Genomic DNA, 56,902 nt, shown 5'->3' on the forward strand with positions numbered 1-56,902 from the left:
ACGCTGTTGAGTTCTCAAGAAACGGACACCCACCGCGCTGGATCCGCTTTCGCGTTTCCCGCTCCGGGGCGACTCGACTTACTTTATCAGGTCCGCCCGGACTGTCAATTCCGAGCTTTTCCGATACGCCATTCCGGTTCCGCTTGCGCGGTCCCTTTCCGGCGGTGGAGCTATTTCATCAGATCCGGCCCGATTGTCAAAATCGAGCCTTTCCGACCCACCACGGCACGGCAGGCACGGCGAGACCGTGTCGGCTGGTACGCAGGTGGTTTCCCCATGCTTCGGCCGGCCGCCATGCGGGCGTCCTGCATCCGTGAGGGGACGAGGGGTTAACTTACGCGGCCTGAGCCCCCTCGTCAAATCAGCGCCCCGGCAGGACGGTCCCCTGCCAGGTTGCGGCGTATTGGGGGAACCCGGCGTGCCCTGTCACCATCTACGTAAGTAGATCACCCAGCCCAAGCAGGAGAGGTACCGACATGGCCTACCCACCCGCACCCCCGCCGCCCCCCACCTCCGGAGCCGGCTCCCCGCCCCCGAACCACCTCCCGTGGGCGATCGCGACCACGATCCTCTGCTGCCTGCCCGCGGGCGTCGTGTCCATCGTCTACGCCGCCCAGGTCAACTCCAAGTGGCAGGCCGGCGACCAGGCCGGTGCGCTGAAGTCGTCCAACAACGCCAAGACCTGGGCGATCGTGTCCGCGGTCCTCGGCGTGGTCGTCGGCGCCATCTACTTCGTCATCGCCCTGCTGGGGAACAGCAGCTGACGATGACGAACGAGTCCCGGCCCGCCCCGCTCTCGCGGGGCGGGCCGGTCCCCGAAGTACCGGACGGTGCCGGACAGCCGCTCGCCGTCCGGTTGCTGCGGCCGGGCGGGGTGCTGATCCTCAGCGTCACGGCCGTCCTGTACGTCGCAGCGGTCGATCCCAATGAGGCGGGGCACTACCCGACCTGCCCGTTCCTCGCGCTCACCGGGTTCCAGTGCCCGGGCTGCGGATCGATGCGCACCGTCCACGCGCTCGCCCACGGTCATCTCCACGAGGCTTTCAGCCTGAACGTGCTGACCGTCGCGATGCTCCCCGTCCTGGCGTTCTTCTGGCTCCGCTGGGCCAGAGCCCGCGCCCTGGACCGTCCGGTGAGGACGAAGGTGGCGCACCCCGCGCTGATCTGGGTGCTGTTCGGCGCCATCCTTCTCTTCTGGCTGATCAGGAACCTGCCGGTCGGATCGGCTCTGGCCGCCTGACCACGAGCGGCCAACGGCCCGGCGATCCGCGACCGGGACCGCCCCGCACGACCTGAGTCGCCTCCTCGCCCGTGCCGGGCCGCGGACGAGCTCGGCGAAATTCGTTCGCGCAGGTCCACTCCCTACCACCAGACTCCGTAGGTGAGCGAAGTAGCCTTGACCCCTTTGGACGAGCCCGCACTGGCGCGGCTGCTCGATGCGGCCGTGGCCGGCGCGGACCCTCTGGAAGTGATGCCGCCGGTCGGCGGCCCGCCCGGCTGGACCCCTGAGCGCCGAGCGGCGTTCCTGGAGTTCCACCGCGCGAGGTGCCTGAATTCGGCGACGGCGGTGGAGCGTACGTGGGTGGTCGACGTCGACGGCGAAGCGGTCGGGGCGGCACGCTTGCAGCCTGATGGGGACGCGGTGGAGGCGGGGATCTGGTTGAGCCGCTCTTCCCGGGGCCGCGGGATCGGCGCGAGGGTGACGGCTCTGCTGCTGGCCGAGGCCCGGTCGAGCGGAGCGGCGAGGCTCCTCGCCTCGACGACGGCGGGCAACCGAGGCGCCCGCGCGTTGCTGGAGGGCGCGGGCGCCACGCTCATCGTCGAGGGGGACGAGGTGGCCGTGGAGCTTCCGCTGAGCTGAGGTCCAGAACCGTCACGGAGCGTCGCTGCTTGTGGGCGGTGTCCGGTGCTGCACGAAGTCCTCTCTGGGCGGGCACACCAACCTGGCGTGCCCGCCGCACTGCTCTCCCGGATCGCCGCCGTCGCGGCGGCGACGCCCACGTGGGCGCATTGATCGCCGAACGCTCCCGGTGGCGTTCGCGGTGCGGGAGATGGCCCCTCCCCCTGGCAGGACCACCGTCCTAGGGGCCAGCGGGCCGGTGGCGTGCGTCAGGCCGGGTCGGTGAAGGCGGGCGGGCGCTTGTCGAAGTAGGCGCGGACGGCCTCGACCTGGTTCGGGCTTCCGCGCAGGGCATCGAGCGTCCGGGACTCCTCCAGGAACTGGCCGGCCAGGTCGGTGTCGGCGGCGCGGTTGAGGAGGCGCTTGGCTCCGCGGACCGCGTCGGGGCTGTTGCCGGCGATCTCGCGGGCGAGTTCCGTCGCGGCGGCGTGCGGGTCGTCGGCGGTGCGGGTGGCCAGGCCGATGCGGACGGCGTCCGCGCCGGAGAGCGTGCGGCCCGTGAAGGTGAGCTCCTTCGCGACGTCCTCGCCGACGAGGCGGATCAGCGCGGCGGTGCCGGTCATGTCGGGCACCAGGCCCCAGCGGATCTCCAGGACCGAGAGGCGGGCGTCCGGGGCGACGATCCGGATGTCGGCGCCGAGCGCGATCTGCAGGCCGCCGCCGAGGGCGTGGCCGTGGACGGCGGCGACGACGGGCTGCGGCAGCTCCCGCCACACGTGCACGGCCTGCTGCCCGAGGTTGGTGATGCGGCCCGGCTCGCGCGCGGTGATGTCGCCCGCGCGCCGCCCGGCGCCGTCGCCGGGAATGGCGGCGAAGCTAGCGAAGTCCAGGCCGGCGCAGAACGCGCGGCCCTCCCCCGACAGGACCACGGCCCGCACGGACGCGTCCGCGGCGAGGGCGTCGCCGGTCCGGGCGAGCGCCTCGAACATGGACGGGTCGAGGGCGTTCAGCTTGTCGGGACGGTTGAGCCGCACGTCGGCGACTCCCTCGTGGACGTGCACGGTGACGCGGTCGGTCATGGCGGGGTCCCTCTCGTCCTCGCGGTCGTCTCCCGGGGGACGATTCCATGCGGCGTCGCGCCGGTCGAGGGCGAGGGTCAGGTCACGGGGACGATCCGCGCCCCGGTGAGCCGGCCGTCGTGGATGTCCAGGAGGCCGAGGGTGCCGTGGGGCTGGCGGCGCCGGTCGGTCGGCGACCCCGGGTTGAAGATGCGGACGCCGTCGCCCGTCTCGTCGAGCGGGATGTGCGAGTGGCCGAACACGACGAGGTCGGCGCCGGGGAACCAGCGCCGCATCCGGGCGGTGCGGCCCTTGGACTGGCCACTGTCGTGGACCATCGCGACGGCGAGGCCGTCCAGGTCGAGTTCGAGGCGTTCGGGCGCGCCCCACTCGGCGACGTCCGGCCCGTCGTTGTTGCCGAGGACCGCGTGGACGGGCGCGTACCCGGCCAGCTCGTCCAGGACGGACGCGACGCACACGTCGCCGGCATGCAGGATCACGTCGGCGCCCCGCAGGTGCTCGGCCACCCGCGGCGGGCACGACTTCCAGCGCCGGGGCGCGTGGGTGTCGGAGATGGCCACCGCTCTCATGCCTCCCATCCTCCCCCAGGGAGCAGAATGGATCGGGTGCGGATCGACATCGGCGGTGTGCGCCTCTACTTCGACGTCGAGGGCGCCGGCCTGGTGCCGGACGGCACGGCGATGGCCGAGCGGCCCGTGATCGTGGCGCTGCACGGCGGGCCGGGCGCCGACCACTCCATGTTCAAGCCGGTGCTGGGGCGCGCCACCGAGTTCGCGCAGGTCGTCTACCTGGACCAGCGCGGCAGTGGCCGGTCGGATGTGAGCGGTCCCGCGCTGTGGACGTGGGAACGCTGGGCCGACGACGTGGTCGACTTCTGCGACGCGCTGGAGATCGACTCCCCGGTCGTCCTCGGGACGTCGAGCGGCGGTTGGGTCGCGCTGACGATCGCCCATCGCCACCCGGAGCGCGTCGCCGCGGTCGTGCTCGACAGCGTGATGCCGGGTCCCGCCGGGGAGCGGCTGGAGGTCTTCGAGCGGCTCGGCGGCGCGGAGGCCCGCGACATCGCGCGCCGCTACTGGGACGGCGAGGACGTCCAGGACGAGTGGGAGCGCGTCTGCCTGCCCCTGTACTCGCGGCGCCCGGGCGGCGCCCCGGAGGCGAGGGACAGGCTCGCGCGCATCCGCTGGAACCGCGACGTCATCGAGCATTTCCGGCGTTCGCTCGCCGCCGCGTTCGACCCGTGGCCGCATCTGGATCGGGTCGTCCGGCCCGTTCTGGTCCTCAACGGCGAGGACGACCCCGTCGCGACGGTCTCGGCCGCGCGGGGCCTCGTCGAGGCACTGCCGGAGGGCGCGTCCGAGTTGCACGTGCTCCCCGGTGCGGGCCACGGCGTGTTCAGGGAGGATCCCGAACGCGCGGTCGCCCTGCTCCGCGAGTTCGTCGCGCGGACGGCCGCGGGGAAAGGTGAGTGATTTTGCCACGGCGGGTTCCGGACACGCGTGGGAAACAACTGTAAACACGCAGTCATTACCCAGGGCTGAACTGCGGAGTTACGCTCGAATTCCTCGCGATCGTCCAGAAGGATTCGGCCGTACGCCCCCGGTCGTTCTTCCCGACACGGCGACCCAGCACCGCGAGGGCACAGTGAGGGCGGCCGGGCCCGAGGAGGATGACACTCCCTTGCACCGGCCCCGGGCCCGGCCGCCTCTCCGCACGCCGCGCGGGGGCTACGAGGTCAGGTAGAGCTTGCGGTCGAAGACCCCGGAACCCGGCGTGCTCTCACCGCGGGCGGTGGCGGAGCCGCTGCCGGTGCCGTTGGATGGGCACAGGCCGCTGCTTCCCGACTGCCGGACCAGCGTGATGTCGTCGGACCTGCCCTGCGCGTCGTCCTGCCCCGGCAGCGGGCGGTTCGGGTTGTCGCGGTTGTAGACGTCGAAGCGCAGGCCGTCGGTGCCTCCCGTCCGGAAGCCGTAGTAGCAGGTGACGGTGAAGCCGAGGATCTTGCCCTCCATCTTGAAGCGCAGGCCGCCGCTGATGGACAGGACGCCGTCCCGGCCGCCGGGGACCGGGTCGTAGGCGACGCTCCCGCTCCGGTCGGGCATCTGGCCGAGGTCGAGGTCGGTGGGCGGGGAGCTGAGGCCGTTGGAGGTCCGGCACGCGCCGATCGACGCGGCGGTCAGCTCGCCCGGGCCGGTGGACTGCACGGTGCCCTGGAGTTCTGCGCCGTCGCAGGAGCCGGTCACCTTCGCGCCCAGGTAGTCGACGGAGAACGTGAGCGCCCCGACGGTGGCGACCTGCCAGTTGCCGGAGTAGGGCGCTCCGGTGGCGGTCTCCTGGCGGATCGTGGTGGTGGCGGCGGACGCGGCGGGCGCCGTCAGGGCCAGCGCGGCGGTTGCGGCCGCCAGGGGCGCGGCCAGTCTGATGGGAGCCTTCACGGGGTTTCCTCCTCGGGGAGAGGGATTTGATTTTTTCTACCCGAGTGGCCGTGGAAAGCAAGACCCTTTCAAACGCTTATTCATAGTCTAGAGAATTTTGCTAAAGCAGAGCGGCCGAACACTAAGCTGACCGTGAAATAGACGGCGGAGTCAATCACTTTGTGCGCGGAAACAGGGGATGGCGCGCGGCCGGGACGGGAGGTTCGGACGGACCCCGGCCGCGCGCCTGGCCTGTCAGTGGAACACGGGCTTCATCGCGTACACGCGGTTCGGCTTGTTGTAGCCGAAGAAGACGCGGGTGCCGCGGCCGGCGGGCGCGACCGCCAGCCCCTCGCTCTCCCCGGTCAGCGGGATGTCGATCGCTTCGAGGATCGTCCCGGCCCGGTCCAGCACGGTGATGGTGTCGTTGGTGTAGTAGAGGACCTTGTCACCGGCCATCTCCAGGCCCTGCGGGACGCCCTGGTAGCCGAGGTCGAAGGTCGAGCGGACGGTGCCGTCGAGGTCGGTGAACGCGAACACGAAGGGCCCCTGGTCGCCCGGCCCCGCGTGCACGAGCAGCCCGTCGCGCCGGTTGTCGACCGCGACGAGGCCGGAGTTGCCGAGGGAGCCGAAGTCGATGGTGCGCACGACCTCCGGCTCACCGCTCCAGTCCACGACGTTGACCTTGGTCGGGTTGGTGCCGCCGCCGGTGGCGACGTAGAGGAGCCCGTCGCGGTCGCGGACGCTGATCTCGGCGGCGTGCCCCACGGCGAGCGGCGCGCTCTCCTTGAGGGTGGTGCCCTCGCGGTCGTACTCGCGGATGACGCCGTGGCCGCCGCCCACGTCGAAGCCGACGTAGAAGCTGCCGCGGCGGTAGGCGAGGCCCTGCATGTTGTCGGTGTGGGGGACGTCGAACAGCAGGTCGAAGGTGTAGGAGCGTTCGGTGGCCGCGGCGGGGCGGGCTCCGGCGAGGGCTGCGGCTCCGGCGAGCGTGGCGGCGCCCGCGAAGCCGAGGACTCTGCGGCGGGTGAGAGCGACCTCGCCGGGTCCGGGTCCGTGCATCGTGCCTCCTTGTGACGGGGGTGACGGGGAGGAAGGTCAGGGGCGGGCCGGGCGGCGGGCCTCCAGCACCTCGGGGTTGGCGCAGTGCAGGAGGGGCTCGCCGCGCAGGTGGCGGCCGACGTCGGCGGCGAGGATGCGGGCCGCTTTGGCGGCGGTCTGCTTGCTGGCGCCGGCCAGGTGGGGCGTGACGATGATGTTCGGGGTGGTCAGCAGCCGCGACCCGGCCGGGATCGGCTCCTCGGGGAACACGTCGAACGCGGCGGCGAACAGGTGGCCGGACTCGGCGGCGTCGCAGACGGCCTCGTAGTCCAGCAGCGACCCGCGCGCGCAGTTGACGATGATGGAGCCGGGCGGCATCGCGGCGATCCGCCCGGCGTCGATCATCCCGGTGGTCTGCGGCGTCGCGCGGGCGTGCAGGGAGACGATCTGCGCCTGCGCCAGCAGTTCGTCGAGCGGGACGAGTTCGGCGATGCCGGCCAGGTCGCCGAGGTCGTCCAGGTACGGGTCGTGGACGAGCACGCGGGCGCCGAGCGCGGCGAGCATCTTGGCGACGCGGCGGCCGACGGCGCCGCAGCCGACCAGCCCGGCGGTGCTGCCGTTGATCTCGATGCCGACGTCGTCGTAGCGGTAGTAGTCGCCGCGCCACTGCCCCGCCATCAGGTCGACGTGCGTCTGCGGGATGCGCCGCACCGCCGCCAGGATCAGCCCGAGGGTGTGCTCGGCGGTGGCGCCGGCGTTGCGTCCGGGCGCGAAGCAGACGGCCACGCCGTGCTCGGTCGCCGCCTCCAGGTTGGCGTTGACGGGCCCGCCGCGGCTGATCCCGAACAGCCGCAGGTCCGGCGAGGCCTCCAGGATCCGCCGGGTCAGCGGGGCCATCTGGGTGACGCAGACCTCGGCGCCGCGCAGCGCCTCGATGAGCTGCTCCTCGGTCCCGGACGCCTCGTCCACCTCGGCGACGCGCCCGAACGGCTCCACCGGCCACGGCAGGGTGACCTCCGAGAACGCCAGGTCGCCGGGCGCCTCGGCACGCAGGGCGCCGATGAGCAGCTCGTTGCGGACGAATAGGTCACCGGCCGCGAGCACGCGGGTAGTCATTCATCGCTCCAGTGGGGTGTTGAACTCCAGGAGGGCGGCCTCGCCGTCCCGGAGCCGGATCTCGGTCAGTGCGCAGTTGCCCAGCGACGGGAACCGCCGCCGGTAGTCCTTGAGGGGAATCCCCAGCAGCCGGCACAGCGCGAGCCGGATCGCCGTGGAGTGCGCGACGACCAGGACGCGGCCGCCCTCGTGCAGGCGGGCGATGTCGTCCAGGCACGCGGTGAAGCGCCGGGCGGCGGCGGCCGGGTCCTCGCCGCCGGGCAGGTGGGAGGCGGCGGGGTCGGCCAGGAAGGCGCGCAGCTCCGCGGGGAACTTGCGTTCCATCTCCGCGCGGGTGAGGCCCTCACCGTGCCCGAAGTCCAGTTCCCGGAGCCGCTCGTCGACGTGCAGCCGCGCGCCGATCGCCGCGGCGGACGGCGCCGCGGTCAGCCGGGACCGCGACAGGTCCGAGCACCACACCGCGTCGGGCCGGGCCGTGCCCGCCCACGCGGCCAGCGTGCGGGCCTGGTCCAGGCCGCGCGGGGTGAGCGCGACGTCGCTGATCCCCGCGTAGCGGTTCTCGGCGTGCCATTCGGTCTCCCCGTGGCGGACGAGGATGAGGCGCGTCATCGGGATGTCCTCTCGCGTGCGTGCGCGGCGGTCTCGGCGGGCAGCCACCCGCGCCGTTCCAGCTCGCCGACGAGGCGCAGGTAGGGCGCGTCGAACACGGCGGTCCTCTCCGGCCGCGGGTCGATCACCGCCTTGACGGCGACCATCCGCCCGGCGGTCTCGGCGACGTCGCGGCCCGGCGCGGCGGCGAGGACGGCGGCGCCGAGCGCGGGCTCGGCCTGGCGGGGCAGCACGACGGGGCGGCCGAGGATGTCGGCGCGCAGCTGGCACCAGTACCGGCTGCGCGCGGCCCCGCCGGTCAGCGTGAGGTCGCCGCCGGTGGGCGCGCCGAGCAGGTCGAGGTGGTCGAAGCAGAGCCGCTCCAGGTAGCCGACGCCCTGCAGGACGGCGGCGAAGTCGTCGGCCTCGTCGCCCGTCCCGTCCAGCCGGAACCCGCGGGCGTCGGGCGCGAGGAACGGGAACCGCTCCCCCGCCGGGACGAGCGGGTAGGCCAGCGCCGCCGCCGGTTCGTGCCGGGCGGCGCGGCGGTCCAGGTCGGCGAGGTCGCGGCCGGGGAAGTCGCGGGAGATCGCGCCGGCGCCGGTGCTGGACGCGCCGCCGGGCAGCCACCGCCCGTCCGGGGCCTTGTGGGAGTAGACGACGCCGAACGGGTCCTGGACGAGGTCGTCGCTGACGCCCTTGAGGACGAGGGTCGTCCCGAGGACGGAGTTCCACGACCCGACGGTGAGGCGTCCCGTCCCGAGCTGGGCGGCGCAGCCGTCGGTGGCGCCCGCGACGACCGGGGTCCCCTCGGGGAGGCCGGTCGCTTCGGCGGCCGCCGCGCAGACCGTGCCGAGCGGGGTGCCGGACCGTTCCAGGGGCGGGAGAAGATCGGCGGGGACGTCCAGCGCGTCGAGGACGTCCGCGGGCCAGGCCTCGGCGATGAGGTCCGCCCCGGTCTTGAGCGCGTTGCTGAGGTCCGCGGCCACCGGGTGGCCGGTCAGCCGCCGGTTGACGAAGTCGGCCTGGTGGGCGAGGCGGGCGCCCCCGTGCGGGTGGTGCTCCAGGAGCCACAGCAGTTTCGGCAGGGCCCAGGCGGGCTGCATGCGCTGGTAGCCGAGGGTGCGCCACACCTCGCCGCCGGCCTCGTTGACCCGCTGGACGTGGCCGGCCGCGCGGGTGTCGTCGTACATGAGCGCCGGGGTCAGCGGCCGCCCGCCGTCGTCGGTGAGCAGGATCGTCCCGGACGTGGCGTCGACGGCGACGGCCCGCACGGCCTGCGCCGGGACGTCGCGCAGCGCCTCCCGGCAGGCGGCCCCCACCGCCGTCCACCAGTCCTCGGGGTCCTGCTCGTGGCGGGGGCCGTCCCGCCGGCCGGTCAGCGCCCGGCTGCCGGCCCCGGCGACGTCCCCCGACGCGGTGACGGCGAGCGCGCGCACGCTCTGCGTCCCGAGGTCGATCCCGACCCACACCGCCTCGTGCCGCCCGGTCACGGGGCGCCGCCGTCCAGGGCGGTGCGGGCGCGGGCCGCGGCGAGGGTCGGCCAGGCGGGCGCCGTGGCGGAGCGGATCGTCAAGAAGTCCTCATAGGTCTCGGAGTAGCGGGCGGCCCGGTCCGGGTCGGGCGCGTAGGTGTCGCCGGGACGGACATGGGCGTCGGCGGCCGCGCGGGCGTCGGCGGCCCGCCCGGTGGCCAGGAGGCCGACGAGGAACGCGCCGCGCGCCCCGGCCTCGCTGTCGGCCGACCGGACGACCGGGACGCCCGTGACGTCGGCCAGCATGCCCAGCCAGACGGGGCTGGCCGAGCCGCCGCCGCTGACGCGCAGTTCGGTCGGACGGGTCTCGGCCGCCGCCAGGCAGTCGCGGACGACCAGGCTGAGCCCTTCCAGGACGGCGCGGGCGAGGTGCTCGCGCTCGTGGTGGACGGTGAGGCCGTGGAACGCGCCGCGCGCCTGCGGGTCCAGGAACGGCGCGCGTTCCCCGGCGGGAGACAGGTACGGCAGGAACACCAGACCGTCGGCGCCCGGCGCCGCCCGCGCCGCCAGTTCGGCGAGCGCCGCGGGCGCGGCGAGGCCGAGGACGCGGCATGCCCAGTCGACGACCTGGCCGCCCGCGAGCGTCGGGAAGGCCCTCAGGTAGCGGCCCGGCAGGCCCATCGCGACCGTGAGGCCGGACGGGTCGCCGCCCAGGCGGGGGCCGTCCACGACCGTCTCCGTGCACAGCGTCGTGCCGAGGATCGTGCAGGCCTGGCCGGTGTCGACCGCGCCGACGCCGATCGCGGTGGACGCGATGTCGTAGGGGGCGAGGACGACGGGCAGGCCCTCCGGCAGCCCCAGCTCGGCCGCCGCGTCCCGGGTCAGGGGGGCGGCGCGCCGGTCGTCGCCGCGCAGGTCGGGCAGGAGCCGCCGCGCCCACTCCATGTCGTAGGCGCGGAGCAGGTCGTCGGAGAAGCGGAGCGCGGCGATGTCCAGGAACGGCACGGACGCGTCCGAGCCGTCCACCGCGATCTGCCCGGTGAGGCGGGAGAAGATCCAGCCGCCGCAGGTGAGGGACGCCGCCGACCGGGCGAGCCGGTCGGGGTCGTGCTCGCGCAGCCAGGTGAGGATCGCGTTCGGCAGGCCCGCGAAGTGCAGCGACCCGTTGACGCGGAACGCCCGCTCCAGCACGCCGGAGGCCGCCCAGCGCTCGACGGCCGGGGCGGCGCGGCCGTCGTTCCACAGGATCGCCGGGCCGGTGGGGGCGCCGTCGCCGTCCACCAGCCAGCAGCCGTCGCCCTGCGCGGTGAGCGCGAGGAAGTCGACGTCGCCGCCGACCTGGGCGAGCACCTCCCGGACGGCGTCGGCGACGGCCCGCCACACCGCGCCCATGTCCTGCTCGGCGTGCCCCGGCGCGGGCCGGGTGACCTCGGTGGGCCGCCGGGCGACGGCCAGTTCGGCGCCGTCCCCGGCGTAGCCCACCGCTTTGATCATCGTGGTGCCCGCGTCGACGCAGACGACCGTCATCGGCTCCCCCGTCCGTTGCGTAGTGGTCCCATCCAACCCGCGCCGGTCAGGCGCGGCCGTGCGAGGCGCGCGAGCGGCGGGCGACCGAGTCCAGCGCCACGGCGAGCAGCAGCACGGCGCCGGTGACCATGAAGCGGTAGGACGAGTCGAGGTTCAGCAGCGTCAGCCCGCTGGAGATCGACTGGATGACCAGGATGCCGAGCAGCGCCGCGAACGCGTTGCCGCGCCCGCCGAACAGGCTCGTCCCGCCGATGACGGCGGCCGCGATCGCGTTCAGGTTGACGTCGCCGCCGCCGCTGCTCTGGTTGGCCGCCGCGAGGCGCGCCGCGGCGAGGATGCCGCCGATCGCGGCGAGCGTGGTGCACATGACGAACGCGGAGGCGTAGACCGTCCTGACGTTGATGCCGGCGCGCCGGGCCGCCTCGACGTTGCCGCCGACCGCGTACACGGACTTGCCGTACTTCGTCCGGGACAGGACGTAGTGCGTCATCAGCACGAGCGCCAGGAACAGGACGAACATCCAGCCGACGCCGCGGTCCCGGTTCAGGTACCAGACCGCCACGACGAGGCCGGCCAGCAGGGCGGCGCTGCGCAGGACGAGCGTGCGCTCCGTCGTCGCGGGCAGGCCCGCCCTGCGGCGCTGGACCGCCCGGTTGTGGCCGGTCAGGTACAGCCCGGCGGCGCCCGCGACGGCCAGCGCGTACGCCAGCCAGGGCGGGAGGAAGTCGAGCTGGGCGAACGTCACCAGCCGCGAGTCGAACGGCAGGTTGATCGAGCCCTTGGGCCCGAGGACCCACAGCTGCACGCCGAGCCAGCCGAGCAGCCCGGCCAGGGTGATCACGAAGCTGGGCACGCCGAGCCGGTTGAACACCTTGGAGTAGAACCAGCCGAGCGCGACGGCCAGCGCCACCGCCACGACGATGGCCAGCCAGGACGGCCAGCCCTGGTCGACGAACAGCACCGCGACCACGGCGGCGCTGAGCCCGCTGACCGATCCCACCGACAGGTCGATCTGCCCGACCAGCAGCATGAACACCACGCCGAGCGCGATCACGCCGACCGGCACGCACTCCAGGGCCAGGTTGACCAGGTTCGCGCTGGACAGGAAGACCGGGTTGAGGATCTGCATCACGGTCCAGATCACGATCAGCCCGCCGACCACCGGCGCGACGCCGAGGTCGCCGCCGCGGACCCGGTCGGCGGCCGCCGCCAGCGCGGCGCGCACGCCCCGGTCCCCGGGCTCGCCCGGCAGACCGGCCGTGGTCTCCGGGGGCGCCATGAGGTCACTCATCGCCCGCTCCCTTCCTCATCCCGCCCGGTGCGACCCGCTCGGGCCGGTCGCCGTCCGGCTCGTCCGCGTCGCCGGGTGCGTCCTCCGCCTGCGCGGTCCCGCTCGTCTCGTCCCCCTCCACGGGGGCGTCCTCCGCTTCGGGACGGAGCTTGCCGGCGCGGCGGCTCACCACGTTGTCGGTCGCGCCGGTGATGGCGGCGACCAGTTCCTCGGCGGAGGTCGTCCGCGCGTCGAACACGCCGTTGTTGCGGCCGAGGCGCAGCACCGCGACGGTGTCGGCGACGGCCTGCACGTCGGCCATGTTGTGGCTGATCATCAGGACGCCGTGGCCGCGCTCGCGGAGCCGCTCGATCAGGTTGAGCACCTCGGCGGTCTGCGCCACGCCGAGCGCGGCGGTCGGCTCGTCCAGGATGATGACCTTCGGGTCGCCGAGCAGCGACCGGGCGATCGCCACGGTCTGCCGCTGGCCGCCCGACAGCGCCGCGACCGGGACCCCCACCGAGGGGATCTTCGCCGAGAGCTGGGTGAGCAGCTCGCGGGAGCGGACCTCCATCGCGACGTCGTCCAGGCGCAGCGCCCGCATCTCGCGGCCGAGGAACAGGTTCTCGATCACGTTGAGGTTCTCGCAGAGGGCGAGGTCCTGGAAGACGGTCGCGATGCCGAGCTGCTGCGCCGCGGCCGGGGTGGGGATGCTCACCTCCCGCGACTCGAAGGTGATGGTCCCCGCGTCCGGGGCGTGCACGCCGGACAGGACCTTCACCAGGGTGGACTTGCCGGCGCCGTTGTCGCCGACGAGGGCGACGACCTCGCCGGCGGCGACGTCCAGGTCGACGCCGGTGAGCGCGGCGACCGCGCCGAAGGACTTGCTGACGCCGCGCAGCGACAGCAGCGAGCCCGCCGCTCCGGCGGCCGGGGTGGGCGTTGGTGACATGACGAACCTCGGGAGATCGCTACTTGAGGCCGAGCTTGGCGCAGGCGGCGGCGTACTCGGCGGTGCAGACCTTGTCGGCCTTGAGGGCGCCGTCCGGGCCGAGCAGGACCTTGCCGATGTTGTCCTGGGTGACGACGGTCGGGGTGAACAGCTCCGACGGCGTGTTGAACAGCGTCGTGTTGCCCTTCGGGGTCTCGCCCTGGACGAACTTGTGGGCCGCGGTGGCGGCGGCCTCCGCGACGATCTTGATCGGCTTGGAGATCGTGTTGTACTGGTCGCCGGCGATGATCCGCTGCGCGGCGGCGAGCTCGGCGTCGTTGCCGGTCACCGGCGGGACGTCGGTGCCGGCGGCCTTGAAGGCGGCGACGGCGGCGCCGCCGGTGCCGTCGTTCGCGGCGACGACGCCCGCGATCTGGCCGCGGTACTTGCTGATCTGGCCGCTGACCCACTGCTGGGCCTTCGCGGGCTCCCAGCCGGGCGTGTCGTACTCGGCGAGCAGCTTGAAGCCGCTCGGGTCGACGGAGCTGTGGATGCCCTTCTTGATCAGGTTCGCGGCGGCGTCGGTCGGCGAGCCGTTGACCTCCAGGATGCCGCCCTCGGCCTTCTCCTGCTTGAGGTGGTCGACCAGCGACTGGCCGATCATCGCGCCGATCTTCTCGTTGTCGAAGGAGACGTAGTAGTCGGCCTTGGCCGCCGGGATGGGGCGGTCGTAGGCGATGACCTTCACCTGCCGGGACTGCGCCATCCGGACGATCGAGGCCGCGGCGGCCGAGTCGACCGGGTCGATCACGATGGCCTTGACGCCCTGGGCGAGCACCGAGCTGGCCTGCTGCTGCTGCTTGGAGGCGTCGGCGCCGGCGTTCTGGTAGAGCACCGTGCAGCCGCCGCACAGCTGCTTCATCTTGGCCTTGAACAGCGGGGCGTCGTACAGCTCGTAGCGGGTCGAGGCGATGTCGGGCATGAGGAACGCGATCTTGGCGTTCTTCGCGTCGCCGCCGCCGGACCCCGCGCTCTTGGAGGAGCACGCCGCGACGGGGGCGAGCGCGGCGAGGGCCGCGGCGGCCGCTGCGACCGTCCTGAGAGAGGGCTTCTTCACAGAGTTCTCCTCGGGGTACGCCCGTGAAGGGGGCGATGGAGCCGGTGCGGCGTCCGCGCGACCGGGGGGTCGGCGGCCACCGCGGGGAGAACGTAACATCAAGAACGTTAGAAGTGTCAATACATCGGCGTTAACTAACACCCACGATCGTGACGATGATCGTTCGGAAGAGCCGGAAAGGCCTGGTCACAGCTCAGCATCGATCCCGTGAGCACTCTAGGCGCGCACGGGTCAGGCGATGTTAGTTATAACGTCCGCTCTCACAGAGGTCAGCGGCGCCGGCACACGGCGACGTCGTACTCGACCTTGTGCTTCGCCAGCTCGGCGAGCGCCTCCGGCGCCGCCCCGTCGTCCACGACGACGCGCTCGAAGTCGCTGAGCGGCGCGACCCGGTGCAGCGCGGTGCGGCCCAGCTTCGTGTGGTCCACCAGCAGGACGTTGCGGACGGCGCTGCGCAGCATGGCCCGCTTGACGACCACGACCCGCTGCTCCTGGTGGCCGGCGTTGCCCGCCGACACCGCCGAGGTCGACACGAAGCACAGGTCGACCTGCAGGGACTCGATCATCTCGACGCACGAGACGCCCATGAACGAGTTGTGCAGCGGATCGTAGTCGCCGCCGAGGGCGATGAGCCGGATGCCCTGGACCGGGGCCAGCAGGTTCAGGCCGTCCAGGAAGTTGGTGACGATCGTCAGCGGGCCGAGGCCCGGGAGCCGCCGGGCGAGGGCGAGGGCCGTGGTCGAGTCGTCGAGCATGATCGCCATGCCGGGCTCGACCAGCTCCACCGCCCGGGCGGCGACCGCCTCCTTCTCCTCGCGCATCGTCTTGGCGCGATAGGCGACGCTGCTCTCGAAGACCCCGGACCGCTGCGCGGTGACCCCGCCGCGGTACTTGCGGACGATCCCCTGGCGCTCCAGCTCGTCCAGGTCGCGGTGGATCGTCATGAGGCTGACCCCGAACCGCTCGGCGAGCTCGGCGGCCGTCCCCGATCCCGCGGCGAGCACCGCCTCGGCGATCGCGTCCTGCCGCTGCGCGGGCCCCCGCCGCTGCCGGTCGCTCATGCCCCGCTCCTCCGTCCGGACGCCAGGCCAGAAGTTAACACCAGGAATGTTAAGAGCTCAACTCACCGGGTCACCGGGCGCCGCCCCCGGTCGTCGGCAGGCCCGCCGCGCGCCACGCCTTGAAGCCGCCCACGACGTCGGTCGCGCGGGTCAGGCCGAGGTCGTGCAGGGACGCGGCGGCGAGGCTGGAGGTGTAGCCCTCCGAGCAGAACACGATCACGCGGAGGTCGTGCCCGGTGGCCTGGGGCAGCCGGGCGCCCGAGGACGGATCGAAGCGCCACTCCAGGACGTTGCGCTCCACGATCAGCGCCTCCGGGATCTCGCCCTCCTCCGCGCGCTGGGCGGCGGGGCGGATGTCGACCAGCACCGCCCCGTCGCTCAGCTCGGCGTGGGCCTGGTCGGGGTGGACGCGCGCGAGCCGGTCGCGCGCGGCGGCGAGGATCTCATCGATGGTGCGTGCCATGGACCAAGCATGGCAGGCGGTTCAGGCCAGCTGCGCCTCGGCCGAGGCCAGCACCTCCTGGATCCGCAGGCCGTGGGCGGCGTCCAGAGCGGGGCTCGTCCCGCTCCGGACGGCGACGGCGAACTCGGCCACCATCGTGGCGAACGCGTCGTCGCCGAGCTGCGACCAGTCGAGCCGCGCGTGGCCGCCCCGCCCGTACACCTCGACGTGGGCGGGCGGGAGCTCCCCCATGCCCGCCATCGACACCGACGCCTGGCTGATCGCGCCGCCCTCGTGCTCCAGCGTCAGCCCCAGCCAGCCGAGGGGGTCGCCGTGCGCGCGCACGGCGGCGACCCGGCCGAGCGCGGCGTCCAGCAGGTCGACGATGTGGGGGCCGAGGTCGAGCAGCGCCCCCTTCTCCAGCCGCCACGGGGTGGCGAAGGGGCCCCCGCTCAGCACGGACGAGACGAACGAGCCGTAGCCGCCGAACGGCTCCAGCCCCCGCGTCCGGTCGAGGAAGTCGCGGGCGGCGCGCGAGTAGCGCAGCGTGAGGACCATCTGCGAGACGACGCCCGCCTCGGCGACGGCGCCCGCGAGGCGGCGGGCCCCGTCCAGGTCCATGGCGAGGGGCTTCTCCAGCAGGACGGCCTTGCCCGCGCGGGCGGCCCGGGCGGCGAGGTCGGCCTGCACGTCCGGCGGGACGGAGAACGCCACGGCCTCGCAGGCGTCGAACAGCTCCTCGATCCGCTCGAACGAGGGCGCGCCGTGCTCGCCGGCCAGCGCGGCGGACGCCTCGGGGCGCCGCGCCCACACTCCCGCGAGCCGGGTGGACGGGCCCGCCGCCAGCGCCGGCGCGTGCACCATTCCCGCCCAGGGACCCGCCCCGACCAGCCCCACCGCCACGGAATCACTCATGGGACAAACCTAGACGATCTACCAGCTTCCCGGCGCAGGGTGCGGGCGGCGGCGGGCGTCAGCCGAGCTGGACGCCGAAGAACAGCGCGAGGAGCGCGCCCAGGGCCCCGAGCGCGCCCCAGACGGCGAGCCCGGCCTTGGACGTGGCGCGGGTGTGCAGGAACGCCGCCGCCCCGGACAGCAGGACGAACACCAGCTTCACCTCCAGGGTGCGCTGGGCTGCGCCTTCCAGGTCGCCCGCGACGATGTTCCAGACGCCGGTGAGGACGAGGACGGCGAACGCGGGCCAGGCGATCGTGTTGAACCGGCGGGCGGCGGCCTTGGTGACGCCCTCGTGGCCGCGCAGGGCGGGCACGAGCGCGCCGAGGGTGATCTGCCCGCCGACCCAGATCGTCGCGGCGAGCACGTGCAGGAAGATCCGCACGTCGGCGGTGGTGACGGCGAGCACGAGGGGCCTCCGAGAGCGTACCGGGCGGGTGGTGGGACGGTGGCGGAAGGGATCGCCTCCGGACGTTACCGCCCGTACGGGCGGTGCCCGGCACCGGGCCGGGACCTCAGGTGGGACGCTCCCAGCCCCGCCGCGGCGGGTGCGTGCCCAGCCGCTCGTCGCGACTGCGGTAGACGATGTAGGGGCGGGTCAGGTATCCGATCGGCGCGGTGAGCATGTGCACCAGCCGCGTGAACGGCCAGATGCCGAACAGGACGAGCGCGCTGATCGCATGCAGCTGGAACAGGATCGGCACGCCGGTCATCAGGCCGGGGTCGGGCCGCAGGTAGAAGATCGACCGGAACCACGGGGACACCGTCTCCCGGTAGTCGTAGCCGCCTCCGATGATGTTCGCGGCGACGGTCGCGGACAGGCCGAGCACGATGGTCAGCGCCAGGACGGCGTACATGAACTTGTCGTTGCGGGTGGTGGCGGAGAACACCGGCCCGACCGTGCGGCGCCGGTAGATCAGGATCGCCAGTCCGGCCAGGGTGCAGAAGCCGGCGACGGTCCCGAGCACCACGGCGAGGACGTGGTAGACGCCCTCGGACACGCCGACGGCCTCCGTCCAGGTGTCGGGGATGAGCAGCCCGCCGACGTGACCGAACGCCACGAGGATGATGCCGAAGTGGAACAGCGGGCTGCCGATGCGCAGCAGGCGCCGTTCGTAGAGCTGGGACGAGCGGGTCGTCCAGCCGAACTTGTCGTAGCGGTAGCGCCAGATGTGCCCGAGGACGAACACCGCCACGGCGACGTAGGGCAGGGCCACCCAGAGGAGGATGCCGGAGACGCCGGGATCGCCGCCGTTCTCAGCGGCGAGAACGGGCAGGTCACTGGTCATGAACGGGCTCCAAGGACGGGGTCGGGCAGGAAGACCGGCCCCATGGCGGTCGCGTCGGCGCCGTAGGGGGCCAGGCCGACCTCCTCTTCGGGCGGGCCTTCGGCGATGAGGCGGGCGACGGCCTCCTCGGTCCGCCCGGTCAGCGGCGGCAGCGTGGCCGTGACGGCGTCCAGGACGGCCGTCCACGGCGATCCGGACTCGGTGAGGGACAGGCGCAGGAGTTCCAGGCCGGCGCGGTGCTCCAGCAGCAGCCGGCGTCCCTGCGCGAGGTCGCCGGAGGCGGCGAACTCCAGCACGACGGCCAGGTGGTCGGGCAGCTCGCCTTCGTCCAGGTCGAGCCCGGCCGCCTGGTACGCCTGCTTGAACCGCACCAGGGCCATGCCGCGTTTGCGGGTGTCCCCGTAGGCGTAGTAGGTGAGGTAGAGGCAGCAGCGTCTGCGGTGGTCGAACGTGGCGACGTAGTCGGCCGCCAGTTCGCGCGGCGGGGTCGCGTCCAGGTGGTCGAGGACGCGGTTCAGCGGCTCCGCGAGGGGCGGGGGCAGGCTCGCCACGGCCCGGCGCAGCAGCGGCCGCCGCCCGAGCAGCTCCTCGTCGGGGTAGCCGAGCAGCAGCGAGGCGACCTGCCAGGCGGTGGCCAGCTCGGTGTCGGTGAGGCCGGCCTTGCGCGTGGGTCTGATCTTCACGGCCTGGGCTCCGTTTCCGCGTCGTCCGACTCCGCGGGCGGGTCGGTGCCCTGCGGTCCCGCGCCCTCGTCCTCGCGCGCGGGGAACAGTCCGGCGGGGGCGCCCTTGCCGTCCCAGTTGAGCAGGTTGACGCGCCTGTGCTTGTCGGCCGGATCGACCGGGCTGTCGGAGGTCTGCCGCTCCCTGAGCATGTGGAAGTTCTCCACCGCGATGGGGCTGGCGCCGCCGGAGGCCTCTCCGAACGGCCCCGAGCCGCCGCCCATCCCCGCTCCGCCCATCCCCGGCCCGCCCTCGTAGTCGAGCGCGCACTCGGTCGCCAGTTCCTCCAGGCCGTGGGCCTGCTCGGCGTGCGCGGGCGGGATCACGTACCGCTCGTCGTACTTGGCCAGCGCCAGCAGCCGGTACATGTCGTACATCGCCTCCCCCGACATCCCGACCCCCTGGGGGATCGTGTCGTCGGGTTCGCGGCCCAGGTTGATGTCGCGCATGTAGGACCGCATCGCGGCCAGCCGCCGCAGGACCGCGTCCACCGGGGCGGTGTCCCCCGCGGTGAACAGTTCGGCGAGGTACTCGACCGGGATGCGCAGCGCGTCGATCGCGGCGAACAGGTTCCCCTTGTTCTCGGCGTCGTGGCCGGTGTCGCGGACGACGTCCACGACCGGCGACAGCGGCGGGATGTACCAGACCATCGGCATCGTCCGGTACTCCGGGTGCAGCGGCAGCGCCACCTTGTAGGTGTTGATCAGGGCGTGGATCGGGGAGCGCTGCGCGGCCTCGATCCAGTCGGCCGGGATGCCGTCGCGCTCGGCCGCCGCCACGACCTCGGGGTCGGCCGGGTCCAGGAACACCCGCCGCTGCGCCTCGTAGAGGCCGGTGTCGTCGGGGGTCGACGCGGCCTCCAGCACCCGGTCGGCGTCGTAGAGGACCAGCCCGATGTAGCGGAGCCGTCCCACGCAGGTCTCCGAGCAGACGGTGGGGATGCCGACCTCGACGCGCGGGAAGCAGAACGTGCACTTCTCGGCCTTGCCGGTGCGGTGGTTGAAGTACACCTTCTTGTACGGGCAGCCCGACACGCACATCCGCCAGCCGCGGCAGCGGTCCTGGTCGACCAGGACGATGCCGTCCTCGGAGCGCTTGTAGATCGCACCGGACGGGCAGGACGCCGCGCAGCTGGGGTTGAGGCAGTGCTCGCAGATCCGCGGCAGGTAGAACATGAAGGTCTTGTCGAACTCCATCTTCACCTTGTCGGAGATGTCCTTGAGCAGGACGTCCTTGTCGCCGTGCTCGATCGAGCCGCCGAGGTCGTCGTCCCAGTTCGCCGACCAGGAGACCTTCATGTCCTTGCCCGACAGCAGCGACTTCGGCCGCGCGACCGGCGTGTGCTCCTGCAGCGGCGCGTTGGTGAGGGTCTCGTAGTCGTAGGTCCAGGGCTCGTAGTAGTCGTCGATCCCGGGCAGCTTGGGGTTGGAGAAGATCGTCAGGAGCTTGCGGAGCCGCCCGCCGCCCCTGAGCGCGAGCCGGCCGCGCCGGTTCAGCGCCCAGCCGCCGCGCCAGCGCTCCTGGTCCTCGTACCGCCGGGGGTAGCCCTGCCCGGGACGGGTCTCGACGTTGTTGAACCACACGTACTCGACGCCGCTGCGGTTCGTCCACGCCTGCTTGCAGGTGACCGAGCAGGTGTGGCAGCCGATGCACTTGTCGAGGTTCATCACCATCGACATCTGCGCCATGACGCGCACTAGTACTGCACCTCCTGTGAGCGGCGGCGGATGACGGTGACCTCGTCGCGCTGGTTTCCGGTGGGGCCGAGGTAGTTGAACGCGAACGACAGCTGCGCGTACCCGCCGATGAGGTGGCTCGGCTTGATCAGCAGCCGGGTCAGCGAGTTGTGGATGCCGCCGCGGCGGCCGGAGGTCTCCGAGCGCGGGACGTCGATCAGCTTGTCCTGCGCGTGGTACATGTACACGGTGCCCTCCGGCATCCGGTGCGACACGATCGCCCGGGCGACGACGACGCCGTTGCGGTTCACCGCCTCGATCCAGTCGTTGTCGCGCACGCCGATCTTCGCGGCGTCCACCCCGCTCATCCAGATCACCGGGCCGCCGCGCGACAACGACAGCATGAACAGGTTGTCCTGGTACTCCGAGTGGATCGACCACTTGTTGTGCGGGGTGAGGTACCGGACGGTCAGCCCCAGTTCGCCCGTCTCGCCGAGCTCGGGCTCGCCGAACAGGGCGGACATGTCGAGCGGCGGCCGGAACGTCGGCAGCTGCTCGCCCAGCTCGGCCATCCAGTCGTGGTCGAGGTAGAAGTGCTGCCGCCCGGTCAGGGTGTGCCACGGCTTGAGCCGCTCCACATTGATCGTGAACGGCGAGTACCGGCGCCCGCCGGCCTCCGACCCCGACCACTCCGGGGAGGTGATGACGGGGACGGGACGCGCCTGGGTGTCGGCGAACGTGATCTGCTCGCCCTCGTGCTCGGCGGCCAGATCGGCGAGGGGCCGGCCGGTGCGCCGCTCCACCGCCCGGAACCCCTGGGCGGCCAGATGCCCGTTCGTGGTCCCGGACATCGCCAGGATCGCCTCGCAGGCGTGCACGTCCCGCCGCAGCGACGGGCGCCCGTCCGCAGGGCCGCCCCGCACCACGCCGTTCTTGTGCCCCAGGTACTCGACCGGGCCTTCGAGGTCGAACGTGACGCCCTTGGTGGTCGCGCCGAGCCGCTCGGCGAGCGGGCCGAGCGCGGTCATCTTCGCGGCGACGGCCGGATAGTCGCGCTCCACCGTCACCAGCTTCGGCATCGTCACGCCCGGGACGGGCTCGCATTCGCCCTCGGCCCAGTCGGCGACGCGTCCGTGGGGAGTCGCCATCTCGTCGGGGGTGTCGTGCAGCAGCGGCACGGCGACGACGTCCTTGCGGACGCCCAGATGCCGCTCGGCCAGCCGGCTGAACTGGGCGGCGATGTCCTGGAAGGCGCGCCAGTCGCTCCGGGTCTGCCACGGCGGCGCGATCGCCGGGTTGAACGAGTGCACGTACGGGTGCATGTCGGTGGTGTTGAGGTCGTGCTTCTCGTACCAGGTCGCGGCCGGCAGCACGATGTCGGAGTAGACCGTGGTGCTGGTCATCCGGAAGTCCAGCGACAGCAGCAGGTCCAGCTTCCCGGCCGGGGCCTCGTCCCGCCAGACGACCTCCCTGGGGCGTTCGCCGGGCGGTGACTCCTCCGCCCGCACGGCGTCGTCGGCGCCCAGCAGGTGCTTGAGGAAGTACTCGTTGCCCTTGGCGGACGAGCCCAGCAGGTTGGACCGCCACACCGTCAGGACGCGGGGGAAGTTCTCCGGGGCGTCGGGGTCCTGGCAGGCGAACTTCAGCCGCCCGGCCTTCAGCTCGTCCACGATGTGCTCGCCGGCCGGCCTCCCGGCGGCCTCGGCCTCGTCGGCGAGGGTGAGCGGGTTGCGGTCGAAGGTCGGGTAGGACGGCATCCAGCCCAGCCGCGCCGCCTGCGCGATCACGTCGGCGGTGGTCCGCCCCGCGAGCCGCCCTCCGCCCGTCGCCGCCGACAGGGTGCCCGCGTCGAACCGGTCGTAGCGGAACTGGTCGGAGTGCAGGTACCAGAAGGCGGTGCCGATCATCTGGCGGGGCGGGCGGGACCAGTCCAGCCCGAACGCCAGCTGCGACCACCCGGTCACCGGGCGGCACTTCTCCTGCCCGACGTAATGGGCCCAGCCGCCGCCGTTCACGCCCTGCCCGCCGGTCAGCGTGGTCAGGGCGAGGAACGTCCGGTAGATGGTGTCGGAGTGGAACCAGTGGTTGGTGCCCGCGCCCATGATGATCATCGACCGGCCGCGGGACTCCTCGGCGTTCGCCGCGAACTCGCGCCCGATCCGCTCGGCGGCCTGCGCGGGGACGCCGGTGATGGTCTCCTGCCAGGCCGGCGTGCCCGGCTCCGACGCGTCGTCGTACCCGGACGGCCACGAACCGGGCAGCCCGTCCCGTCCCACCCCGTACTGGGCGAGCAGCAGGTCGAACACGGTCGTGACCAGGTGGCCGCCGACGTTCCGGACCGGCACTCCCCTGCGGAGCGTTCCCGGCGCGCCGTCGACGCCGTCGAACCGGGCCAGCTCGATCTCGGCCGTCTCGCCGCCCTCGACCGACAGCAGCGGGTCGGCGTCGCCCAGGTCCAGGTTCCACCTGCCCATGCCGGCGTCGCCGTACCGGAATCCGAGCGACCCGTTCGGCACCAGCGGATGCCCGGTGGCCGCGTCCAGGATCACGGTCTTGAACGCCGCGTGCTCGGACTCGGCCTCGGCGCCCGGGAGGTCGGCCGCGGTGAGGAACTTGCCCGGGACGCAGGTGCCGTCGCGCTCCTCCAGCCGCACGAGGAACGGCAGGTCGCTGTAGCGCTTGACGTAGTCGGTGAAGTACGGCACCCGCCGGTCGACGAAGAACTCCCTGAGGATGACGTGCCCCATGGCCATGGCCAGGGCGCCGTCGGTGCCGGGCTGGGCGGCCAGCCACTCGTCCGCGAACTTGACGTTGTCGGCGTAGTCCGGGGACACCGCCACGACCTTCTGGCCCCGGTAGCGGGCCTCGGTCATCCAGTGCGCGTCCGGCGTCCGCGTCACCGGCACGTTCGACCCCCACATGATCAGGTAGCCGGCGTCCCACCAGTCGCCCGACTCGGGGACGTCGGTCTGGTCGCCGAACACCTGCGGGGACGCCACCGGCAGATCGGCGTACCAGTCGTAGAACGACAGCATCGTCCCGCCGATCAGCGACACGAACCGGGCGCCGGACGCGTGCGAGACCATCGACATCGCCGGGATCGGGGAGAACCCGGCGACCCGGTCCGGGCCGTGCTCGGCGATCGTGTGGACGTGCGCGGCGGCGATCATCTCCGTCGCCTCGTCCCACGACGCCCGCACCAGCCCGCCGCGGCCCCGCGCGCCCTTGTAGGCGCGGGCCCTCTCCGGGTCGGAGACGATGTCGCGCCACGCGGCCACCGGGTCGCCGGTGCGGGCCTTGGCCTCCCGGTACATCTCCAGCAGGACGCCCCGCACGTACGGGTACCGCACGCGGGTCGGCGAGTAGGTGTACCAGGAGAACGACGCGCCCCGGGGGCAGCCGCGCGGCTCGTACTCGGGACGGTCCGGGCCCACCGACGGGTAGTCGGTCTGCTGCGCCTCCCAGGTGATGATGCCGTCCTTGACGTACACCTTCCACGAGCACGACCCGGTGCAGTTCACCCCGTGCGTGGAGCGCACGACCTTGTCGTGCGACCAGCGGTCCCGGTAGAACGCGTCCGCCTGCCGCCCGCCCTTCTTGGTCATGGTCCGCAGATCGGGCGAAACCTGCGCGCGGGTGAAGTACCTCCGCGTCCTCACCAGTGCGTCCTCCAGCGGGCCGTCCAGTCCGGGCCTGCCCTCGGTCGAGCTCAACTCCGCTTCCCTTCCCTATGCGTCCCGGCGGGCCGGCACGGCGCGCCGGACGACCGTGGCGGTGAACAGCGCGGCGGCCGCGGCCACGAGCGCGAGCAGCACGAGTCCGGCGGCGTAGGAGCCGTAGGCGCCGTAGACGAACCCCATGACCAGCGGCGGGACGAACCCGCCGAGGCCGCCCGCGGCGCCGACGACACCGGTGACCGCGCCGACCTTGCTCACCGGGGTGAGCTGCGCGACCAGCGCGAACGTGGCGCCGCTGCCGGCGCCGAGCGCGGCGGCCATGGCGAGGAACGCGATCGTCCCGAGCGGCATCAGCGGCGGCGCGAACGACTGCGCCGCCGCGCCCGCCACCGTCACCGCCAGGGCCGCCGTCATCACCCGGGCGGCGCCGACCCGGTCCGACAGCCACCCGCCGATCGGGCGCATCACCACCGCCAGCAGGACGAACCCCGCCATCCGGTTGGCGGCGTCCGACTGCGACAGCCCGTACTGCGTCTTCAGATACGTGGGCAGGTACACCGAGAACGCGACGTAGCCGCCGAACGCCACGGCGTAGAGGGCCGACATCTGCCAGGTCACGCCCATCCGGGCCGTCGCGACCAGCCGTTTCGCGAGCGGCTCGGTCGGCGCGGTGCGCCCGGGGGCCTCCCGCAGGACGAGCCACGCGACGGCCGCGTACACGGCGAGCAGCACGGCCATCACCACGAACGGGAACTCCGTCCCGTACCTGTCGACCTCCTTGACGGTCGTCAGCGCGCTGATCGCGGTGCCGCCCATCCCGGCGCCGAAGATCCCGACCGCCAGCCCGCGCCGCTGGGGCGGGAACCAGGCGTTGACGAAGGGGACCCCGACCGCGAACGTCGTGCCGGCGATGCCGAGGAAGAACCCGCCGACGAGCAGCGACGCCAGCGAGGAGTGCCCGGCCAGGCCCAGGTAGAGGACGGGCACGATGGTGAACAGCGAGACCGCGGGGAACATCACCCGGCCGCCGAACCGGTCGGTCAGGGCCCCGACCGGGATGCGCCCGAGCGAGCCCACGACCACGGGCACGGCCACGAGCAGGGACTGCTCGAACGACGAGAGATCCAGCGAGTCCTTGAACCGTGGCCCCAGCGGGCTCAGCAGCGCCCACGCCCAGAAGTTCACCGCGAACCCGATCGTGGCCACCGCCAGCATGACCATCGGCCGGCCGCCGCCCACCCCGGTTTCCGCGGGCCCCGCTTCCGCCGTCCGACGTGTCCCAGTCACCGTGACCTGCCTCCGTCAGCCCGATTTCGGTGGGCCTTCCCTGTGCGCCGAGCGGATAACCATGATCGGTTCCGCCGCACCACCCTCGTGGAGCGCGGTGACGCGCGGTAGGGACCTTGGTCCCGACGAAGGCCCCGCGAGGGCGCGGGCCCGCGATGACCTACCGTGGTCACCGTGACCGACCATCGTGAGCACGGCGAGCTGCTGGAGGCGCTGCGGGCGGCCGGGGTCAGCGGGGTGGACGACTCGGCGCTCGCGCGGTCCCTGTACTCGTCGGACGCCTCCCTGTACCGGGTGCCGCCGCGGGTCGTGGTGACGCCCCGCGAGGCGGGCGAGCTGCCGGCCGTCCTCGCGGTGTGCCGGGACGCCGGGGTGCCGCTCACGATGCGGGGCGCCGGGACGTCCATCGCGGGGAACGCGGTCGGGCCCGGGGTCGTCGCCGACGTGAGCCGGCACCTGAACCGCGTGCTGGAGATCGACCCGGAGGCGGGGACGGCGCTGGTGGAGCCCGGCATCGTGCAGGCGGACCTGCACCGGGCGGCGGCGGAGCACGGGCTGCGTTTCGGGCCCGACCCGTCCACCCGGACGCGCGCCACGCTCGGCGGGATGATCGGCAACAACGCGTGCGGCTCGCGGGCGCTCGGCTACGGGCGCACGAGCGACAACGTGCTCGGCCTCGACGTCGTCACCGGGTCCGGGGAGCGGCTGCGGCTCGGCGACGTGCCGGGGGCGCGGCCCGGCAGCGTCCTGCTGGAGCGGCTGCGGGGGCTGGTCGGCGAGAACCTGGCCCTCGTGCGGACCGAGTTCGGGCGGTTCGGCCGGCAGGTCTCCGGATACTCGCTGGAGCACCTGCTGCCGGAGCAGGGCTTCGACGTCGCCCGCGCGCTGGTGGGAAGCGAGGGGACGCTCGCGCTGACGCTCGCGGCACGGGTGCGGATGGTCCGGGAGCCCGCGCACCGGGCGCTGGTGGTGCTCGGGTACGGGTCGATGGCCGAGGCCGCCGACGCCGTCCCGGCGATCCTGCCGCACGGCCCGGTCGCGTGCGAGGGACTGGACTCGCGGATCGTCGACGTCGTGCGGGAGCGGCGAGGCGCCGCCGCGGTGCCGCCGCTGCCGTCCGGGTCCGGGTGGCTGCTGGTGGAGCTGGCCGGCCCCGAGGCCGGGGCTCTGCGTTCCACGGCGCGCGAGATCGTCGCCGATTCCGGTTGCGCCGACTCGGCGCTCGTGGAGGACATGGCGCTCGCCGACGCGCTGTGGCGGATCCGCGAGGACGGCTCCGGGCTCGTCGCGCGCACGCCCTCCGGCGAGCAGGCGCACGCCGGGTGGGAGGACGCGGCGGTCCCGCCCGAGCGGCTCGGCGCCTACCTGCGGGAGTTCGAGGCGCTGCTGGCCGGCTACGACCTGTTCGGCGTCCCGTACGGGCATTTCGGCGACGGGTGCATCCACGTCCGGATCGACTTCCCGTTCGGGCGGACCGGCGGGACGCGCGTCTTCCGGGACTTCCTGAACGAGGCGGCGGCGCTGGCGGCGCGGCACGGCGGCACCATGTCCGGCGAGCACGGCGACGGGCGGGCCCGCAGCGAGCTGCTGCCGCACATGTACTCGCCCGAGGCGCTGGCGCTGTGCTCGGCCGTCAAGGACGTCTTCGACCCGGACGACGTGCTCAACCCCGGCATCATCGTCCGCCCCGCGGCCGTGGACGCCGACCTGCGCGCCGTGCAGACGATCCCGCTGGACCGGGGCCTCGGCCTCGCCTACCGGGACGACCGGGGCGACCTGTCCCGTGCCGTGCACCGCTGCACCGGTGTGGGCAAGTGCCGCGCCGACAACACCGGGTCGGGCGGCGTGATGTGCCCGTCCTACCTGGCGACCCGGGAGGAGAAGGACTCCACGCGCGGACGGGCCCGGGTGCTCCAGGAGGTCGTCAGCGGGAAGCTCGGCCCGGACGGCTGGAAGTCCGACGCCCTGCACGACGTCCTCGATCTGTGCCTCGCGTGCAAGGGCTGCGCGTCCGACTGCCCGACCGGCGTCGACATGGCCTCCTACAAGGCGGAGGCGCTGCACCGGCGGTACCGGGGGCGGATCCGGCCGCGCTCCCACTACGCGCTCGGCCGGCTCCCGCGCTGGACGCGGCTCGCCGCCCGGGCGCCCGCGGCGATCAAGGCGGTGAACGCGGCGATGCGGTCGCGCGCGCTGAAGCCGCTGCTCGCCTGGGGCGCGGGCATCGACGGGCGGCGCACGCTGCCCGCGCTCGCGCCCGTGACGTTCCGGCGCTGGTTCGCCTCCCACCGAAGCCCGCGGGGCCGCAACGGCGACGTGGTGCTGTTCGTGGACAGCTTCACCGACGCGTTCTCCCCGGAGGTGGGCCGGGCGACCGTGCGGGTGCTGGAGCACGCCGGCTACCGCGTCACGGTGACCGAGCGCCCCGTGTGCTGCGGGATCACGTGGATCTCCACCGGTCAGCTGGACGGTGCGCGGGCGCAGGCGCGCCGCACCGTCCGCGCGCTGCTCCCCCACGTGCGTCGCGGCGCAAGGGTCGTCGGCATGGAGCCGTCCTGCACCGGGGTGCTGCGGTCCGACGCCGAGGAGCTGCTGAGGGGCGTGGACGCGGCCGCCGCCCGCGAGGTCGCCGCCGCGACCCGCACCCTGGCCGAGCTGCTCGCCGAGACGCCGGACTGGACGCCGCCCGACCTGTCCGGCGTCACCGGGATCGCGCAGCCGCACTGTCACCACCACGCCGTCATGGGCTGGGCGAAGGACGCCGACCTGCTACGCAAGGCGGGCGCGGACGTCGAGCGGCTCGGCGACTGCTGCGGGCTGGCCGGCAACTTCGGCGTCGAGAAGGGCCACCACGAGGTGTCGGTCGCCGTCGCCGAGCAGCGGCTGCTCCCGGCCGTCCGCGCGGCCGGGGAGGACGCGGTGGTCCTGGCCGACGGGTTCAGCTGCCGCACGCAGCTGCGCGGGCTGGCGCGGCGCGACGGCGAGCACCTCGCCGAGCTCCTGGCCCGCCGCCTGCCGGAGGGCTGACCGTCGGGAGCCCCTAGCCGCCCAGCGTGCGCGACAGGGTGAGCGCGGCGGTGTGGACGGCCGGCGCGACCGCGGCGAGCCGCATCCGCGTCGCCCAGCCCGACACCGACAGCGCGCCGAGGACCAGGCCGTCCGGGCCGAGGACGGGGCTGGCGGCGCAGACGATGCCGCTGCCGGACTCCTCCCGGTCGTAGGCGACGCCCTCCCGCCTGATCGTCTCCAGTTCCCGGGCGAGCAGCCCCGGCGCGGTCACGCTGCGCTCGCCGACCTTGACCAGCTCCGACTCCAGCACGCCCTTGACGACCTCCGGCGGGGAGAACGCGAGGATCGCCTTGCCCACCCCCGTCACGTGCGCGGGCAGCCGCCCGCCCACCTGCGACGGCAGCCGCGGGCCGCCGGAGGAGCCGAGGATCTCCACGTAGACGACCTCGCCGCCCTCCAGCACCGCGAGATGGACGGTCTGCCGGGTCGCCTCCCGCAGGTCCGACATGTAGGGGACGGCGGCGTCGCGCAGCACCCGCTGGCGCGGCACCCGCTGCCCGATCTCGAACAGCCGCAGGCCGAGCCGCACCCGCGGGCCCCGGCGCTCCAGCAGCCCGGCGTCCACCAGGTCGAGGGCGATGCGGTGCGCGGTCGACTTCGGCAGGCCGCTGCGGCGGGCCAGCTCGGCGGCGCCCAGGCCGTCGTCCTCCGGGCGGAACGCCGACAGCACCGCGACGACGCGGCGCAGGAAGCTCTCCTCGGACGGGACGGGCGGCATGAAACCAGTGTCCCACCACGCGGGACGTCCGCGTTGCCCGCGGGGCCCCGGGCGGGAGAGGCTCGGCCTGCCCATACGAACGAAAGGACGGCCCCATGGACCCGGGTTCAGTGGAGAAGGCCGCGGCCGCGCTGCTCGACGCGTACGCCACCGGCACTCCCATCGCGCCGCTGACGAAGGACCATCCGGACATGTCGGTGGCCGACGCCTACGCGGTCCAGCTCGCCCAGGTCACGGCGTGGACCGCCGCCGGAGCGCGCGTCAAGGGCCACAAGGTCGGCCTGACCTCGGCGGCGATGCAGCGCCAGATGGGCGTGGACCAGCCGGACTTCGGCGTGCTGCTGGACACGATGTTCCTGCCGGAGAGCGCCCCGATCGACACCGGCCGGTTTCTGCAGCCCCGGATCGAACCGGAGATCGCGTTCGTGCTGGGCCGCCCGCTGGCCGGGCCCGGCGCCACGGCGGCGGACGCCGTCGCGGCCGTCGACTACGTGCTGCCCGCGCTTGAGGTGATCGACTCCCGCATCGCGGACTGGAAGATCACCCTGCCGGACACGATCGCGGACAACGCCTCCAGCGGCGGCGTGGTGCTCGGCACCCGCCCGGTCCGCCTGGACGACCAGGACCTGTCGCTGATGGGCTGCCTGCTGCGCCGCGACGGCGACCTGATCGACACCGGCGCGGGCGGCGCGGTCCTCGGATCGCCGATCAACGCGCTGGTCTGGCTGGCCAACGTCCTCGGCGAGCGCGGCGTGAGCCTGGAGGCCGGGCACGTGGTGCTGCCCGGCTCCATCACCGCGGCCGTGCCGGTCGCGCCCGGACAGACGCTGACGGCGACGTTCGCCGGAATCGGTTCCGTGACCGCTCGGTTCGGAAGGAGGGAACAGGCATGAGCAAGTTGACGGCGGCGATCGTCGGGCCGGGGAACATCGGCACCGACCTGCTGGTCAAACTCCAGCGCAGCGAGCTGATCGACGTCCACTCGATGGTCGGGGTGGTGCCGGAGTCCGACGGCCTGGAGCGCGCCCGCAGGATGGGCGTCGAGGCGTCGGCGGAGGGCGTGGACTGGCTGCTGAAGCAGCCCGTGCTGCCCGACCTGGTGTTCGAGGCGACGTCGGCGAAGGCCCATCTGGCCAACGCGCCCCGCTACGAGGAGGCGGGGATCACGGCGATCGACCTGACGCCGGCCGCGGCGGGCCCCCTGGTGTGCCCGCCGGTGAACCTGGACTCGCTCTCGGACGCCCCCAACCTCAACATGATCACCTGCGGCGGCCAGGCGACGATCCCGATCGTGCACGCGGTGTCCTCGGTGGTGCCGGTGCCGTACGCCGAGATCGTCGCGTCGATCGCGTCCCGCTCGGCCGGGCCCGGCACCCGCGCGAACATCGACGAGTTCACCGAGACCACGGCCCGCGCGATCGAGCAGGTCGGCGGCGCCGGGCGGGGCAAGGCGATCATCATCCTCAACCCGGTGGACCCGCCGATGATCATGCGGGACACGGTGTTCTGCGCGATCCCGTCCGACGCCGACACCAAGGCCGTCTCCGAGTCGATCGAGAAGATGGTCGCGGAGGTCGCCGCCTACGTGCCCGGCTACACGCTGCGCGTCGAGCCGCAGTTCGACGAGCCCCGCGACATCTGGAACGGGATGGCCCGCGTCGCGGTGTTCCTGGAGGTGCGCGGCAACGGCGACTACCTGCCTGCGTGGGCCGGCAACCTCGACATCATGACCGCGGCCGCCGCCAGGGTAGGCGAGCAGCTCGCGCGAAGGAAGGCCTCCTCATGAGCGACGTCACCGAGAAGATCCGGATCACCGACTCGACGCTGCGGGACGGCAGCCACGCGATGGCGCACCGCTTCACCGAGGAGCAGGTCCGCGGCGTCGTGCACGCCCTGGACGCCGCAGGGGTCGAGGTCATCGAGGTCACCCACGGCGACGGTCTCGGCGGATCGTCCTTCAACTACGGCTTCTCGCTGGAGGACGACGTTAAGCTCGTCGCCGCCGCCGTGGACGAGGCGACCCGGGCCAAGATCGCCGTCCTGCTGCTGCCGGGCCTCGGCACGGTCCACGACCTGAAGATGGCGCACGACGCGGGCGCGTCCGTCGCCCGCGTCGCCACGCACTGCACCGAGGCGGACGTGTCGCTGCAGCACTTCGCCGCCGCCCGCGACCTCGGCATGGAGACCGTCGGGTTCCTCATGCTGTCGCACCGGGTGGGCCCGGAGGAGCTGGCGCGGCAGGCCCGGATCATGGTGGACGGCGGCGCGCAGTGCGTCTACGTCGTCGACTCCGCGGGCGCCCTCGTCCTCGGTGAGGCGCAGGAACGGATCAGCGCGCTGGTCAAGGAGATCGGGCACGAGGCGCAGGTCGGCTTCCACGGCCACCAGAACCTCTCCCTCGGCGTCGCCAACTCCGTCCTGGCGCAGCAGAACGGCGCCCGGCAGATCGACGGCGCGCTGTGCGCGCTCGGCGCGGGGGCGGGCAACTCCCCCACCGAGGTGCTGGTCGCGACGTTCGAGCGGCTCGGCGTCCCGACGGGCGTGGACGTGCAGGGCGCGCTGGCGGCGGCCGACGACGTGGTGAAGCCCTTCCTGCACCGGCTGCCGTTCGCCGACCGCGGCGCGATCACGCAGGGGTACGCGGGCGTGTACTCCAGCTTCCTGCTGCACGCCGAGCGGGCCGCCGAGCGCTACGGCGTCCCGGCGCACGAGATCCTGCAGAAGGTCGGCGAGGCCGGCTACGTGGGCGGCCAGGAGGACATGATCATCGACGTGGCGCTGCAGCTCGCCGCCGAGCGCGACCGCGCGTCATAGCGCGAGCGGGCCGCGGTCCAGATCGTCCAGGAGGGCGCGGGGGTCGTCGTAGACGGCCGCCGCGCCCGCCCGCTCCAGTTCGGCGCGGCTCCAGCCGCCGGTGAGCACGCACACGCACGGCATCCCCGCCCGCCGGGCCGCCTCGACGTCCCAGCGCGTGTCGCCCACGAACACGGCCCGCTCGGCGGGCACCGCGGCCCGTTCCAGGGCCAGCCGGACGAGGTCGGGCGCCGGCTTGGTCGCCTCCACCTCCGAACCGGAGGTGGCCTCGTCGATCGCGTCGTCGGCGTCCAGCGCGGCGCGCAGCGCCCTCAGCTCGGGCGCGGCGGCCGAGCTGGCGAGCACGACGCGGTTCCCGCGCCCGGAGCAGGCCCGCAGCAGGTCGGCGGCGCCGTCGAAGGCCTGGAGCCGCGACCAGTACTGCGCGTACAGGGCCGTGTGCGCCGTGCGGATCCCGTCGTCGGCGTCCCGGTCCCGGTCGTCGGGGAGCAGATGGTCCAGCAGCTTGTCCGACCCCATGCCGACCGCCCGGTGCACGTCCGCCATGGGGACGGTGTGCCCGTGCTGGAGGAACGCCTGCCACCAGGTGGCGGCGTGCAGGTAGTTGGTGTCGACCAGCGTGCCGTCGACGTCGAAGAGCACCGCATCGATCATGCGGCGGCCCTACCCCGTCCGGCCCCGGGGAACCGGGGACGCGCGATGATCTCGATGGTTGCAGGGTGCAAGCGTTGGGATAGCGTGGCGTGATGACCCACGAGGAGCCCCGCGCGTCGACGCCCCGCGGCCTGGCACGCCGGGAGCAGCTCGTGGGCATCGGTCTCGACCTGCTCGCCGAGGGCGGCTGGGCCGCACTCACGGCCCGGGCCGTCGCGGACCGGGCCCGGATCCGGCCGGGGCTCCTGCACCACTACTTCAACGGGCTGCCGGGGCTGCACGTCGCCGTCGCTCAGCGGGCCAGCGAGACGATCGTCGACCCGGTGGTGGACGCGCTGGTCGCCGCGCCGGACACCGAGGCCGCGCTGCGGGCGCTGCGCGAGCGCGTCCTGGAGATGCTCGCCGGGGAGCGCAACCTCAGGCTCGCCGCCGAACTGCTGGTCCGGGCGCTGCGCGACCCGCGGATGGGCGCCGAGCGGCGGGACTGGGCGCGGGACGTGCGGGCCCGCATCGCCGCGCGGCTGGAGCACCTGCGCCCCGGCTGGCCCGCCGAGCGCCGCGAGGGCACCGCCATGCTCTTCACCGCGGTGCTGGACGGCCTGATGCTCCAGCTGATCCTCGACCCCGACCTGCCGGCCGACCCCGCCCTGCACGCGACCGAGGCCCTGGCCGGCGATCCCTGACCGGCGCTCAGTCCGGGCGCGCGGGGACGATCGCGACGGCGCGGCGGGCCCGCCGGAGCACCGCCGTGCTGGTCGAGCCCAGCGGGGCGATCCCGGCGCCCCGGTCGCCGAGCACCAGCAGCCCGGCGTCGTCCGCGGCGCCGAACAGCGCCTCCAGGGGGCGTTCCAGCAGCAGGGAGACCCGGATGTCGAGCTCCGGGTACCGCGCGCGCCAGGGCGCCACGGCCGCCTCCAGCTCTCCCGCGCGCGTCTTCTCCAGCAGCTCCCTGTCGTGGAACAGCGCCAGCTCGTCCGCGTCGACCGCGGCGGGCTCCCAGCACGCGTACAGCACGCGCAGCTCCCACCGGCGCAGCGCCGCCTCGGCGGCGGCGAAGCCCAGCGCCGGGTCGCACCAGCTCGTCCCGTCCGCGCCCGCGACGACCCGGCGGGGGCCCGCCCCGTCCTTGACGACGACCATCGGGCGGGAGGAGCGCGCCGCGAGTTCCAGCACCCCCGCGCCCTCGTCCAGCCGCTCGGGGGCCCCGACCACCGTCAGCTCCGCGTCGCGGGACTCGCGCAGCAGCGCGCCGCGGGCAGGGCCGCGGACGAGGCGGCCGCGCACCGCGCCGGCCGCCCCCAGTTCGCGGGCGCGCCGCGTTCCGCGCTCCAGCAGGTTCTTCCCCGCCCGCCTCATGACGGCCTCGCCGTGTGGGTCCTCGTGCCCCTCCGGGTAGGGCCAGTGCCAGCAGTGGCACACCACCAGGTCGAGGCCGCGCAGCCGGGCCTCCTCGATCGCCCAGCGCAGCGCCGTGTCGTTCTCCGACGTCCCGTCGTAGCCGAACAGGACGTGCTTCTGGTCGTCGCTCTCCACGCCCGTCATGTCCATGTCCTCCTCCTGCCAGTCTGCGCGTTCCGCCGCGGCACCAGAAGAGGCGCGTCCCCGACCGCTTCCCGGAGCCATTAATGTCACGGACGAAGGAGGAAGAGGAGGAGGCAATGAGAAGGCTTGGACGGGTCCGCCGCCGTTTCGGCTTCGACCGCAACGACCTGCGGCGCGCCGTCGACCGCCGCCAGTGGGCGGTCGGCGTCGCCGCCGCGGTGCTGTTCACGGTGCTCGCCCCGCCCGCGTCCGTGCTCCTGGCCGTCGACGCCTACCGCAGCGGCGTCCGGGCCGAGCACCGCAACGTCCACCGCGTCACGGCGCAGGTCGTCCACACCGACTCCCAGGGCGGCGCGGGCGTGCGGCACACCTACGCCGAGCTGGCCTGGACGTCCCCCGACGGCCGGACGCGGACCACCGTCGTCCCCGCCGACAAGTCCGTCAGGCCGGGCATGGAGCAGCGCGTCTGGGTGGACGCGGCGGGCGATCCCGTCCAGCACCCCCAGACCCGCACCGCCACCCTGGCCACCACCGCCGTCGCCGCGGCCACGGCCGCCCTCGCGGTGGGGGTCCCCCTGCTGGCCGCCTACCTCCTCGCCCGCCGCCGCTGCGACCGCCGCCGCGACGCCCTCTGGGACGAGAGCTGGACCAGCCTGGCGCAGCACGCCTGACCGGCGCGGCGCGCCTGACCGGTTCCCCAAGCCGTCCCCATTTCTGGGTCACGGCGATCACCCTGAGACGATCTTCCTCGCCCGCGGGGGTAGGCCGACGGCATCGGATCCTCGGGGGAAGGGGAGAACGTGTTCAGGAGGATCGCGGCGGAGCTCGTGGGCACGCTGCTCCTGGTGTACTTCGCGGTGGGAGTGGCGACCCTGTCGTTCGGCTTCGGGGTCGCCGGGCGCAGCCTCTCGGCGGGCGTCGTCGCGACGGCGCTGGCCTTCGGCCTGGTGCTCCTCGTCCTGGTCTACGCGATCGGGCCGATCTCGGGCTGCCACATCAACCCGGCCGTCACGCTGGGCGTGCTTCTCGCCCGCCGGATCCCGCCGATCGACGCCGCCGGCTACTGGCTCGCCCAGTTCGCCGGCGGCATCCTGGGCGCGCTCCTGCTCTGGGCGACCTTCTCCGGCTCGCCGCTCTACTCCCGCTCCGTGACCGGCCTCGGCGCGGACGGGTGGGGCGACGCCAGCCTCATCCGCGTCGACATGGGCGGGGCGTTCCTGACCGAGGTCGTCCTGACCGCCCTGTTCGTGTTCATCGTGCTGTCCATGACGAGCACGGCCGCCATCCCGTCGGTCGCCGGGGTCGGCATCGGCCTCGCCCTCACGACCGTCCACCTCATCGGCATCCCGATCACGGGGACATCGGTCAACCCGGCCCGCAGCCTCGGCCCGGCCGTCGTCCTCGGCGGGACGGCGCTGTCGCAGGTGTGGCTGTTCATCGTCGCGCCCCTGGTGGGGGCCGTGGTGGCCGCGGCGCTGCACAGCTTCGTCGGGCCACCGGAGAAGGAGACCCCGCTTCCCCCCGTAGAGGACGAGGCCCCCTAGCTGTGTTTCAGAGTCCCGGCCCGCTTCGCTCGCCTGGCGGCTCGCTACGTGACCGGGGCTGGGCGAACGCGGCATCGCTTCGCGATCTGCCCGGTGCAGCTCGCCTCCGGCTCCGCCGCACCGGGCAGGTCACGCGTTCGCGCGCGACCGAGACCAGGCCCTAGCTCCCTATGGTGGCCCGGGCGCGGGTCAGTCGGTGCCGAACTCCATGGCGGCGCGGTCGAGGACCTCGGCGTCACGGGAGTCCTTGCCGCGGGAGGCGATCGCCTCGGCGCCGCCCGCCGGCATCGCGCCGATCAGCCCGGTGGAGGCCGCCTGCGCGGCGCCGATCAGGGCCGGGTGCGAGCTGCCGACCATGCCGAGCCCGGCGTACTGCTCCAGCTTGGCGCGCGAGTCGGCGATGTCGAGGTTGCGCATCGTCAGCTGCCCGATCCGGTCCACTGGGCCGAACGCGGAGTCCTCGGTGCGCTCCATGGACAGCTTGTCGGGGTGGTAGCTGAACGCGGGCCCGGTGGTGTCGAGGACGGAGTAGTCCTCGCCGCGCCGCAGCCGCAGGGTGACCTCGCCGGTGACGGCCGTCCCCACCCAGCGCTGCAGCGACTCGCGCAGCATCAGCGCCTGCGGGTCGAGCCAGCGCCCCTCGTACATGAGCCGGCCGAGCCGCCGCCCTTCGCTGTGGTAGGTGGCGAGGGTGTCCTCGTTGTGGATCGCGTTGACGAGCCGCTCGTAGGCCGCGTGCAGCAGCGCCATGCCGGGCGCCTCGTAGATGCCGCGGCTCTTGGCCTCGATGACGCGGTTCTCGATCTGGTCGGACATGCCGAGGCCGTGCCGCCCGCCGATGGCGTTGGCCTCCAGCACCAGGTCGACGGCCGACCCGAACTCCTTGCCGTTGATCGTCACCGGGCGGCCCTGCTCGAAGCCGATCACGACGTCCTCGGCGGGGATCTCCACGGCGGGGTCCCAGAACCGCACGCCCATGATCGGGTCGACGGTCTCGATCCCGGCGTCGAGGTGCTCCAGCGCCTTGGCCTCATGGGTCGCGCCCCAGATGTTGGCGTCGGTGGAGTAGGCCTTCTCCGTGCTGTCCCGGTAGGGCAGGCCGCGGGCGAGCAGCCACTGCGACATCTCCGTGCGGCCGCCGAGCTCGGTCACGAAGTCGGCGTCGAGCCACGGCTTGTAGACCAGCAGGGACGGGTTGGCCAGCAGCCCGTACCGGTAGAACCGCTCGATGTCGTTGCCCTTGAACGTCGAGCCGTCGCCCCAGATCTGGACGTCGTCCTCCAGCATGGCGCGGACCAGGAGGGTCCCCGTCACGGCCCGTCCGAGCGGGGTGGTGTTGAAGTAGCTGCGGCCGCCGGAGCGGATGTGGAACGCGCCACAGGCCAGGGCGGCGAGCCCCTCCTCCACGAGGGCGGCCCGGCAGTCGACCAGGCGCGCGACCTCCGCCCCGTACTTGGCGGCGCGGCCGGGCACGGAGGCGATGTCGGGCTCGTCGTACTGCCCGATGTCGGCGGTGTAGGCGCACGGCACCGCGCCCTTGTCGCGCATCCACGCGACCGCCACCGAAGTGTCGAGGCCACCGGAGAAGGCGATCCCGACGCGCTCACCGACGGGCAGGGAGGTCAGCACTTTGGACATGAGCACAAGTATGCACACTCCTGCATGAACATGCAACGTGGGGGCGGCGCCCGTCCGTGCCCCCAGCCGGCCCGGGCGGACGGAGGCACCCCTTCCCCCGGCCTGGCGCGCGGTCCATATGACGAAGGGAATCAGCGCGCCGGCCGGCACCGCGCCGACCGCGATGCCGCACGGCGAAAGACGTGCCGCACATCCACTGAGTGGACTTGACCGGATGCCGTCCCGTTTCTTACCCGGCGAGTCGTCCCGCCCCCGTGCGGGCGGCGGTGTCACCACGGTCCCGAAGACTCCGCTCAATCACCTACCTCTGAGTTCGCACCGGTTTCGCACCCGCGGATCATTCGTCTTTCGAGGTTCGCCGCCTACCAGGCGGGCGGTCGCGAACGCAAGTGCGTGAAGCGGCACGGGCCCATACCTCAATGCGCGACGCTTCATTCGTCGCGCATTCATTCCACGGGAGGCCCATCCTCCCGCGGCCGGTTAATACTCATCGACCCTGGCACCAATACTTGCCGCGCAAGTTTCACAACCGAAATGGGAATGACCGTAATGCGCCATTCCGAAACCTGAGAATGACCGCTTGTGGCCGATCGCCTTACAATCCGCGCGGCCTCGCGTTCCCTGGTTCTTGGCGCTGCCGGAAGCCGGTCGCACGAGCGGAGGAGGCGTTCCATTGTGGATCTGCCCGAGCCCCGGTCCGACTCCAGTGATCCTCAACGCGCCGCCACCCGACGGAGAATTGTCCGGTTGCACCGGATTGCACAGAACGGAGGGAAACGAGATGGAGTCGGTTCGGCAAACAGGCGTTCACCGCCAAAGCAGTCGGAGGTACGCGGAACCCCGCGGTTGCGGGGCGGCGGAGACGGGAAACTCGGGCGACCCGAAAGCGAAGTGTTTTCTAACGGCGCCGAGAGCTTTCCATCTGTTGGGCTCCCCGCTCTTCCAAAAGTCGACCCGGTCACGGGAAGATTGGGGACGGTAACGGAGAGCAACCACACCAACGGAAGCTTGAACTGATCATGGACACGCCCGTCAACCCCGCTGACCAGGCGTTAGCCCGACTCCGCGAGGACTTCCAAGGCCACCGAATCTGGCGCGCCACGCGCTACGACGGAAGGCTCGGCGACTGGGTCGCCACCCTGCACGACCCAAAGGCCGGCATTGACCCGACCGTTATATGCAGCACGGCAGAAGGGCTCCGCAAGGCGCTCACCAACGAGCTCAGCCGCGCGGCCTGCCGTCCGAGACCCGACCCCCGTAAGTGGGTGCGCCGGTAATGGGGTGGATCGAACCGAAGAATCTGCACGCCGAAGTCTCGACTTCCTCCATTACAAGCCATCTTGACCGGCTTGCACGGGAAGTCGTCCGGGATGGCTGGAAGGCCGAACCGCGCTACGACGGGCCCCTCCCGCTCGTGCGCGTCTTCGACCCGGCCGTCCCGGGGTTCGGGGAGAGCGTCACGCTCGCCCCCGGATCGACGTCCGACGTCTGGTGGTACCGGTCGAGCACCGGGGAGGACCTGGCTCCGCACACCGACCCGGCCCGCGCCGCCGGGCGGATCACCCGGATCCTCACCCCCTACGTGGCGGCCGCGCTCGCCGCCCGGGCGCGCCGTCCGGCGGGGGACGGCGTCGCGCTTCCGATCGCGCCGCCCGATCCCGGCATGCCCCACACCGAGACGATCGCCTACCTTCATGCCCGCTTCGGTGTCCTGTGCTGGTGGGGCACCCATACCAAGGAATGGTGGGCCCTCATCCCCTGCGCCGCGCAGTGGAGGCTCGTCAACGCGCCCGCTTCGGAGACCCTCGCCCAGGCCATCCTCGACGTCCACGCGCACAGCTAGCCCGGCGCCGGGGAGGCCGCTCCTCCCCGGCGCCGGGCTCAGTTCGCGGCGGCGGCGTCGCGGTCCCTGAGGACGGCCTTGTGGATCTTGCCGACGGGGGTCAGCGGGACGTCCGGGGTGATGACGAACTGGCGGGGGACCTTGTAGTCGGCCAGGCGGTCGCGGCAGTAGGCGGTCAGTTCGGCGGCGGTGGGCGGCTCGGCGCCCGGCCGCGGAACGACGTAGAAGCGGCCGACCTCGCCGAGGACCGCGTCGGGGACGCCGATCCCGGCGGCCATCGCGACCTTCGGATGGGCGGTCAGGACGTTCTCGATCTCGACCGGGTAGACGTTGAAGCCGCCCTGGATGTACATCTCCTTCTTCCGCCCGCGCAGGACCAGGTGCCCGTCGGGCTCCAGCGCGACCATGTCCCCGGTGGCGAGCCAGCCGTCCGGCAGGAAGACCTCGGCGGTCTCGTCCGGCATGTCCCAGTAGCCGGCGGCGACGCAGGCGCCGCGGATCTGGAGCTCGCCGGTCTCGCCCGGCGGCAGCACGGCGCCGTCGGGCGCGGTCACGCGCGCCTCGAAGTCGCCGATGATCGCGCCGAGGGTCCGGGAGACCGTCTCGGGGTCGTCGTCCATCGGGGACAGGACGCAGGCGCCCGAGGATTCGGACAGGCCGTAGAGGCCGTAGAGGGGAGCCTCGGGGAAGCCGCGGCGGATCGCGGCGGCGAGCGCGGGCTCCACGTTGGACCCGCCCGCCATGCACAGCCGGACGGACGAGACGTCGCGCTCGGCGAAGTCGGGGCGGCCCAGCATCAGCACGTACATCGTGGGGACGGCGCCGAGGAACGTCACCCGGTGGCGTTCGACGGCGCGCAGCGCGGCGTCCGGGGAGAACGCGGGCAGCAGCGCGACCGAGCCGCCGCTGACCAGGGCGGCCATGATGGTGCAGGTGATGCCGCCGACGTGGTTGAACGGCAGGTGGCCGAGCAGGACGTCCTCGCCGGACATCCCGAAATGGTCGGCCTGGGCCCGGGCCGAGGCCAGGATGCCGCGGTGCGTGATGACGGCGCCCTTGGGACGTCCCGTGGTGCCGGACGTGTAGAGGATCATCAGCGGGTCGTCCGCGTCGACCGCGTCGCGGACCTCGGTGAGGGACGGCGGCGCCGGAGCGGAGGCGAGGGCGTCGAAGCCCGCGCCGAAGTGCACGGCGGGGATGCCGGACGCCGCGAAGTACGCGGCGAAGTCGAACTCGGGCACGGCGTCGACGCTGACCACGAGCCGGGCGCCGCTCTGCCCCAGCATGTACGACAGCTCCCGCTCCCGGTAGCGGACGTTGAGCGGGACGACCACGGCGCCGATCCGGGCGGCGCCGAAGAACACCGCGAGCCACTGCGAGGTGTTGGGGCCGAGCAGGCCGATGCGGTCGCCCGGCCCGACGCCGCGGGCCAGCAGGCCCGCCGCGACCCGGTCCGCCAGCTCGTCGAACGCGCTGTACGTGATGGTGTCGTCGCCGTCGAAGAGGAACGCCTCGTCCCGCGTCGCCGCGGCCTCGAGCGCACCTCCGACCGTCACTGCCCGCATGTCGCCTTCCCTCGTCCCGGTGGCATTCGTCAGGGAGCGGTCGTGCACGCACACCTCAGAGCTTGCGGCCGACTCCGGCGTAGAACCAGATCGGCAGGGCCTCCTCGAGGGCGACCGGGCGCTCGGGCCGCCACAGCGGCGCCCAAACCAGGCCCGGGTCGACCAGTGCGAAGTCGCCGAACAGGCCCGTCACCTGGTCCAGGCTGCGCGGCGTGCCGGGCGCGTTGGTCCTCTTGTAGACCTCCACGACCTTCGCCACGATGTCGGGCACTCCGTCGGCGGAGGCGTGGGTGATCGCCATGTGGCTGCCGGGGGCGAGCGCGTCGCGCAGCTCGGCCATGATGCCGGGCGGGTCGTCCGCGTCCGGGATGAAGTGCAGGGTGGCGATCGTCAGCAGCGCGACCGGCTTCGCGAAGTCCAGCAGCCGGGTGATCTCAGGGTGCTCCAGGATCTCGCGGGGGCGGCGGATGTCGGCCTGGACCATCCGGGTGCCGGGCGAGTCCGCGAGGATCGCCCGTCCGTGCGCGACGACCTGGCCGTCGTAGTCGACGTAGGCGACGCGGGCGGCGGGGTTCACCGACTGGGCGATCTGGTGGACGTTCTGCTGGGTGGGCAGCCCGGTGCCGATGTCGAGGAACTGGTCGATGCCCTGCTCGGCCATGTACCGGACGGCGCGGCCCATGAAGGCCCGGTTCTCCTTGATCAGGGTGATCAGGGTGGGGTCGGCGGACTTGGCCTCCTCGGCGCGGAGGCGGTCGGCCTCGTAGTGGTCCTTGCCGCCGAGGTAGTAGTCGTACATGCGAGCGATGTTCGGCACGCTCGGGTCGAATCCGCCTGGCCGAAGCCGCTCGCCTGCCACCGTGCCTCCCTGCCGGCCGCCCATGCTGATCATCTTCACATCACACTGTACGGTCTGCGCCGGCGCGGCAGGACCGGTCCACGAGAACGACCGATCACGATTCGGTCCGGCGTGCGCGCCCCGCCCGCCAGGTGGGGCGAGGGGCAGGACGAGCAGCGAGACGCGGCCGCCGATCGCGCGGGGCCTGGAGGCGCTCCGCGCGGCGGCGCGGTGCTGACGATCGGCTCGCCCGGGCGGGCGCCGGCCCCGGGTATGTCGGGCGTACCGGAAAGTAGCGTGTCATACTGGGCGATTCCTAGCGGGGGCCGCGCGTCACCGCTCGGGTGTCAGCTGAAGGGAGAAGCCATGCCCTCCCCCGCGGGGCACGAGCCGCTGACCTTCGATCCGTCGGCGCCCAACGAGAGCCGGATGCACGACTACCTGCTCGGGGGCAAGGACAACTACGCCGCGGATCGGCAGGCGGCGCTCCAGGCGATCGAGCTGGCGCCGGAACTGCCGGTCCTGGCGCGCGAGGGGCGCAAGTTCCTGGACCGCGTCGTCCGGTTCCTCGCCGCCGCCGGGATCCGCCAGTTCCTCGACATCGGGACCGGCCTGCCCACCCAGGGAAGCGTGCACCAGATCGCTCAGGCGGTCGCGCCGGACTGCCGGGTCGTCTACGTCGACAACGATCCGGTGGTGCGCGTCCACGCGCAGGCGCTGCTGGGAGGGGACCCCCGCACCACGGTCGTCGAGGCCGACATGCGGGACGCCGAAGGGATCGCGCACCATCCCAACCTGCGCCGCCTGATCGACCTCGACCAGCCGACGGCGCTGCTGTTCTTCCACGTGCTCTACACCATTCCCGACGACGAGGAAGCGGCGCGGAGCGTCCGGCGGCTGGGCGAGCTGATGGCGCCGGGCAGCCACATCGCGATCTCGCATCCGGTCAGCGACCTGTGCCCGGAGGTCACCGCCAGGCTCGCCTTCCTCTACCAGCAGGAGACCCACGCGATCCGCGGCACGCCGCGCTCGAACGTCCGGACCATGGCCGAGGTGGAGAAGCTCTTCTCCGGCTGGGACCTGATCGAGCCCGGCGTCGTCTACCTCCCCCTGTGGCGTCCCGAGCACGAGACCATCGAGTCGTCCAGGCCGATCTGGAGCGTCGGGGGCGTCGGGCGCAAGCCCTGAGAGCACCCTCACCCGACCGGAGTGCCGTAGACGCTCACCTCCGTGAGGTGAAAGGTGAGGTTGGCGGTGTTGCCGGACCCGACCACCCGGATGTAGCGGGCCCTGGCCTCGGTCGTCATGGTGTCGCCCGCGTCGGCGGCGGGGCGGGGCCCGTTGCGCCCGCCGAGGGTGAACCAGTGCTCGCCGTCGAGGCTGCCCTCCAGCCGGTAGGTGTAGTAGCGGGTCCCGTCGACGTAGTTGCGGACGTTGACGCGCGAGACGTCGTTGACGGCGCCGAGGTCGACCCGCCACCAGTTCTCGCCGTAGGTCATCTGGCCGCCCCAGTAGGGCGAGTTGGCGCGGCTGCCGTCGTTGGCGGCCTCCGGCGGCCGTCCGGGCTCGGAGGACATCGCCGTCACCGGCTTGCGGAGGCTCTGCAGCGGGTCGCCCGACCCGTCCCGGGACGTGCCGGGCGAGGCGGCGATGCCGCCGTCGAACCGCGCGATCGCCTCCTGACCGGTGTGGGCGTTCACCGCGCTGATGAACATGCCGACGTCCTGGGCGCCCGCCGCGCCGGGAACGGTGCCGGAGCCGACCACGGCCCAGTTCTCGCCGTCGGAGCCGCACGCCCCCGTCATCCGGTCGCCGTCCCTGCTCAGCCGCACGCGGACCTCGCCGGCAGTGAATCCGCCGACCTCGGTGTAGTGGTCGAGGCGGCCGTCGCCGTCGGCGTCGTAGGAGAAGACGCACCCGTGCGCGGGCGTCACGGCGATGGAGGCGTACCCGGCGGACCCGGTGCGGGAGAGGTCGTCGCTCGCGACCAGTCCGGCCCGCGTCCAGTCGGACGACCCGTCCAGCATGCTCACCTTCGTGGAGACCGCGTGCCCCGGGGTCAGCCCGTCGTCCTTGTAGACGGTCGCGAACTCGTTCGTGTCGCCCCATATGTCCTTGCCGCCCGCGGCGATGCCGACCGTGTCGCCTGACCGCGCGAACTCGGCGGCGGTCGAGGCGAAGTTCTTGTAGGGCGCCCCCACCGTGCCGCCGCCGACCATGAGGAGGGAGTGCGCGCTCGCCTGCTCGGAGTCGCCTCCGGCGGTGCGCCAGGAGACCGTGGCGTCCAGGCTCGGCAGGGCGCCCGGTTTCACGTCGGCGGGCGCGGTCACCGTCCAGGTCGCGGTGGCGGTCCTGCCGGGGGCGACGTCGCCGGCGGGGCCGGACTCCGCCGCGACCTTGTAGCCCGCGGGCGCGTCCAGCCTGACGCGCACCTGCCGGGCCTCGCTGAGCGCCGACTCGTTGGTGAACGTCGCGGTGACGCGGACGGCGCCGCCCGGCTCAACGCCCTTGCGGCCGGTGGTGAGGGCCAGTGCGCCCGCCGGTTCCTCGGCCACCCGCCGCGCCAGCCGGTGGGCGTCGCCGTGCGGCTCGGCCGCGTAGCGGGTGCCGGCGCGCGCCCAGCGCTCGGCGAAGGCGCGCCAGTCGATCCGCTTCGGCTCCGCGCCGGTCCTCATGGCGCTGCCGAGCTCGTCGAAGAACAGCTTCCAGCGCTCGGCGTAGTAGCCGCCGACCAGCCCGTTGAACTCGCGGCGCGCGTAGTCCTGGAGGCCGGGGCTGCCGCTCTCCCACAGCGTGACCAGCGACTTGAGGTTGTAGTCGAGGGTCGCCGCCTCCCTGGGGTCCGCCGCCTGCCGGGACGCCTCGCGCTGCCAGGTGCCGAGGAGGAAGTTCGGGTCGGTCCCGAGGACGTCGTCCATGAGGCGGATCTCGCTCGTCCACCGGCCGGTGAGGCGCGCGAAGGCGGCGCGGTCGCCGTCCCGGTAGGCGGCGCGGATCTTCGGCAGGAGCAGCCTGCCGCGGTTCGCCAGGACCTGCCTGGCGACGTCCACGAGGTCGTAGCGGTACGCGCCGGAGCGCCGCAGCCGCGGATCGACGTCGAGTAGTTCGCGCAGGGCCTTCTCGAACTCGCCCGGGTCGTACTGCAGCGGCGTCCCGGTGGTGGTGAGGCTCGGCTGGTCGTCGAACAGGCCGGTCACGTGCCGGGTGTCCTTGCCCGCGGGCCACGCGTAGGCGGTCCGGCCGATGATCCGCCAGGCCGCGCGGGCGTGCGGGTCGGCGTCCCCGTAGCGGGCGGTGGCGTACTCGTCGAACCAGGCCTCCATGTCGACCGGGCCGTCCCGCCACGGCATGTCGGCGAAGAACGCCACCGCCGCGGGGTTGTTGTCGATGGCCTCGGGCATCAGCGCGATGCCGTTCATGGCCGTGCCCTGCCTGGCGCGCCAGGCGTGGAACTTCTCGTTCCACACGGTGAGGCCGGCGCCGAAGTTCTGGTGGCCGCCGAAGTTCCAGATCGTGCCGAACGCGTACTGCGTGCCGAGGAAGTCCTTGTCGCGGTCGGTGACGTCGGGCTGCTCGGTGATGCCGTCCACGATGAACATGCGCGAGCGGTCGACCGCCTGGAGGGTCTCCTTGCGGGGGTTGTTCTGCCAGCCGAGGATCACCCAGGTCGCGCCGGGATGCGCCGCTTCGAGCGCGTCCTGCACGGCCCGGGAGGCCTCGGGCACCGGCACGGACCCGGCCCGCCCGCCCTCGTGGAGCAGGTCCATCTTGTACATCGTGCTCGCCCCGTACAGCTGGGTCTGCGCCTTGTAGAACGCCGCCGCGACCTTGCCGAACTCGGGCCCGGTCGGGTCGAGCCAGTCGGGGCGCTCCAGGCCGTTCCAGGTGCCCTGCGGCACGGTGCCGGCTCCGGGATTGCGGGTCTCGAAGTCGGTCGGGACGGTGCCGTAGTAGCCGGGCAGCACCGGCGTCATGCCCAGCTCGCGCAGCCGGTCGACCATGCGCCGGGCGAGCGCCGCGCGCCGGTCGACGAGCTGCTGGGAGACCGGCGAGTCGGTGCAGCACATGTTCTGCAGCAGCCACCACGCCTGGTGGCCCGGCTGCGGGATCCAGGCGCGCATGTCCGCGGCGCTGTAGCCGAACTGCTGGAACGTCCGCTGGTAGACCGCGTCCTGCCCCTCGTACACCAGGACCTCGTTGATGCCGAGCAGCGCGAGCGCGTCGATGCGGCGCTCCCATTCCTCCCAGCTCAGATACGCGCCGGCGTATCCCTCGTTGGTGTCGTTGAGCGCGAACCGGTGCGCGACCGAGGAGTCCGCCTCGATCGGCGCGGACGGCAGCGGCAGCCGCGCGGGCAGGTCGAGCTGCGTCCCGCCGATCGCGACGTTCGCGTGCGCGACCTCCCGCAGGTAGCGGCCGAACCCGGCGAGCTGGACGGCCGGGGACGTGCCGGCGACGACCAGGTGCCCGCGCTCGGCGGAGACCCGGAAGCGGTCGGGGCCGGTGCCCTTGGGGATCGTCCGCAGCTCGACCTGGCCGGCCCCGCCCCGGCCGAGGAGCCGCTCCAGCGCGCGGGCGGCGGGTCCGGTGGCGCGGGCCGCCGGTTCCGCGTCGCGCGCCGCGGCGGGGGCCACCGCGGTCAGCGAGACCGCCAGCAGCGCGACCAGCAGGACGGCGGCCGACCGCAAGCGGCCACCGGTTTCGGTTCGTCGGCCCGGGACCATGGCGGACACCTCCACCGCGAGGTTTGTTAAGCTCGTTGAAAAACTGGAGCGGCCTTCATCATGAAGGCGCCGGGTCCCGCGGTCAAGGGGCCGTCCGCGATCTTCTGGAGGGGCATGGGAGAGGATCGCGCGGTCGGCACCCCGGTGCTGCGCCGCCTCAACACCGCCGCCGTCCTGCGGGCGGTGCGCGAGCGCGCGCCCGATCCGCTGCGCCTGGCCGAACTCGTCGAGCTGACCGGGCTCACCCGCCCCACCGTGGGGCAGGCGGTCGACGACCTGGTCGAGGCCGGCTGGCTCCAGCAGCACGACCCCGCCACCGCCTCCCGGCACGGCGGCCGCCCCGCCGTGCGCGTCTCGCTGCGGGGCCGCGCCGCGCCCGTGCTGGGGCTCGACGTCGGCCCCCACACGGTCAGCGCGGGGGTCGGCGACCTCGCCGGCCGGCGGCTGGCGTCCGTGCGGCGCCCGGTCGGGCGCAGCGAGGCCGGTCACCTCCTGCGCGCGGTCGACGAGGTGGTCGCGCGCGCCCTCCAGGAGGCGGATCTCGGCGCGGACGAGATCGCCGGCGTGGTGGTCGCCACGCCGGGCATCGTCGACCCCGGCGCCGGGCGCGTCCTGCTGGCGCCGAGCGTCCCGGGCTGGACGTCGGTGGACCTCTCCGGCCACCTGCGGGACCGCTTCCACTGCCCCGTCCTGGTCGAGAACGACGCCAACCTCGCCGCCCTGGCCGTCGCCGGGGAGCGCGGGACCCTGCTGGCCGTGCAGTGGGGCGAGCGCCTGGGCGCGGGCGTCGTGATCGACGGCCGGCTCCACCGGGGCTCGGGCGCCGCCGGGGAGATCGGCTTCATCCGCCCGCCCGGCCGCGTCCCGGAGACCGGCGACGGGCGTGGCCCGCTGGAGCGCACCATCGGGGCCGAGGCCATCGCCGCGCGGGCCCGCCGCGCGGCCCGCCGCCACCCCGAGTCCGCCCTGCGGGACGGCGAGCCCGACGCCGCCGCCGTCTTCGCCGCGGCCGCCGCGGGCGACGCCGTCGCCCGGCGGATCGTGGACGCCGTGGCCGCGACCTTCGCGCAGGCGATCGCCCCCGCCGTGCTGGTCCTCGACCCCGGCACCGTCGTGATCGGCGGCGGCGTCGCCCGTGCCGGGCCCGTCCTGCTCGGCGCCATCACCCGGCACCTGGCCGAGCTGACCCTCACCCCTCCGGCCGTGGAGTTCTCCGGTCTCGCCGAGGACACCGTCCTCACCGGCGCACTGCACCTGGCCCTCGACGAGGTCTGGCGCCGCCTCACCGTCTAGGACGGCCGAAGGTCATCAGGGAACCGTGTCGAAGAGATTGGGCAGGCCGGAGCGGTAGCGCTGGGCGTCGAGCCTCTTGAGGCCGTCCAGCTCGGGCGGCTGGTAGAGCCTCCACACCGGGACCCGTTCGGCGGGCGAGCCGGCCGCGTCCAGCAGCGCGTTGACGGCGGCGCGGCCGGACTCGTTCGCGCCCTCCATGGTGGCCAGGTCGACATTCGTCTGGACATAGTCCCCGGCCATGAACAGGTTCGGGATCCGCGTCCGGGCGCCCGGCCGGTTCGCCCAGCTTCCGACGGTGTTCACCATCAGCGGCTCGTCGTTGGCGTTGCTCCCGTCGGACGGCCTCCAGGTGATCGCGGGATCGAGGAACCAGGAGTGCACCAGGTCGTCGGGGAGCACGGAGCGGCCGGTGTCCTCGAGATGGTCCTTCATCTGCGCCCAGCACTCCTTGGCGATCTGCGCCCGCGTGCACTTCTTGGCGGGCTTGCCGTAGAGGATCCCGGGGGTGTCCCAGTCGGAGACGTCGAGGGACAGGCAGTCGGCGACCTGGCCGTCGCCGTAGTCGCGAGAGAAGTCGCGGTCCCAGAGCCTGCTCTGCAGGACCGCCGTGATCTGCCACGGCGAGTCCATGAAGTTGACCTCCTGGTCGAGTCCGCGCGGGCTGCGGCGCAGGAAGAACTGCAGCCCGTTCATCCACTCGGTGCGCAGGTTCCGCATCGTCGCGAGGCCGGGGTCGAGCGCGAGGACGTCAGGGGACAGCAGCGTCCGGGCGCGGTCCACCGGCACCGCGCAGACGAACCAGTCGGCGGCGGCGGAACGGCGGCGGCCCGCCGCGTCCACGAGCCGGACCGAGCGGACGCGCCCGCCGCCCGTCTCCAGCGCCTCGACGGCCTGGCCGACCTTGAAGCGGACGCCGCGGGCGCGCAGGTGGCGCACCCACGGGTCGATCCACGCCTCGTTGGTGGGGGCGTCGAGCATGCGGGCGAGGCCGCCGTCGGCGCCGAGCCCGAGCCCCGCCAGCAGGAACGCCTCCCCCATCGCGCCGACCGTCCGGGTGCTGGCGACCTCCTCTTTCACCGCCACGAGCCCGCGCGTCAGGAACCGCGCCACGATCGCCCGGTAGTCGCCGGACCTGCCCTCGGCGCGCACGAACTCCCACCACGGGACGTGCTCCCACTCGCCGAGGCGCCGCTCGGCGCTGCTGGTCAGGTAGACGAGGTAGCGGTCGACGAACAGCGCCAGCTCGGAGGCGGGGATGGCCGCCGCCTGCTGGACGAGACCGGTCAGGGTCTCCTTCAGGACGTCCAGGTCCAGGCCGCCGCCGGACGCCGGCAGCTGCGGGACGATGATGTCCGAGCGTCCGGCGTTGCGGGAGATCCGCGTCGAGCTGAGCGCGATCAGGTTGTCGTGGACGCCGGCGGAGTTGCCGGGGAACGGGATGCGGCGCATCGTGTCCGGCACGTGGCGGTAGAAGCCGGGGAAGAACCGGAAGCCGTGCTCGCCCGGCAGGTCGCGCCGCCCGCCGCTGCCCGTGCCCTCGACCGGGATGCTCCGCGCCTTGCCGCCGAGGGCCCTGCGTTCGAAGACGGTGACGGCGAACCCGCGTTCGACCAGCTCGTGGGCCGCGGCCAGCCCGGCCATGCCGCCGCCGAGCACGGCGACCGTCCGCCGGCTCCGTCCGGTCGCCGCGTGCGCGGCGGCGGGCAGCACGGTCGCCGCGCCGGCCGCGGCCGTGCCGTACAGGACGCGGCGCCGTGTGACGCCGCTCGGGCCGGGCGTCGCGCGGTGCGCGTGCGGACCGGCGTGCGCGTGTGGACTGGTCATGGTCGCCGTCTCCTCGGGCTGGGTGAGCGTGCGGGCGGGCGCAGGACGGGCACGGCCGGCGCGGTCAGGACTGCGGCAGCCGAGCACGCAGGGTGCGGATGTGCTCGATGAGCCCCAGCGAGCCGGGGACGGTGCGCCCGAGCGACTCGGGCAGCGCGAGGAGGCCGGAGTCCAGGACGAACGGGTCCACCACGTGGAAGCTCGTGCGGATGCCCGGCCGGGCGCCCTTCAGTCCCCCGGGGGTCGCGAGCAGCGAGGACGGGCAGCTCAGCGTGGTCGTCTCCGGGTAGGTGAACAGCCCTGACGTCCGCCAGCGCGACAGGCTGATCGTGGTCATGCACCCGTAGGTCTCGCGGCCGGTGACGCGGCCGACCACGCCCTGCCAGGTCCCGTCGCCCTTCACCACGCCGCCGAGCAGGGTGGCCGTCCCGTCGGGCTCGTGGGAGACGCCCCACTCCCAGCCGGAGTAGCGCTGGTCGACGACGCTGAACCGGCCCCAGTTGTGGTCGTGGTACCCGCGCCACCCGTCCACGCTGATGCGCGAGGACGCGCCGGGCGGGCGGAGCCAGCCGCGGACCCGGCTCGTCGCGACGGGCGCGCTCCAGTACATCGTCTGGTCGCCGTCGTAGCGGATCGGCCCGCCGGTGACGCCGGGGAGCGCGCGGTCGAACCAGATGTCGGCCTTGGCGAACGTGCCGTGCCAGCGCAGGTGGTAGGCGCCGCGCCCGCGGTCCCAGACCAGGCTCCCGGCGCTGCTCTCGACGGTGGGACCGTCCGCCGCGGTCACCCGCGCGGTCGGTTCCGGTAGCACGGTCTTGGCCCCCTCCTCCGGGTACCAGAAGATCACCGCGGTGGGGACGGGCGCGGTGAACAGCATCGCGATGAAGGTGCGGCGCGTCGCCGGATCCATCACGTGCGTGTACCACCACTCGGTCTCGGACCCGGGGTGCGGCCCGTCGTCGGACGGTTCGGCGAGCTTGCCGGGCACCTGGGTGAGGTCGGAGCGCTTGATGTCGGTGCGCGGGATCCAGGTGGCCGCGGGCGCCGGCTCCGGCGGGGCGGCCGCGGCCGGGCGGGCCGTGACGGGGACGAGCGCGCTGATCGCGAGCGCCAGGGCGGCGGCGCGGCGGACGGTGGAGCGGATCACGTTGAGCCTCCTCGGCTGAGCCCCCGTGACGTCCGGCCCCCGGCTGGTCGTGCGATGGAAACCGAGTCTGATTCGGTTCCCGGATCGTGTCAAGCATTGTGTCGGCACACTGTCCGATACGGGCCTCGGGGCGGTACGCTGCGCCCATGGCGACCACCACCCAGCCGCGCAGGAAGATCCGGGAGCGGCGCGACGACGTCCGGCGGCGGGTGCTGCGGACGGCGGCGGAGATGATGGCCGACGGCACGCCCTACACCGAGCTGCCCGTGCAACGCATCGCCGAGCGCGCGCAGGTGGCGCGCTCCACCCTCTACCTGCACTTCCCCGACAAGAGCCGCCTGCTCCTCGCGCTGGCCGACGAGGCGGTCGACGCGCTGTTCGGCGAGGCGGTCATCTGGTGGCGGGCCGACCACTCCGACGGGGTCGACGGCGTCGCCCGCGCCATGCGGCAGATGATCAGCGCGTACCGCGAGCACCGCCGCGTCCTGCACGCCCTGGCCGAGGTCGCCGGGTACGACCCGGAGGTCGCGGAGTTCTGGCGCGAGCGGATACGGCGGTTCGCCGCCGTCGTGCAGAACCGGCTGGAGCGGGAGCGGCGGGCCGGCACCGTCGACCCGGAGATGGACGTGCGGCCGACGGCCCAGGTGCTGATCTGGACCGTGGAGCGGACGATCTCGGCGCACTGCCACCACGACGAGGGCGCGGGAGACGAGCGGATCGCGCGCACCCTCGCCCGGACGATCTGGCTCACGGTCTACGGCACGACGCCCGTGCCGCCGCACGGTGACCGGCGCCCGGCAAACCGGTAGCGCCCGGGACGCCGGGCGGTCGCCGCTCCGGCGCGTCCCCGCCCACGTGACGCGGCTCCCGCACGCGTGGATCGCCTTCGCCCGCGCGAGCCATTCACTAATATTTCATATAGCGAATGGCCGTCGGGGCGGGCCTTTCCTCGGAGGCCGACTTTCCGGCGCGAACGCCGATGGATTGGCCTCGGTGCCGGGCGGCCGTCATGCGAATATGCGCCGCTCGCTCGTCTGGTGAACCGTTGAGCCCGGGCGATAATGCGCGCTACTCTCGACGGGAAGAGAATTCTCTGTGGCCGTTCGGTGCGGGCGGGGGTAGTGACGTGGGCTTTTCCAGGCCCCGAAGGGTCGTCATCGTCGGAGCGGGTTTAGCCGGAACCGCCACCGCCATCCGTCTCATGCAGTTCGCCCGCGAACCTTTACAGGTGGTCCTGATAGAGCGGCGGCCCGAATACCGCGCCGCGGGCGTGGCCTATCACCGCGCGGGCAACCACTGGCACCATGTCTTCAATATCCAGGCCGGCCGCATGTCGATGTTCCGGGAGGACGTCGACGATTTCGTGGACTGGGCCAACACCGAGGCCGACCGGACCGGCTGGCCCCCGCGATGGAGCGGCGTCACCTTCACCGAGTCCGGACCGGCGCCCCGCCGGCTCTACGCCGACTACCTCCGCACCCGCCTCGCCGACGCCGCCCGCGAGGCGTCGGACGGCGTCGAACTACTCGAGACCGACGGCGAGGCGGTCGACATCACGGTCGGCGACGGCAGCGTGGACGTCGTCGTGGAGAGGCGCTCGCCGCCGCGTTCCGGCGCCGGACCGGATCCGTCGACGATCGAGGCCGACCACGTCGTCCTCGCCACAGGGCTGGAGGAACGGGAGCTGCCGTTCGCGGCCGACGTCGCGGACCACCCCTGCTTCGTCCGGCACCCCTATTCCGAACAGGGGATGAAGCGGATCCTCGGCCTGCGCCCGGACGCCGAGGTCGCCATCATCGGCACCCTGCTGAGCGCGTACGACTCCGCCTCGCTCCTGCTGCGGCACGGCCACACCGGAAAGATCCACATGATCTCGCGGTCCGGGCTGACGCTGCGCACCTACCCCGCCGACCACCGCCACCACGTCCTCGAACTGCCCGCTCCGCGGCTGCGCGCGAACGGGTACGAGGGATGCGACGAGCTCGTCCGGCTCCTCAGGGACGAGTGGGAGCGGGCCCGCGACCTCGTCGCCCGGCGGCATCCCGGCGTGGCGCCCGCGGTCGTGAGCGAGCGCATCGCCAAGTCCTGGGAGCCCCACCTGCCCGAGGTCCTCGCCCGGGTCCCCTCGGCCGATCTCCGCGCGCTCCTCGACAGGTACGGCAGCCTGCTGGCCACGCTGCGCGTGAGCGCCGTCCCCGCCATCACCGAGCTCGTCGACGCGGCGATGGCCGAGGGCGGGCAGGTCGTCCTCACCACCGGCGCGGTCGGCCGGATCACCGCCACCGGGTCCGGAACCCTGCGGGTCGCGGTGTCCGGGCCGGCGCCGGGACGGACGGTCGAGGCCGACCTCGTGATCTCCAACTTCGGGCGGGAGACCGACTACGGGCGGGTCGGCTCGGCGCTCTGGCGCAACCTGCTGCGCGGGGGGCTCGCCGCGCGGCACCGGCGGACCGGGCGCGGCGTCGAGGTGGACGGCGACGGCTTCCTCCTCGGACCGGCCGGCGCGCGGACCGGCCCGATCACCGTGGTCGGCTGCCCCCGGGAGGGCGACGAGATCACCCGGTACGGCCGGATGGGCGCGTTCACGTTCAACCTCGCCGCGATCAAGAACCACTCGGTGGGGGTCGCCGCGACGGTGCTGCGCCACCTCGAATCCCGGTACGAGGAACCGACCGAAACCGCGTCCAAGGCCGTGAACCACAGCGGGGACGACGCGGTGCGCGCGGCGTTCACCCGCGCGGTCCGGCTCGACGTGCGCCGCATGGCCGCCCGGCGCCGCCGCGACCGCGAGGACCTGGCGGCGCGCTTCGCGAACGGCCTCGACGTCCTGCGCGACGCCGTGACCGCCGGTGGCGAGGCCCCCGTGCCGGACGGCGCGCTGCGCTCCGTCGTGAACGCCGCCGCCGCGGCGAGGCTCAACGACCTGTCGGTGACGCCGCGGGATCTCCGTTCACTGCTCGAACTCGACAGGCCACCGGAATCGGGTTAACCGAAAAGGCGCATCGGCATTCGAGGGGTGCGTTCCCTTGTCGACGGCTGCCACTCTCTAACCATGCTCCGCCCCGGGGCGGGCCTCACCGCGAATCGCTCTTCGCTTGCGGTCGGGCCCCCATCGCCAACCGGGGACCGGCGAGAGAGAGGACGTCCGTGAGCCCTCGCGAAGTACCAGGGGTCGTGCTCGTCGACTCACACCAGCGATCCGTCCAGGGAATCTGCAATCGCAGTGGGAGACCGGCCGGCGACGCCATTCTGGTCGTCGACGAACTCGGCCCCGAACTCTACGACGCCATCATCACCAGTTCCGCCGTGATCTGCGCGAAAGGCGGCCGGACCGGCCACATGCAGTCCCTCTGCCGCTCGCGTGGAATTCCCGTGCTGCGGGTCGCCCCGTCCGAACTGGACGCACTCGCCGGCGAGGCCACGGTCCTGCTCGACCGCGCGACGGTCGTCCTCGGCGAGGCCGCACCGGCGGAACCCGCCCCGCGCTGCCCGGCCGCCGTGTTCGGCGACATCGAGTCGATCTGCGTGGTCGTCGCCGACACCGCCGACATCCGGGCGACCAACGCCCTCGCGCCCCGCGTCGAGCACGCCGACTCCTTCTTCATCCGCGAGGAGTTCGTCTGCTTCTCCGCCGGCCTGAGCCCCATCGACTCGCTCCGGGCGGGAGCCCGCGAGGCCGAGCGCTACGGCGCCGCCGTGGCGTCGGAGCTGTGCCCGATGGTGCGCGAGCTCCTGCCCGGCCAGCGCCTGATCATGAGACTCCTCGACCTGCGCTCCGACGACGCCGCCAAGATCACCTCAGGGGACCACGTGCACGACGAGCCGAACCCCGAACTCGGCCGGCACGGCGCCCGATGGCTGCTGCGGGAGCACCGCTACCCGCACGCCTTCCGGGCGCTGCGCGCCCGGCTGCGGGACCGGCTGGGCGCGGACGCGGACCGGGTGCGCTTCGCCGTTCCGTTCATCAACGACCGGGACGAGTACGTGCGGCTGCGGCGGTTCCTCGGCCTCGGGCGGGAGACGCCGCTCGCCGTCTTCGTCGAGACGCCGGCCGCCGTGCACTCGGCGGCCGACTTCTGCGCCTCCGGGGCCGGCGAGCTGTTCGTCGGCACCAAGGACCTGATCCAGTTCTACCTCGCGGCCGACCGCGGCAACCACCTGGTCTCCTCGGTCTACCAGACGCGGCATCCGGCGGTCCTGGCCGCGCTGCGCCAGGCCGTCGGCTCCGGCCGCGCCGCCGGGACCCCGGTGCACGTGTTCGCGCTGGGCGCCGACCTGGACCACTACGTGCGGCACCTTCCGGTGCGCCGGCTCATGATGTGCGCCGCCGAGCTGCGGCACCTCGCCGGGCGGCAGGCGGCCTAGCGCGTCAGCCGGCGCCGCCGAAGGCGATCTCGTTGCCCTCCGGGTCGCGGAAGACCACCTTGGTCACGCCGTTGCCGTACTCCTCGCGTCCCGCCGGCGGGATCCCCCGCCGGGCGGCCCCCGCGACCCGGTCATCGAGATCGCCGACGAACGCGAGCACCAGGGCGTTCCCCGCCCGCTCCGGGTCCTGCACGATGTAGACGTACCGGTGCTCGGCCACCTCCCACACGGCCTCGATGTCGTTCGGCAGGAACGACGGCTCCGCGCCGAAGAACCGCTCGTACCAGGGCAGCGCCTCCGCATAGTCGGAGACGGGGATGCCGGCGAAGAGATCGAGTGACATGTCGTTTCCCCAAGCGTCGTGGACGGGTCACTGGTGATGACCGCGGCGGCGCCGCGAACTCATCGGTGCCCGGCGGCTGCCCCCTTCCGACCCCCTTCTCCGCCGTCCGGGCCGGTCGGGCAGACTGGCCACGCGGACCGCCCCGGCGTCCTGGCCGGAAGTCTCTCGGAAAGGGATCTCGATGCGCGTCGTCTCCCAGGAGGATCTGGCACGGGTGCTGGGCGGGCTGCCGGGACGGCCCCGGATCGTGGCCGGAGGCAACTTCGCCGCTCCCCGGCGGGCCTTGCAGATCCTGGACGCCGCGGTCGCCGAGTACCGCCTGTTCATGCTCAACGCCCAGACGGAGATGCCGGAACGCGAGGGCGTCGACCTGGAGACGCCCTTCGTCGGCGCCGGGATGCGCGGCCGCGCGAACCTGCGCTACTTCCCGTCGCGGCTGTCGCTCGTGCCGAACCTGCTGAAGGACTCGCTGCCGCCGGACGTGGTGATCGTGCAGACCTCCCCGCCGGTCGGCGGGACGGTCTCGCTCGGCATCGAGGTCAACATCCTGCCCGCGGCCATCGAGGCGGTCCGCGCGCGCGGCGGCCTGGTCGTCGCCCAGATCAACCCCCGGATGCCCTACACGTTCGGCGACGCCGTCCTGGCGACCGACGAGGTCGACCTGGCGATCGAGGACGACGAGCCGCTCGCCACGCCGGTCCCCCGGCCGCCCGGCGAGGTCGCCCACGAGATCGGCGAGCGGGTGGCCCGGCTCGTCCCGCGGGACGCCACCCTGCAGCTCGGCATCGGCGCCATACCGGACGCCGTGCTCTCCTCGCTCCTCGACCGGCGGGGGCTGCGCGTCTGGTCGGAGATGTTCAGCGACGGGGTGCTGGCGCTGGAGAAGGCGGGCGCGCTCGACACCGGGACCCCGATCACCGCGTCCTTCGCCTTCGGGAGCCCGGAGCTGTACGCCTGGGCCGACCGCAACGACCGGATCCGGATGCTGCGCACCGAGAAGACCAACGACCCGAGCCTCATCGCCCGCCGGCCCCGGATGGTCTCGGTGAACTCCGCGCTCCAGGTCGACCTGTTCGCCCAGGCCAACGCCAGCCGCGTCCGCGGGGCGATCTACTCCGGCTTCGGGGGGCAGACCGACTTCGTCGTCGGCGCGCTGCACTCCCCCGGCGGGCACGCCGTCATCGCCCTGCCGTCCTGGCATCCGCGCGCGGACGTCTCGACCGTCATCGCGCGCCTCGCCGGCCCGGTCACCTCGTTCCAGCACAGCTACATCGTCAGCGAGCGGGGCGCCGCCACCGTCTGGGGCAACGACGCCGCCTCCCAGGCCCAGCAGATCATCGACAACGTCGCCCACCCGTCCGCCCGCGACGAGCTTCGCGAGCAGGGCCGGGAGCTCGGCTTCCCGCTGCGCTGACCCGCAGGCCCCGGCCGAGCCTCCCTGAGGCCCCCGGGCGGCCTCCATGGGCCCCTGACCTT

General features: G+C 73.2%; 48 protein-coding genes. 18 read left to right on the forward strand and 30 right to left on the reverse strand.

Annotated features, from left to right (window positions below):
* The first annotated feature begins 476 nt into the window (after window positions 1-476).
* The 3 genes from AB0C84_RS29615 to AB0C84_RS29625 all read left to right on the forward strand — a co-directional run bounded on the left by AB0C84_RS29615 (window position 477) and on the right by AB0C84_RS29625 (window position 1,861).
* The gene (locus tag AB0C84_RS29615; RefSeq protein WP_179841907.1) at window positions 477-764 is read left to right on the forward strand and encodes a CD225/dispanin family protein; all 288 of its coding nucleotides are present in this window, start codon (window positions 477-479) and stop codon (window positions 762-764) included.
* A gap of 2 nt (window positions 765-766) precedes the next feature.
* Complete coding sequence (locus tag AB0C84_RS29620; protein ID WP_361072869.1) at window positions 767-1,240, forward strand: DUF2752 domain-containing protein; 474 nt, start codon at window positions 767-769, stop codon at window positions 1,238-1,240.
* Between the two features lie 141 nt (window positions 1,241-1,381).
* Window positions 1,382-1,861 (forward strand): GNAT family N-acetyltransferase, encoded by a 480-nt coding sequence (locus AB0C84_RS29625; protein WP_361072872.1) that lies wholly within the window; start codon window positions 1,382-1,384, stop codon window positions 1,859-1,861.
* Window positions 1,862-2,109: 248 nt separating this feature from the next.
* On the opposite strand, the gene AB0C84_RS29630 is transcribed toward AB0C84_RS29625, so the two are convergent.
* Window positions 2,110-2,919 (reverse strand): crotonase/enoyl-CoA hydratase family protein, encoded by an 810-nt coding sequence (locus AB0C84_RS29630; protein WP_361072875.1) that lies wholly within the window; start codon window positions 2,917-2,919, stop codon window positions 2,110-2,112.
* A gap of 77 nt (window positions 2,920-2,996) precedes the next feature.
* Window positions 2,997-3,488, reverse strand: a complete 492-nt coding sequence (locus AB0C84_RS29635; RefSeq protein ID WP_361072878.1) for a metallophosphoesterase family protein — start codon at window positions 3,486-3,488, stop codon at window positions 2,997-2,999.
* A gap of 27 nt (window positions 3,489-3,515) precedes the next feature.
* Here AB0C84_RS29635 and AB0C84_RS29640 point away from each other — a divergent pair, with 27 nt between their 5' ends.
* Window positions 3,516-4,391: an alpha/beta hydrolase gene (locus tag AB0C84_RS29640; protein WP_361072881.1), complete on the forward strand. Its 876-nt coding sequence runs from the start codon at window positions 3,516-3,518 to the stop codon at window positions 4,389-4,391.
* A 255-nt stretch (window positions 4,392-4,646) separates the two neighbouring features.
* Here AB0C84_RS29640 and AB0C84_RS29645 read toward each other — a convergent pair whose 3' ends face one another.
* The 18 genes from AB0C84_RS29645 to AB0C84_RS29730 all read right to left on the reverse strand — a co-directional run bounded on the left by AB0C84_RS29645 (window position 4,647) and on the right by AB0C84_RS29730 (window position 25,505).
* Window positions 4,647-5,354, reverse strand: coding sequence for a hypothetical protein (locus tag AB0C84_RS29645; RefSeq protein WP_361072884.1), 708 nt, complete (start codon window positions 5,352-5,354; stop codon window positions 4,647-4,649).
* Between the two features lie 234 nt (window positions 5,355-5,588).
* On the reverse strand, window positions 5,589-6,395 hold the full coding sequence (locus AB0C84_RS29650) for a hypothetical protein (protein ID WP_361072887.1): 807 nt from the start codon (window positions 6,393-6,395) through the stop codon (window positions 5,589-5,591).
* Window positions 6,396-6,431: 36 nt separating this feature from the next.
* Complete coding sequence (locus AB0C84_RS29655; RefSeq protein ID WP_361072890.1) at window positions 6,432-7,490, reverse strand: 2-hydroxyacid dehydrogenase; 1,059 nt, start codon at window positions 7,488-7,490, stop codon at window positions 6,432-6,434.
* Window positions 7,491-8,099, reverse strand: a complete 609-nt coding sequence (locus AB0C84_RS29660) for a histidine phosphatase family protein (RefSeq protein ID WP_361072893.1) — start codon at window positions 8,097-8,099, stop codon at window positions 7,491-7,493.
* Window positions 8,096-9,571, reverse strand: a complete 1,476-nt coding sequence (locus tag AB0C84_RS29665) for an FGGY-family carbohydrate kinase (protein ID WP_361072895.1) — start codon at window positions 9,569-9,571, stop codon at window positions 8,096-8,098. Before AB0C84_RS29665 ends, AB0C84_RS29660 begins: the two co-directional genes overlap by 4 nt.
* Window positions 9,568-11,079 carry an FGGY-family carbohydrate kinase gene (locus AB0C84_RS29670; RefSeq protein WP_361072898.1) on the reverse strand — a complete coding sequence of 504 codons (1,512 nt, stop codon included), beginning with the start codon at window positions 11,077-11,079 and terminating at the stop codon, window positions 9,568-9,570. Before AB0C84_RS29670 ends, AB0C84_RS29665 begins: the two co-directional genes overlap by 4 nt.
* Before the next feature lie 46 nt (window positions 11,080-11,125).
* Window positions 11,126-12,370, reverse strand: a complete 1,245-nt coding sequence (locus tag AB0C84_RS29675) for a sugar ABC transporter permease (RefSeq protein WP_361072901.1) — start codon at window positions 12,368-12,370, stop codon at window positions 11,126-11,128.
* Complete coding sequence (locus AB0C84_RS29680) at window positions 12,363-13,301, reverse strand: ATP-binding cassette domain-containing protein (RefSeq protein WP_361072904.1); 939 nt, start codon at window positions 13,299-13,301, stop codon at window positions 12,363-12,365. The genes AB0C84_RS29675 and AB0C84_RS29680 overlap by 8 nt, the downstream gene beginning before the upstream one ends.
* Before the next feature lie 19 nt (window positions 13,302-13,320).
* Entirely contained in the window at window positions 13,321-14,397 is a 1,077-nt protein-coding gene (locus tag AB0C84_RS29685; protein WP_361072907.1) for a substrate-binding domain-containing protein, read from the reverse strand.
* A 269-nt stretch (window positions 14,398-14,666) separates the two neighbouring features.
* Window positions 14,667-15,458 (reverse strand): DeoR/GlpR family DNA-binding transcription regulator, encoded by a 792-nt coding sequence (locus AB0C84_RS29690; protein WP_179841919.1) that lies wholly within the window; start codon window positions 15,456-15,458, stop codon window positions 14,667-14,669.
* Between the two features lie 70 nt (window positions 15,459-15,528).
* Window positions 15,529-15,921, reverse strand: coding sequence for a rhodanese-like domain-containing protein (locus AB0C84_RS29695; RefSeq protein WP_361072910.1), 393 nt, complete (start codon window positions 15,919-15,921; stop codon window positions 15,529-15,531).
* Window positions 15,922-15,942: 21 nt separating this feature from the next.
* Window positions 15,943-16,815: a Gfo/Idh/MocA family oxidoreductase gene (locus tag AB0C84_RS29700; RefSeq protein WP_361072913.1), complete on the reverse strand. Its 873-nt coding sequence runs from the start codon at window positions 16,813-16,815 to the stop codon at window positions 15,943-15,945.
* 58 nt (window positions 16,816-16,873) lie between these two features.
* Window positions 16,874-17,263 (reverse strand): hypothetical protein, encoded by a 390-nt coding sequence (locus tag AB0C84_RS29705; RefSeq protein WP_258944239.1) that lies wholly within the window; start codon window positions 17,261-17,263, stop codon window positions 16,874-16,876.
* A 106-nt stretch (window positions 17,264-17,369) separates the two neighbouring features.
* Window positions 17,370-18,143, reverse strand: a complete 774-nt coding sequence (gene narI / locus AB0C84_RS29710) for a respiratory nitrate reductase subunit gamma (RefSeq protein WP_361072917.1) — start codon at window positions 18,141-18,143, stop codon at window positions 17,370-17,372.
* Window positions 18,140-18,826 (reverse strand): nitrate reductase molybdenum cofactor assembly chaperone, encoded by a 687-nt coding sequence (gene narJ, locus AB0C84_RS29715; RefSeq protein WP_361072920.1) that lies wholly within the window; start codon window positions 18,824-18,826, stop codon window positions 18,140-18,142. The genes narI and narJ overlap by 4 nt, the downstream gene beginning before the upstream one ends.
* The gene (gene narH / locus AB0C84_RS29720) at window positions 18,823-20,553 is read right to left on the reverse strand and encodes a nitrate reductase subunit beta (protein ID WP_361072923.1); all 1,731 of its coding nucleotides are present in this window, start codon (window positions 20,551-20,553) and stop codon (window positions 18,823-18,825) included. The genes narJ and narH overlap by 4 nt, the downstream gene beginning before the upstream one ends.
* Before the next feature lie 8 nt (window positions 20,554-20,561).
* On the reverse strand, window positions 20,562-24,254 hold the full coding sequence (locus tag AB0C84_RS29725; protein WP_361072926.1) for a nitrate reductase subunit alpha: 3,693 nt from the start codon (window positions 24,252-24,254) through the stop codon (window positions 20,562-20,564).
* 15 nt (window positions 24,255-24,269) lie between these two features.
* Window positions 24,270-25,505: a NarK/NasA family nitrate transporter gene (locus tag AB0C84_RS29730; protein WP_361072929.1), complete on the reverse strand. Its 1,236-nt coding sequence runs from the start codon at window positions 25,503-25,505 to the stop codon at window positions 24,270-24,272.
* Between the two features lie 174 nt (window positions 25,506-25,679).
* Between AB0C84_RS29730 and AB0C84_RS29735 the strand changes: the two genes are divergently transcribed.
* Complete coding sequence (locus tag AB0C84_RS29735) at window positions 25,680-28,532, forward strand: FAD-linked oxidase C-terminal domain-containing protein (protein WP_361072932.1); 2,853 nt, start codon at window positions 25,680-25,682, stop codon at window positions 28,530-28,532.
* 13 nt (window positions 28,533-28,545) lie between these two features.
* Here AB0C84_RS29735 and AB0C84_RS29740 read toward each other — a convergent pair whose 3' ends face one another.
* A complete protein-coding gene (locus tag AB0C84_RS29740) occupies window positions 28,546-29,292 on the reverse strand; it encodes an IclR family transcriptional regulator (protein WP_258944243.1) in 747 nt (248 codons plus the stop codon).
* A 95-nt stretch (window positions 29,293-29,387) separates the two neighbouring features.
* Here AB0C84_RS29740 and AB0C84_RS29745 point away from each other — a divergent pair, with 95 nt between their 5' ends.
* Genes AB0C84_RS29745 through dmpG form a run of 3 tightly spaced genes read left to right on the forward strand, consistent with a single transcriptional unit; the run spans window position 29,388 to window position 32,106 of the window.
* A complete protein-coding gene (locus AB0C84_RS29745) occupies window positions 29,388-30,185 on the forward strand; it encodes a 2-keto-4-pentenoate hydratase (RefSeq protein ID WP_361072935.1) in 798 nt (265 codons plus the stop codon).
* A complete protein-coding gene (locus tag AB0C84_RS29750) occupies window positions 30,182-31,078 on the forward strand; it encodes an acetaldehyde dehydrogenase (acetylating) (RefSeq protein ID WP_361072938.1) in 897 nt (298 codons plus the stop codon). Before AB0C84_RS29745 ends, AB0C84_RS29750 begins: the two co-directional genes overlap by 4 nt.
* Window positions 31,075-32,106, forward strand: a complete 1,032-nt coding sequence (gene dmpG, locus AB0C84_RS29755; protein ID WP_179841930.1) for a 4-hydroxy-2-oxovalerate aldolase — start codon at window positions 31,075-31,077, stop codon at window positions 32,104-32,106. Before AB0C84_RS29750 ends, dmpG begins: the two co-directional genes overlap by 4 nt.
* Here dmpG and AB0C84_RS29760 read toward each other — a convergent pair.
* A complete protein-coding gene (locus AB0C84_RS29760) occupies window positions 32,101-32,760 on the reverse strand; it encodes an HAD family hydrolase (RefSeq protein ID WP_361072942.1) in 660 nt (219 codons plus the stop codon). The two genes, dmpG and AB0C84_RS29760, sit on opposite strands and share 6 nt — an antisense overlap.
* A 92-nt stretch (window positions 32,761-32,852) precedes the next feature.
* Here AB0C84_RS29760 and AB0C84_RS29765 point away from each other — a divergent pair, with 92 nt between their 5' ends.
* Complete coding sequence (locus tag AB0C84_RS29765; RefSeq protein ID WP_361072945.1) at window positions 32,853-33,443, forward strand: TetR family transcriptional regulator C-terminal domain-containing protein; 591 nt, start codon at window positions 32,853-32,855, stop codon at window positions 33,441-33,443.
* 7 nt (window positions 33,444-33,450) lie between these two features.
* Here the strand turns inward: AB0C84_RS29765 and AB0C84_RS29770 are convergent, their stop codons facing one another.
* Window positions 33,451-34,308, reverse strand: coding sequence for a universal stress protein (locus AB0C84_RS29770; protein WP_361072947.1), 858 nt, complete (start codon window positions 34,306-34,308; stop codon window positions 33,451-33,453).
* A gap of 110 nt (window positions 34,309-34,418) precedes the next feature.
* On the opposite strand from AB0C84_RS29770, the gene AB0C84_RS29775 reads away from it, so the two are divergent.
* On the forward strand, window positions 34,419-34,973 hold the full coding sequence (locus AB0C84_RS29775; RefSeq protein WP_361072950.1) for a hypothetical protein: 555 nt from the start codon (window positions 34,419-34,421) through the stop codon (window positions 34,971-34,973).
* Window positions 34,974-35,102: 129 nt separating this feature from the next.
* A complete protein-coding gene (locus tag AB0C84_RS29780) occupies window positions 35,103-35,846 on the forward strand; it encodes an aquaporin (protein WP_361072953.1) in 744 nt (247 codons plus the stop codon).
* Between the two features lie 189 nt (window positions 35,847-36,035).
* On the opposite strand, the gene argG is transcribed toward AB0C84_RS29780, so the two are convergent.
* Window positions 36,036-37,484 carry an argininosuccinate synthase gene (gene argG / locus AB0C84_RS29785; protein ID WP_179841934.1) on the reverse strand — a complete coding sequence of 483 codons (1,449 nt, stop codon included), beginning with the start codon at window positions 37,482-37,484 and terminating at the stop codon, window positions 36,036-36,038.
* 1,414 nt (window positions 37,485-38,898) lie between these two features.
* Between argG and AB0C84_RS29790 the strand changes: the two genes are divergently transcribed.
* On the forward strand, window positions 38,899-39,327 hold the full coding sequence (locus tag AB0C84_RS29790) for a hypothetical protein (RefSeq protein ID WP_361072957.1): 429 nt from the start codon (window positions 38,899-38,901) through the stop codon (window positions 39,325-39,327).
* Between the two features lie 38 nt (window positions 39,328-39,365).
* Here the strand turns inward: AB0C84_RS29790 and AB0C84_RS29795 are convergent, their stop codons facing one another.
* Both AB0C84_RS29795 and AB0C84_RS29800 read right to left on the reverse strand, forming a co-directional pair.
* Entirely contained in the window at window positions 39,366-40,892 is a 1,527-nt protein-coding gene (locus tag AB0C84_RS29795) for an AMP-binding protein (RefSeq protein WP_361072959.1), read from the reverse strand.
* 55 nt (window positions 40,893-40,947) lie between these two features.
* Window positions 40,948-41,784 (reverse strand): SAM-dependent methyltransferase, encoded by an 837-nt coding sequence (locus tag AB0C84_RS29800; protein WP_307809873.1) that lies wholly within the window; start codon window positions 41,782-41,784, stop codon window positions 40,948-40,950.
* Between the two features lie 312 nt (window positions 41,785-42,096).
* Here AB0C84_RS29800 and AB0C84_RS29805 point away from each other — a divergent pair, with 312 nt between their 5' ends.
* The gene (locus AB0C84_RS29805) at window positions 42,097-42,918 is read left to right on the forward strand and encodes an SAM-dependent methyltransferase (RefSeq protein WP_361072962.1); all 822 of its coding nucleotides are present in this window, start codon (window positions 42,097-42,099) and stop codon (window positions 42,916-42,918) included.
* A gap of 8 nt (window positions 42,919-42,926) precedes the next feature.
* Here AB0C84_RS29805 and AB0C84_RS29810 read toward each other — a convergent pair whose 3' ends face one another.
* Window positions 42,927-46,418 carry an alpha-N-acetylglucosaminidase TIM-barrel domain-containing protein gene (locus AB0C84_RS29810; RefSeq protein WP_361072965.1) on the reverse strand — a complete coding sequence of 1,164 codons (3,492 nt, stop codon included), beginning with the start codon at window positions 46,416-46,418 and terminating at the stop codon, window positions 42,927-42,929.
* A 150-nt stretch (window positions 46,419-46,568) separates the two neighbouring features.
* Between AB0C84_RS29810 and AB0C84_RS29815 the strand changes: the two genes are divergently transcribed.
* The gene (locus tag AB0C84_RS29815; RefSeq protein ID WP_361072968.1) at window positions 46,569-47,747 is read left to right on the forward strand and encodes an ROK family transcriptional regulator; all 1,179 of its coding nucleotides are present in this window, start codon (window positions 46,569-46,571) and stop codon (window positions 47,745-47,747) included.
* Between the two features lie 15 nt (window positions 47,748-47,762).
* On the opposite strand, the gene AB0C84_RS29820 is transcribed toward AB0C84_RS29815, so the two are convergent.
* Window positions 47,763-49,571: an FAD-dependent oxidoreductase gene (locus AB0C84_RS29820; protein WP_361072971.1), complete on the reverse strand. Its 1,809-nt coding sequence runs from the start codon at window positions 49,569-49,571 to the stop codon at window positions 47,763-47,765.
* Between the two features lie 64 nt (window positions 49,572-49,635).
* Complete coding sequence (locus AB0C84_RS29825; protein ID WP_361072973.1) at window positions 49,636-50,718, reverse strand: hypothetical protein; 1,083 nt, start codon at window positions 50,716-50,718, stop codon at window positions 49,636-49,638.
* Between the two features lie 146 nt (window positions 50,719-50,864).
* Between AB0C84_RS29825 and AB0C84_RS29830 the strand changes: the two genes are divergently transcribed.
* The 3 genes from AB0C84_RS29830 (at window position 50,865) to AB0C84_RS29840 (ending at window position 55,083) form a co-directional block, all read left to right on the forward strand.
* Window positions 50,865-51,527, forward strand: coding sequence for a TetR/AcrR family transcriptional regulator (locus AB0C84_RS29830; RefSeq protein WP_361072976.1), 663 nt, complete (start codon window positions 50,865-50,867; stop codon window positions 51,525-51,527).
* Window positions 51,528-51,844: 317 nt separating this feature from the next.
* Complete coding sequence (locus AB0C84_RS29835) at window positions 51,845-53,707, forward strand: FAD-dependent oxidoreductase (protein ID WP_361072979.1); 1,863 nt, start codon at window positions 51,845-51,847, stop codon at window positions 53,705-53,707.
* A gap of 185 nt (window positions 53,708-53,892) precedes the next feature.
* Entirely contained in the window at window positions 53,893-55,083 is a 1,191-nt protein-coding gene (locus AB0C84_RS29840; RefSeq protein ID WP_361072982.1) for a putative PEP-binding protein, read from the forward strand.
* 4 nt (window positions 55,084-55,087) lie between these two features.
* On the opposite strand, the gene AB0C84_RS29845 is transcribed toward AB0C84_RS29840, so the two are convergent.
* Window positions 55,088-55,426 (reverse strand): VOC family protein, encoded by a 339-nt coding sequence (locus tag AB0C84_RS29845; RefSeq protein WP_361072984.1) that lies wholly within the window; start codon window positions 55,424-55,426, stop codon window positions 55,088-55,090.
* A gap of 181 nt (window positions 55,427-55,607) precedes the next feature.
* Between AB0C84_RS29845 and AB0C84_RS29850 the strand changes: the two genes are divergently transcribed.
* The gene (locus AB0C84_RS29850; RefSeq protein WP_361072987.1) at window positions 55,608-56,840 is read left to right on the forward strand and encodes an acetyl-CoA hydrolase/transferase C-terminal domain-containing protein; all 1,233 of its coding nucleotides are present in this window, start codon (window positions 55,608-55,610) and stop codon (window positions 56,838-56,840) included.
* Window positions 56,841-56,902: the final 62 nt, after the last annotated feature.

Origin of the sequence: Actinomadura sp. NPDC048955, assembly GCF_040649435.1 — a bacterium.
In the GTDB taxonomy this organism is placed as follows: Bacteria; Actinomycetota; Actinomycetes; order Streptosporangiales; family Streptosporangiaceae; genus Spirillospora; species Spirillospora luteofluorescens.

Bases quoted from the DNA above. Each gene is read 5' to 3' on its own strand.
- AB0C84_RS29615 (WP_179841907.1), top strand. From the start codon at position 477: ATGGCCTACCCACCCGCACCCCCGCCGCCCCCCACCTCCGGAGCCGGC.
- AB0C84_RS29620 (WP_361072869.1), top strand. From the start codon at position 767: ATGACGAACGAGTCCCGGCCCGCCCCGCTCTCGCGGGGCGGGCCGGTC.
- AB0C84_RS29630 (WP_361072875.1), bottom strand. From the start codon at position 2,919: ATGACCGACCGCGTCACCGTGCACGTCCACGAGGGAGTCGCCGACGTG.
- AB0C84_RS29635 (WP_361072878.1), bottom strand. From the start codon at position 3,488: ATGAGAGCGGTGGCCATCTCCGACACCCACGCGCCCCGGCGCTGGAAG.
- AB0C84_RS29640 (WP_361072881.1), top strand. From the start codon at position 3,516: ATGGATCGGGTGCGGATCGACATCGGCGGTGTGCGCCTCTACTTCGAC.
- AB0C84_RS29650 (WP_361072887.1), bottom strand. From the start codon at position 6,395: ATGCACGGACCCGGACCCGGCGAGGTCGCTCTCACCCGCCGCAGAGTC.
- AB0C84_RS29655 (WP_361072890.1), bottom strand. From the start codon at position 7,490: ATGACTACCCGCGTGCTCGCGGCCGGTGACCTATTCGTCCGCAACGAG.
- AB0C84_RS29660 (WP_361072893.1), bottom strand. From the start codon at position 8,099: ATGACGCGCCTCATCCTCGTCCGCCACGGGGAGACCGAATGGCACGCC.
- AB0C84_RS29670 (WP_361072898.1), bottom strand. From the start codon at position 11,079: ATGACGGTCGTCTGCGTCGACGCGGGCACCACGATGATCAAAGCGGTG.
- AB0C84_RS29675 (WP_361072901.1), bottom strand. From the start codon at position 12,370: ATGAGTGACCTCATGGCGCCCCCGGAGACCACGGCCGGTCTGCCGGGC.
- AB0C84_RS29680 (WP_361072904.1), bottom strand. From the start codon at position 13,301: ATGTCACCAACGCCCACCCCGGCCGCCGGAGCGGCGGGCTCGCTGCTG.
- AB0C84_RS29690 (WP_179841919.1), bottom strand. From the start codon at position 15,458: ATGAGCGACCGGCAGCGGCGGGGGCCCGCGCAGCGGCAGGACGCGATC.
- AB0C84_RS29695 (WP_361072910.1), bottom strand. From the start codon at position 15,921: ATGGCACGCACCATCGATGAGATCCTCGCCGCCGCGCGCGACCGGCTC.
- AB0C84_RS29700 (WP_361072913.1), bottom strand. From the start codon at position 16,815: ATGAGTGATTCCGTGGCGGTGGGGCTGGTCGGGGCGGGTCCCTGGGCG.
- narI (WP_361072917.1), bottom strand. From the start codon at position 18,143: ATGACCAGTGACCTGCCCGTTCTCGCCGCTGAGAACGGCGGCGATCCC.
- narH (WP_361072923.1), bottom strand. From the start codon at position 20,553: ATGGCGCAGATGTCGATGGTGATGAACCTCGACAAGTGCATCGGCTGC.
- AB0C84_RS29740 (WP_258944243.1), bottom strand. From the start codon at position 29,292: ATGCCGCCCGTCCCGTCCGAGGAGAGCTTCCTGCGCCGCGTCGTCGCG.
- AB0C84_RS29745 (WP_361072935.1), top strand. From the start codon at position 29,388: ATGGACCCGGGTTCAGTGGAGAAGGCCGCGGCCGCGCTGCTCGACGCG.
- AB0C84_RS29750 (WP_361072938.1), top strand. From the start codon at position 30,182: ATGAGCAAGTTGACGGCGGCGATCGTCGGGCCGGGGAACATCGGCACC.
- dmpG (WP_179841930.1), top strand. From the start codon at position 31,075: ATGAGCGACGTCACCGAGAAGATCCGGATCACCGACTCGACGCTGCGG.
- AB0C84_RS29760 (WP_361072942.1), bottom strand. From the start codon at position 32,760: ATGATCGATGCGGTGCTCTTCGACGTCGACGGCACGCTGGTCGACACC.
- AB0C84_RS29765 (WP_361072945.1), top strand. From the start codon at position 32,853: ATGACCCACGAGGAGCCCCGCGCGTCGACGCCCCGCGGCCTGGCACGC.
- AB0C84_RS29770 (WP_361072947.1), bottom strand. From the start codon at position 34,308: ATGGACATGACGGGCGTGGAGAGCGACGACCAGAAGCACGTCCTGTTC.
- AB0C84_RS29775 (WP_361072950.1), top strand. From the start codon at position 34,419: ATGAGAAGGCTTGGACGGGTCCGCCGCCGTTTCGGCTTCGACCGCAAC.
- argG (WP_179841934.1), bottom strand. From the start codon at position 37,484: ATGTCCAAAGTGCTGACCTCCCTGCCCGTCGGTGAGCGCGTCGGGATC.
- AB0C84_RS29795 (WP_361072959.1), bottom strand. From the start codon at position 40,892: ATGCGGGCAGTGACGGTCGGAGGTGCGCTCGAGGCCGCGGCGACGCGG.
- AB0C84_RS29800 (WP_307809873.1), bottom strand. From the start codon at position 41,784: ATGATCAGCATGGGCGGCCGGCAGGGAGGCACGGTGGCAGGCGAGCGG.
- AB0C84_RS29805 (WP_361072962.1), top strand. From the start codon at position 42,097: ATGCCCTCCCCCGCGGGGCACGAGCCGCTGACCTTCGATCCGTCGGCG.
- AB0C84_RS29815 (WP_361072968.1), top strand. From the start codon at position 46,569: ATGGGAGAGGATCGCGCGGTCGGCACCCCGGTGCTGCGCCGCCTCAAC.
- AB0C84_RS29820 (WP_361072971.1), bottom strand. From the start codon at position 49,571: ATGACCAGTCCACACGCGCACGCCGGTCCGCACGCGCACCGCGCGACG.
- AB0C84_RS29830 (WP_361072976.1), top strand. From the start codon at position 50,865: ATGGCGACCACCACCCAGCCGCGCAGGAAGATCCGGGAGCGGCGCGAC.
- AB0C84_RS29845 (WP_361072984.1), bottom strand. From the start codon at position 55,426: ATGTCACTCGATCTCTTCGCCGGCATCCCCGTCTCCGACTATGCGGAG.
- AB0C84_RS29850 (WP_361072987.1), top strand. From the start codon at position 55,608: ATGCGCGTCGTCTCCCAGGAGGATCTGGCACGGGTGCTGGGCGGGCTG.